Source organism: Enterococcus sp. 2201sp1_2201st1_C11_2201SCRN_220225 (genome assembly GCF_040925905.1).
GTDB lineage: Bacteria > Bacillota > Bacilli > Lactobacillales > Enterococcaceae > Enterococcus_C > Enterococcus_C asini_A.
Genome location: NZ_JBCOJC010000004.1, coordinates 57672 through 99641, shown reverse-complemented (window position 1 = coordinate 99641; position 41970 = coordinate 57672). Strand labels below are relative to the sequence as shown.

The window sequence follows — 41970 nt, the reverse complement described above, 5'->3', positions numbered from 1 at the left end:
CCGAACACAGAAGTTAAGCTTCTTAGCGCCGATTGTAGTGAAGGGTTTCCCTTTGTGAGAGTAGGACGTCGCCACGCGTTTGACCGTTATGTTATCATAGCGGTTTTTTTTGTGTACTCGAATGTGCTCTTTGTCAATTGGTATAGTTTTGGTCAAATCGTACTTTAGGAAAGACCTTGATATTCCCTTTTTCTATTATTAAAGGAGTGCACAAAGATTTTAATTGGATTAAAATACATTTTCAAATATGAGGGAATGCACAAAAGCCAGCAACAATTCTCCTTATTTCTTTTTCTCTAATTCTTTGTTTGAGTATGGGGGGAAGTTGGTACTTCTTGATAAGGAAGCTTTAGTTATGGTCGTATGGTTTTGGAAGCTTAATTATAGGACAACCGATTATCACAGAACAAAGTTTGCGGGATCTCAGTCAATATCAAGAATTTTATTTTCTAATATTGATTTTTAGAGTTAAATAGCCATAGATTAAAATACATTAGAAAAATGAAATAAATGATAATAAAGGGGATAAAATAAATTAAAAAGACAGAATTGCGATATCCAATTGCTGACGTAGCACTTAGCAGCTGAATTTGCCTACTCAATATTTTCCAGATACAATTAAATAGAAATTATATTTTGGAATGTTAGCCAAGAGTTTACTTAAAGATAGGAGGCTAGATAATGAAAATACGCAACTGTTTTATTCGAATTGCTTTATTGATACTCCTGCTTGTTTCATATCTGTCTACCGTGCTTCCTTTTTGTTTTGCAGAGGCTGATACAATTAAAGAAGAACTTCTTTTGAGTAGTGAAGGTTTAACAATCACTAGTTTTCAAGAGATTAATCATGGTAATAAGCTAATTACCTGGTTTTTTAGATATGTGAGCCAAGCTCCTGAAGGTAGTCAACAAGTTCTCAAAATGCATATTTCGAATCAAAATTCTCAAATTCACGATAGTCAGACTAACTGGCATAGAGAAACAGAAACTGGATGGTGGGAACAGGATGACTTCTCGACTGATGGACAGGGAATTGTTCAACTAACAACGCCAGCAACTGAAAATTCTTTGATTGTTTCTTTTCAAATGGATCGAATAGTATCCGTTGATGAAAGTCAACTAGTGGAAAAGAATGTGCTAAATGAAGCAGGTGGCCCTTATGAGTTAGTGGTAAAAACAAATACAACTTCAAAAACTAGGGAGAATTCTGTTTCTGAAAATAACGAGATGTCAACGAAAACAAATTTGCAAACAGCAGTTATAGAAGAGCTTCCAAAGAGCGAATCAGTTGTATTTGGTGAGCAATTTGAAAAGATTGCATCAAATCAGCTAACTACAGACCCTTTTGCCTATACTGTAATTGATGATCACAGTAGATTTCCTACTCATAATACTCAGCAGTTTTTAGGCGGTGGCTTGGTGGAAAATGAATACATAAAAAATTACGATTACAGCCGAAAAAGTGAATCTGATTTGATTGATCGTTATACGTTAGCCAACTCTGCTTACTCTGGCTTTGATACAGGTTATCACGAGTTTGACAGTGGCATTCATACAAAAAAGTCAGTCAAGTTGCTTGAAGACAACCCAAAAAGATTCCAAGTTACCCTAGATACTATAGGTGATGAAGTAGAGTCAACTCCTCTTGACATCGTTTTGTTGTTAGATCGATCCGCAAATATGCAAACTCAGGAAAACGACCAAAGCTATTGGAAACAATTGAAAGTGAAGGTTAGAGAATTTGTGGAGTCTATGATGAACACTGGGCTTGATGTGCATGTGGGAATTGTTGATTTTTTTGTAGAAAGCGAAGAAGAACCTACCGTTAATTTGACAATTATGAATCATCGTCCCATGAAAGACGAGTTGAAAGGAAACATTGAAAACTACACTCATGATGATTTCTTTTCAAATAATACGAAGCGTATTTTGGATCGGACTGTTTTGTCAGCAAATCCGGCTGAGTCTCTAGGAACACCTACTTTTTTAGCAATAGATGCGGCGCTTTACCTGCTAAACAGACCTGAGACAAGTTCGAATCGTAAAAATGCTGCTAAAATTGTTTGTTCTATAACCAATGGCTCTCCCAATTTAGCGCCTACAATGGATTACTACGAACAAAACGGAGCGTTATTATCTGTTGTAGAATCTTTAAAAAAGCTTTCTTTTAATCCAGAATTATCATCGTATAAATCTTTACATATTGAAGAATCAAATCGTTTTATTGGAAACGGTCAAGTGTCTACTTCAGAGGAGATGGAAGCAACACAAGACTTTCTTGAAATTCGGAAAAATCAAAACCCTAATGTGAAATGGTATTCGTTTGGTTTTCATGAAAATGAGCAATCAGACGCTTTGGTGGCAAGTTTAGGATCTGAGGGCTGTTATGTAATGGGTGAAATACCTCATGTAGTTGATTCAATAGCGCAAGAAGCAAAAACCACTACAATTCAAAAAGCCAATTTACAGGTTCCCATGAGTCCTTTTATTTCCTTGCATCAGGAATCGGTTAGCATTACGCCGGTTCTCATTGATGAAGAAAATATTTTATTTACTGATATTCAAATTCCTGAATTCAATTTTCAGCCAGTGGTAAAGGATGAAGAAATTTTGTTGGAAAATATAAGTCTAGGAAAAGTACCACAAGGCCGATTGGGCTTTCGTCTAACCTATGAGATTTCATTAAAAGAAGCCTATCAAGATGGAAAATTCTATCCAACTAGTAAACCAACATGCTTGATAAATAACAGAGCAGGACCAAATGAGGAGCGTTATTATTATCCAATACCTGCAATCAGAGATACTAAACTATCCCAGGTGAATCTGGAATTAAAATTGCAAATAAAAGATACGAATAGTGGTTTATCAAAGGCTCAATTTGGCATATTTCAAGAGTTGCAAGCAGAGGAACCTCTTTATGAATCGAATATTTCCACGGAAGAAGGGTATTTTTCTTTTGTGGATGTTAGGCCGGGAATCTATTGGTTAAAAGAAGTTCAGAGCTCAGAGCTATTTAAACCATTGGAGCCATTACCAATTCAAATAACGAATACTGGCGAGATATATGTCGCCAAGACGCCACTTCTAGTAATAGAAAAAGAGCTAAAACCAGTGTGTCTTAAAGTAGAAAATATCTCTGGAACTAAGTGGCTAACAGGAGCGCAATATCTACTATATTCAAAAACATCGGAGTTAAGTTTGTCACTCATTGAATCAATAAATGACAAAGGGATTCACGAATTAACAGGAATCAAAGCAGATTCCTATCAATTATTGGAGAAACAATCAGCTTCTGGATTTCAGCCTGTGACAAGTAGTGATATTCTTGGAGAGCTAGAAATTACTCCTAGTGGTCATATTAGTTATCAATCACAAATACTTGAACCTGTGGTAAGTGAAAAAGAACTTCTTATTTTATTACCGCCAATTGAAAATAGACTGAAACCCTTTTTGTTTACTTTATTAGTTCAGAATAAACAAATGGTAGCGATAAGCGGTTCTGAATTTGCTCTTTTTGAGCAGGATCCAGCTTTAAACAACCATGCTCCTATTTACGCTAGTGGAATTAGTGATCAAGAAGGACAGGTAATATTTAATGGGGAAGGAGCAGATTTGCTGCAACCAGGAAAAGTCTATTTTATGAAACAAGTTTCAGCTCCTAGAGGATATCTTAGATTAAATAGCATATTTAAAGTCATGATTGATGAAACAGGAAATGTCCAGTTGTACTACGGGAATGAGAAAATTCCTGATGGGCAGTATCAGCTTTCATTAAAACAAGAAGAGGCTAATCACCTCCAATTAAGAATCCAGCAAACTTTAGTCCAGACGTTACCGAAAACCGGTGGTACAGGTAAACAGTATTCGTATCTTGGTTTAGGCGTGGTTGCTCTATTAGTGGGATGCTACTACTTAAGTTGCTTGACTGATTCAAAATAAAAGATTAGCTAATTCCTACCCAACTTTTGGGAGAAGGGATTAGCTTTTTTGACGTGAAATTGACAAAAATAACTTCTCTTGGGACAATAGAATTAGCGAAAACTGGAGGGGATAAGAATGAAAGAAGAGTATGAAGAAAACAATTTTTTTGCTGGATTACGAAAACAGCGCTATGAACCTAGTCGTCATTTTATGGATTTTCATATTGCGGGATTCGCCTACTACGATGGGCTAGATGTAATTGAAGAGTTGAAATTGGGGCAAAGGGTGAATCTAGTAGTAGAACCGGACAATCCCCATGATCCTGAAGCTGTGGCCATTTATTATGGACAAAGCAAGCTTGGCTACATTCCACAAGGGAAAAACACTTTATTCAGTACATTCTTATACTTTGGCCATCACGAGCTTTTTGAAGCGAAAATTCAAATGGCAAATTTGGAAAATCACCCGGAACGGCAATTTCGGGTAGTAGTAAAAATAAAAGATGTGCGGACTAGTAAAAATGAAAGTTCAGCAGTTAATTAAAAGAATTTTGAAAAAACAATCTGAAAATCATGGTTTTTTTCAAAGAAATCGTTATAATAGAGATAACTTAACAAATATATCTCTATTATCAATTAATGTTCGGAAATTGCTAGCTATCAATTCGAAATAGGTATGGGGAATTTTAAAGGGGTTTGGGGAAATGACAGACATTGAAATTGCACAACAAGCAACGATAAAACCAATCACGGAGGTTGCTGCTAAGGTCGGGTTAGTCGCAGATGATTTAGAACTATATGGTAAATACAAAGCTAAAATTGAAATGGCAAAAATTCAAGATTTAGCTAAAAAAGAATTCGGGAAATTGGTTTTAGTAACTTCCATTAATCCTACGCCAGCAGGTGAAGGAAAATCTACTATTACTATCGGTTTGGCAGATGCTTTAAACCGAATTGGCAAACAAACGGTAATTGCCTTGCGAGAACCCTCTTTAGGTCCCGTTATGGGGATTAAAGGGGGGGCTACTGGAGGCGGCTACGCACAAGTGTTGCCAATGGAAGATATTAACTTGCACTTTACCGGCGATATGCATGCGATTACCACTGCTAATAACGCCTTAGCAGCTCTTTTGGACAATCATATTCATCAAGGCAATGAACTAAATATCGATGCCCGGAGAATTATTTGGAAACGGGTGGTAGATTTAAACGATCGGGAATTACGTCAAGTGATCGTTGGTTTAGGAGGACCAATTCAAGGAGTTCCCCGGCAAGATGGATTTGATATTACAGTAGCTAGTGAAATTATGGCAATTTTGTGCTTGGCTACAGATATTGACAATCTTAAAGAACGTTTAGGCAATATTGTTGTGGGCTATACTTTTAATCGAGAACCAGTCTATGTTCGGGATTTGCAAGTTCAAGGTGCTTTGGCTTTATTATTAAAGGATGCTTTAAAACCTAATTTGGTCCAGACAATTGAGGGAACACCAGCCTTTGTTCATGGTGGCCCATTTGCTAATATCGCCCATGGTTGTAATTCCATTATGGCTTCTCGCTTGGCCTTGCAGTTAGGGGATTATGCTGTTACTGAAGCGGGCTTTGGTGCTGATTTGGGCGCAGAGAAGTTTTTGGATATCAAAGTACCCCATCTTGGAAAAGCCCCAGACGTAGTAGTGATAGTGGCAACTATTCGGGCTTTAAAGATGCACGGAGGAGTTGCCAAAGATCAGCTGGCAGAAGAAAATGTAGCAGCCGTGAAAACTGGTTATCAAAACTTGAAGCGTCATATTGAAAATATGCAAGGTTATGGTGTACCTGTAGTAGTTGCCATTAATGAATTCGTCACAGATACCGAAGCTGAATTTGCTCAATTGGAAAATTTGTGCGAGGACCAAGGGGTCGTTGTCAAACGTGCTTCCGTATGGGCAAATGGGGGAGCTGGAGGAGAAGAATTGGCGAAAGCCGTGATTAACGCAGCAGCGCAAGAGCACGATTTCCAAACGTTATATCAAATGAGTGATAGTTTAGAATCAAAAATCCGTCAAGTCGTTCAAAAAATTTACCACGGAGCGGAGGTTCATTTTGAGAAGAAAGCTCAGACCCAATTGCGAACATTTGCTAAAGAAGGTTGGGATCATTTGCCGGTATGTATGGCAAAAACCCAGTATTCTTTCTCTGATGACCCCACTGCATTGGGTGCTCCTAATGATTTTGTAATTACTATTCGAGAATTGGTGCCTAAATTAGGGGCCGGCTTTATTGTGGCACTAACTGGGGATGTCATGACGATGCCGGGATTACCGAAAAAACCAGCTGCGCTAAAAATGGATGTAGATGAGGTCGGTAATGCAGTAGGCTTATTCTAAATTTAACAGACTAGTACTAAAGGACGGTTTTTAATCGTCCTTTTTGCTTTGTAAAAAAGTTTTCCCAGTTATAAAATTCTAGTTGAAAAAGGATTCTGTGCTATCATTAGAAAAGAGAATTTCGGCTTGTCTTTTCCCAGTCCATCGGGGATAATGAAAAGAGCTTTCGACAGAAAAGAGGGGAGCTATTATGCGGATTACTATTATTCGTAACACGGGCTTTTTTGGTATGGGTAGTCCGTTAACATTAAAAGTGAATCATCAAAAAAGTTTACTTTCTAACCAAAAGCAAGCGGTTTTTGAATTACCGAATCAACCAGTAGAGATTCAAGTTTCTTTTTTTCTTTTAAAAAGCCAACCCTATCAGATTCAAGCTAATCAGGATCAAACCTTAGAAGTTACTATGAATCCTGCTTTTGTACTGATTTATCTCTTATTATTTGGCTTGCTATTTATTTTATCTCAAGGGTTAGGGGCTTTTTTGGCGGGGTTAGTCTTGTATTTTTTGATTATGTATCGTCTATGTTCACGAGCGTATCTTATTAAGGAGGTGCCCTGATGGGGGAACGAGCTGATGTTTTTTTAGCAAGTTTTAATCGAATCGAAAAATGGTTGCGAGAGGAATTGGGCAATCCGCGAAATATGGGATTTAGTGAAATGGTTCGTCGCTTAAATAAACAAAAAAATCCCGAAGTACGAGCAATCAGTGAGGATTTATTACAAATGGCGCAACTTAGGAATGCCATTGTCCACGAACGGGTGGGAGAAGATTTTGTCATTGCGGAACCCAATGACTGGGTGATTGAGCGGATTACCAAAATCGAATCACTATTACTAAAACCTGAATTGGTTTTACCTAAATTTGGTAAACGGGTGACCGGATTTGAGATTACCCTGCCGGTAAAAGAAATTTTGCGCACCATTGCCGAAAAACGCTATTCTCAATTTCCTATCTATGACCAAGGAAACTTCAAAGGACTGATTACATTACGGGCACTTGGGTATTGGTTTGCCAAAGAAAGTCAAACTGGTGATATTAAACTGGGAGGCAAAACCGCCGCGGATTTGTTGTTAAAAGATGGGAAAGTCACCAATTATACCTTTGTTTCTAGTACCACTACGGTGACAGAAGCAAAACAATTATTTGAAAACGAAAATTTGCTTGAAGCAATCTTGATTACGAAAGATGGGAATCCTAACGGCAATTTGTTGGGCATCATTCGACCACGGGATATCTACGGGGCAAATGCAAAGGAGAAATGATTTTTGATTAGTTACTTAGTGATTGCGGCCTTATTGGTAGTGGCCGATCAGCTGATGAAATACTGGATTGTCAGTAATTTAAGTTTAGGGGAAGCACTGAACGTAATCCCCGATGTTTTTTCTTTAACGTATTTTCAAAATAGCGGAGCAGCTTGGAGCATTTTAGAAGGACAAATGTGGTTTTTTGCCCTAGTAACTTTTATTGCAGTACCAGTCTGCCTTTGGCTATTATGGAAAAATCGTGAAGGCAGCAAGTTTTATTCCTTTGCTTTGAGTTTAGTCATTGCAGGGGCTTTAGGGAATTTTATCGATCGCATGCGCTTGGGTTATGTAGTGGATATGTTCCAAACGGATTTTATCAATTTTCCGATCTTTAATGTGGCGGATATGTGTTTGACGATTGGGGTTGCCCTCGTCTTTATTTATGCTTTATTTGAAGAGCGCTTTGAAAGGAAGACAAAATGAAGGAACAAATCAAGCTTCAACTGAAAGAAAAAGGTGGCCGGATTGACAAAGTGCTCAGTGAACAACTGGCCAAGTACAGTCGCTCCCAAATCCAGCAATGGTTAAAAGAAGACTTAGTCACTGTTAATGGAGCAGTGGTTAAGGCAAATTACAAAACCAAGCCTTACGATCAAGTGGAAATATCCATTCCGGAGCCCTCCACTTTAGAATTAATCCCTGAAAATATTCCGTTAGACATTGTGTATGAAGACCAGGATGTGGCGGTCGTCAACAAGCCACAAGGGATGGTGGTTCATCCTTCTGCAGGACATCCCAATGGTACTTTGGTAAATGCTTTGTTGTATCACATGCAAGACTTGTCTTCAATTAATGATGTGATTCGTCCAGGAATTGTTCATCGCATTGATAAGGATACCTCGGGCTTGTTAATGATTGCCAAAAATGATTTCGCCCATGAGTCATTAGCTAAACAATTAAAAGAAAAGACTTCTTTGCGCAAATATGTAGCCTTAGTACATGGAGTTATTCCCCATGAAAAAGGAGTGATTGAGGCACCTATTGGTCGTTCCAAAACCGATCGGAAAATGCAGGCGGTCATTGAAGAAGGCAAACCCGCAGTGACTCACTTCCAAGTTTTAGAACGTTTTGCAGCGTTTACTTTAGTGGAATTGCAATTAGAAACGGGACGGACTCACCAGATTCGGGTGCATATGAAATACATCGACTATCCCTTAGCAGGAGATCCTGTATATGGGCCGAAAAAAACATTAAAGGGCAATGGTCAGTTTCTCCACGCCCAAGTTTTAGGCTTCGAACATCCCCGAACTGGCGAATTTTTAACTTTTGAAGCGCCAATCCCGGAAATTTTTCAAAAAACATTGGAAAAATTACGAAAATAAGTTGCTTTACTGAATGAAGAAGTGTATCTTATACCTAACAGAAAAATAAATAACCTTTAAGTTAGTCCCGTGAGGCTAAGAAGGAATGGTGAGTTGAATCCCGCAGTGCGCTGTGGAAAATGCAACTCAAAAATGACGGTACCCGAAAACGGTACTAGTTTAGACTAAAACCAAACCTCTTGTCCTCTGGGCAAGAGGTTTTTTGTTTATGGAAAATGGTTATTAAATAATGAAAGTGGAGGGAATACAATGGCAGTAAAAGAAGTAGTAGATGCCGTAACAATGAAACGGGCGTTGACTCGAATCGCCTATGAGATTATTGAACGAAATCGAGGACTTGAGGATTTGGTCTTAGTAGGAATTAAAACACGTGGGATTTTCATCGCCCGGCGCATTGCGGAACGCTTAAAACAATTAGAAGACATTGAGGTTCCAGTAGGAGAATTAGACATTACTTTGTATCGTGATGATGTGAAAGACAAAAGTTTGGAAGATCCAGAAGTTCATTCTTCCGCAATCCCGGTGAACCTTGAAGGCAAAGAAGTCATCGTGGTAGACGATGTACTCTACACTGGTCGGACCATTCGTTCTGCATTAGATGCAATTATGGACTTTGGCCGTCCGAATAAGATTCAACTTGCGGTTTTAGTAGATCGAGGCCATCGAGAATTGCCGATTCGGGCAGATTATGTTGGGAAAAATATTCCTACTGCTCAATCTGAAGAAATTATTGTAGAGATGGAAGAAAGCGATGATACCGATCGCATTTTGATTAAAAATTAGGAGTGAAGCAGCGTGGCAGAATTTCATAATGACGATGTAGTTTTAGATATTAAGGATAAACCCAAACCCTTCGTCTGGTTAGGGTTAAGTCTTCAACATTTGTTTACCATGTTTGGGGCAACGGTTTTAGTCCCAATTTTAGTGGGAATCAATCCCGGCATTGCCTTAGTCAGTTCTGGTTTGGGAACTTTAGTTTACTTGTTTGTCACGAAAGGCAAAATTCCTGCTTATCTAGGTTCTAGTTTTGCTTTTATTGCGGCTATGCAGCTGTTAATGAAGACAGATGGCTATCCTGCGATTGCCCAAGGCGCGATGACTACTGGTTTGGTTTACTTGATTGTGGCAATTTTAGTCAAGAAAATTGGCTCAGCTTGGTTGGACAAAATTTTACCACCCATTGTAGTGGGACCCGTGATTATGGTAATCGGATTGGGCTTAGCAGCGAATGCGGCTAACAATGCCATGTTAAACAACGGTAAATACGATTTTTCTTACTTAATCGTGGCTTTGGTCACATTGGGCATTACGATTTTCTTCAATATGTTTTTGAAGGGTTTCTTAGGCTTAATCCCAATTTTACTAGGGATTATCTGTGGCTATCTCTTTGCCTTAGTCATGGGGGTGGTAGATTTAAGTGGGGTTCAATCAGCCGCTTGGTTTGCGTTACCTGATTTCCAAGTACCCTTTGTCACCTATGAACCGAAATTTTATGCCAGTGCGGTTATCACCATGGCTCCAATCGCTTTTGTGACTATGACAGAACACATTGGCCACCTGATGGTCTTAAACAAACTAACCAAACGGAATTTTTTCCAAGAGCCTGGTTTGCATAAAACATTAATGGGCGATGGCTTAGCGCAAATTGTTGCTGGTTTTGTGGGCGGGCCTCCTGTAACTAGCTATGGAGAAAATATTGGGGTCTTAGCCATTACTCGTGTCCATAGCGTCTTTGTTATCGGCGGTGCAGCAGTTCTAGCAGTTATTCTTGGTTTTGTAGGGAAACTCAGCGCACTGATTCTAAGTATTCCTAATCCAGTGATTTCCGGAATAAGCTTTATCTTGTTCGGTGTAATTGCAGCAAGTGGTTTAAAGATTTTGATTGAAAACAAAATTGATTTTGACAAAAAGAAAAATTTGATTATCGCTTCCGTGATTCTAGTTATTGGCATCGGCGGACTTTACGTAGAAGCAGGGACGTTCACATTATCGGCTATGGCATTGGCGACAGTCTTAGGGATTATCTTAAACTTGATTTTACCGGAAACCTCTCGCAGTGAAGGGTAAAAAAATCCTCAACAAACGATTTAGGAGGAAATGATGATGATCATCCAATCAGAACGGATTAGTTTAAAACATTTGTTAAGTGTGGAGGCCTTAAGTGACCAAGAAGTTATGGGGTTAGTAAGGCGGGGGCAAGAATTCAAAAAAGGAGCAAAATGGACACCAGAAAAAGGGCAATACTTTGCTACTAATTTGTTTTTTGAAAACAGTACCCGAACCCATAAAAGTTTTGAAGTCGCAGAGAAAAAACTAGGCTTGGAAGTTATTGAATTTGATGCCGGTCACAGCTCGGTACAAAAGGGCGAAACCCTCTATGATACGGTTCTCACCATGAGTGCATTAGGAGTGGATGTGGCAGTGATTCGTCACGGGGATGAGAATTACTATGATCAGTTGATTCAGTCCAAAACCATTCATTGCGCCATTGTAAACGGTGGTGATGGCAGTGGACAGCATCCTTCCCAGTGCTTGTTGGATCTGATGACGATTTACGAAGAATTTGGCCGCTTTGAAGGCTTAAAAGTAGCCATTGTGGGGGATATTACTCATTCCCGCGTAGCAAAATCCAATATGCAAATGTTAAAACGCCTAGGGGCAGAAGTTTTCTTCTCTGGACCGCCTCAGTGGTATGATCATAGTTTTGATGTGTACGGTAGCTTTTTACCGCTAGATGAATTGGTAGGACAAGTAGATGTCATGATGATGTTACGGGTGCAACATGAACGTCATCAGGATGAAGAAAATCAAAGCTTTACTAAAGCAGACTATCACAAACGTTATGGCTTAACCCAAAAACGGGGAGCACAAATGAAACCAGAGGCAATTATTATGCACCCAGCGCCGGTTAACCGGGATGTGGAGTTAGCAGATGCCTTAGTAGAAGGGTTGCAATCCCGCATTGTAACCCAAATGACGAATGGTGTTTACGTACGCATGGCGATTTTAGAAGCGATTTTAGCAGGACGGGCATAAACAAGGAGGGCGAAAGCAATGAAAACACTGATTAAAAACGGCAAAATTAATACTTATGAAAATGAAACGACACCAGCTGCCATCTGGATTGAAGATGGCTTCATCAAAGCCATTGGTACAGACTTTACGGGAGACTTTGACCAAGTAATTGACGCCAAAGGGCAATTGATCACCCAAGGGTTGGTGGATGTCCATGTTCATTTGCGGGAGCCTGGTTTTACTTATAAGGAAACCATTAAATCTGGTAGTGCGGCGGCTGCTCGCGGAGGTTTCACTACAGTGTGTGCCATGCCTAACTTAAATCCCGTACCGGATACGGTAGAAAAGTTTAACGCCGTCCAAGAAATCATTAAAAAAGATGCACGAGTTAATGTCTTGCAATATGCGCCAATTACGGAAGAACTTCGCAGCGAAGTATTAACAGACCAAAAAGCATTGAAAGCTGCCGGCGCCTTTGCTTTCACCAATGATGGTGTGGGAGTGCAAACTGCCGGGACCATGTACTTGGCGATGAAAGAAGCAGCCAAAAATAATATGGCTTTGGTTGCCCATACCGAAGATGAGTCATTACTCTTTGGGGGCGTAATGCACGCAGGTAAAAAAGCAGAAGAATTAGGCTTACCAGGAATTTTAAGCGCCACAGAATCTTCTCAAATTGCCCGGGATTTGATCTTAGCTGAAGAGACTGGCTGTCATTATCATGTCTGCCATGTGTCCACAAAAGAAAGTGTTCGCGTAATTCGCGATGCTAAAAAAGCTGGAGTTCATGTGACAGCAGAAGTTTCTCCTCACCATTTGATCTTAGCCGATGAAGATATTCCAGAAGATTTTGGTTATTGGAAGATGAATCCGCCATTGCGAGGGATTGATGATCGAAACGCCTTAATTGAAGGTTTGCTAGATGGAACCATCGACTGCATTGCGACGGATCATGCGCCTCACGGTTTTGAAGAAAAAAATCAAAGTTTTTTAAAAGCGCCTTTTGGCATTGTGGGTTCAGAATATGCTTTTCAATTAATCTACACTCACTTTGTTAAAACTGGACGCTTTACTTTGGAACAAGTGATCAATTGGATGGCGGTGAAACCAGCGGCAATCTTTGGACTGAAGTGTGGGCGCCTAGAAATCGGCCAACCAGCAGATTTAGCAGTCTTTAACATTGACGAAGAATACGTGATTGACGACAAAGCGTTCTTATCTCAAGGCGTAAATACACCATTTACTGGCTGGAAAGCCATGGGAGACACCATGTACACATTTGTAGGTGGCCAATTAGTTTGGCAAAAAGGGGAGTAAAACGATGAAACGATGGTTAATATTAGAAGATGGTACGCATTTTGAAGGGGTAGGTTTTGGCGCAGAAGGAAATGTTTCTGGGGAGATTGTCTTTACTACTAGTATGACGGGTTACCAAGAAACCATTACTGACCAAAGCTTTAACGGGCAAATCATTACCTTTACGTATCCCATGGTGGGAAATTATGGGGTGAATCGCGATGATTATGAATCCATTGCACCGACTTGTAAAGGGGTAGTGGTAAAAGAATTTGCCCGCCGTCCTAGTAACTGGCGCAGTCAAATGTCATTAGATGAATTTTTGAAGAAAAAAGATATCCCCGGCATTGCTGGCATTGATACGAGAGCGTTAACCCGGAAAATTCGTCAAGCGGGAACAATGAAAGCCTCTATTGTCTCTGAGGAAAACTTCACCCATGCCTATGACCAATTAAAAGCCGTGGTCTTGCCCACCAATCAAGTGGAACAAGTTTCCACAGCGAAACCTTATCCAAGTCCTGGAGTAGGGCACAATGTGGTGGTCATTGATTTTGGCTTGAAACATTCGATTTTACGGGAACTATCCAATCGTAACTGTAACTTAACCGTCTTACCTTACAATACTCCGGCAGAAACTATTTTGGAACTGGCACCTGATGGGGTCATGTTAACCAATGGACCGGGAGATCCTAAAAGTGTGCCGGAAGCGATTGAAATGATTAAAGAAATTCAAGGGAAAGTACCGATTTTCGGAATTTGCCTAGGCCATCAGCTCTTTTCTTTAGCCAATGGTGCCGACACTTTTAAAATGAAATTCGGTCACCGGGGATTAAACCACCCAGTACGGGAAATTGCTACCGGACGAATTGATTTTACCTCGCAAAATCATGGCTATGCCGTGGATGAAAAATCCATTGATCCAGAACAATTACTGGTGACCCATGTGGAAGTGAATGATGGGACAGTAGAAGGCGTCCGGCATAAAAAATACCCAGCCTTCACCGTACAATTTCACCCGGATGCAGCTCCGGGACCCCATGATGCGCTACATTTGTTTGATGAATTTATCGAAATGATGGATGCCGGAAAGGAGCAGAACTAAATGACAAAACGCACAGATATTAAAAAAATTATGGTGATTGGCTCTGGTCCGATTATTATTGGCCAAGCCGCGGAATTTGACTATGCAGGGACGCAAGCGTGTCTGGCATTGCGAGAAGAAGGCTATGAAGTTGTCTTAGTCAACTCCAATCCCGCTACCATTATGACGGATAAAGAAATTGCGGATAAAGTCTATATTGAGCCAATTACGTTTGAATTTGTTTCGCGAATTTTACGCAAAGAAAATCCTGATGCCATCTTACCGACTTTAGGCGGGCAAACCGGCTTAAACATGGCCATGGAATTAGCTAAATCCGGCATCTTAGAAGAATTAAACATTGAACTTTTAGGCACCAAGCTTTCAGCTATTGACCAAGCGGAAGACCGGGATTTGTTTAAACAATTAATGGAAGACTTAGGGGAACCAATTCCTGAGTCGGAAATTGTGACTACCGTAGAAGAAGCAGTAGACTTTGCCAATAGCATCGGTTATCCCATCATCGTTCGTCCTGCCTTTACTTTAGGGGGGACTGGTGGCGGTATGTGCGACAATGAAGAAGAATTACGCTTGATTGCAGAAAATGGCTTGAAATTGTCTCCTGTAACCCAATGTTTAATCGAGCGCTCCATTGCCGGCTACAAGGAAATCGAGTATGAAGTCATGCGGGATTCTGCTGACAATGCCATTGTGGTTTGTAATATGGAAAACTTTGATCCAGTGGGCATTCACACGGGGGATTCCATCGTCTTTGCTCCTAGCCAAACCTTAAGTGATTATGAATATCAAATGTTGCGAGATGCTTCCTTATCCATTATTCGGGCACTAAAAATCGAAGGGGGCTGTAATGTGCAGCTGGCCTTAGATCCTAAGAGTTTCAAGTATTATGTGATTGAAGTAAATCCCCGGGTTTCTCGCTCTTCTGCCTTGGCTTCAAAAGCTACCGGCTATCCCATTGCCAAATTGGCAGCAAAAATTGCGGTGGGCTTGACATTGGATGAAATGAAAAATCCAGTAACCGAAACCACTTATGCAGAGTTCGAACCCGCTTTAGACTATGTTGTAGCGAAAATTCCTCGTTGGCCTTTTGATAAATTTGAAAGCGGAGAACGATTATTAGGAACGCAAATGAAAGCCACTGGAGAAGTCATGGCCATTGGACGAAATATTGAAGAGTCACTGTTAAAAGCGGTGCGCTCATTGGAAATCGGTACTTATCATTTAGAAATTCCTGAACTTGCTGAGAAATCAGACGGAGAAATCACCCAAAAGATGGTGCGAGCTCAAGATGACCGCTTGTTTTATGTAGCGGAAGCCATTCGTCGCGGTTACACCATTGAAGAAATTGCGGAATTAACTAAAATTGACTTGTTCTTCTTAGATAAATTGCTACACATTTGGGAATTGGAACAAGCGTTACAATCGGCACCAGAGAACCTTGACGTTTTAAAAGAAGCCAAAGAAAATGGCTTTGCGGACCGAAAAATCGCTGAGTTGTGGGAAATGACGGCTAATGAAGTACGCAATTTTAGAAAAGACCATAAAATACTACCGGTCTACAAAATGGTGGATACTTGTGCTGCGGAATTTGAATCCGAAACGCCTTATTTCTATGGTACCTATGAATTTGAAAATGAAAGCCATAAAACGGAAAAACCATCTGTCTTAGTTTTAGGCTCAGGTCCGATTCGCATTGGTCAAGGGGTGGAATTTGACTATGCCACCGTGCATTCTGTAAAAGCCATTCAAGCAGCCGGCTACGAAGCGATTATTATGAATAGCAACCCGGAAACCGTATCGACGGACTTTTCAATTTCTGACAAGTTGTATTTCGAACCGTTGACTTTTGAAGATGTGATGAATGTCATCGACTTGGAACAACCCATGGGCGTAATCGTTCAATTCGGAGGACAAACTGCCATTAACTTAGCCGAGCCATTAAATGAAGCAGGAGTTAAGATTTTAGGGACTACTACGGAAGATTTAGACCGAGCAGAAAATCGAGATCTCTTTGAACAAGCGTTAAAAGATTTAGAGATTCCACAACCTCCTGGGGATACAGCTACCAATACCCAAGAAGCAGTGAAAATTGCGGAGCGGATTGGCTATCCGGTTTTAGTACGACCAAGTTATGTCTTAGGTGGTCGGGCTATGGAAATTGTCGAAAACCAAGCTGACTTAGAAGATTACATGGCCAATGCAGTAAAAGCTTCACCGGAACATCCTGTATTAGTAGACCGTTACTTAACCGGTTCAGAATGTGAAGTGGATGCCATTTGTGACGGTGAAACGGTCTTAATTCCGGGGATTATGGAACACATTGAACGAGCAGGGGTTCACTCGGGAGACTCCATGGCAGTTTACCCGCCACAAAATCTCTCTCAAGAAATTCAAGCAACCATTGCGGACTACACGCAACGTTTGGCGCTAGGTCTTAACTGCATCGGGATGATGAACATTCAATTTGTGATTCATGACGAAAAAGTCTATGTGATTGAAGTCAATCCACGGGCTAGCCGGACGGTACCATTTTTAAGTAAAGTCACAGGCATTCCTATGGCGCAAATTGCTACCAAGGCGATTTTAGGCACGAAGTTAAAAGACTTAGGCTATGAATCTGGTCTTTATCCAGAAGACAGCAATGTCCACATTAAAGCGCCGGTCTTCTCTTTCACAAAATTACTCAAAGTTGATACCTATTTAGGCCCTGAAATGAAATCCACTGGGGAAGTTATGGGCAGCGACCGTAGTTTGGAAAAAGCCTTGTACAAAGCCTTTGAAGCAGCAGGCTTGAAGATTCCAGAATTTGGTGCGGTTTTATTCACCATTGCCGACGATGCCAAAGAAGAATCTGTCGCACTCGCCCGCCGCTTTGCTGAAGTTGGCTTCTCGATTTTGGCTACGAGTGGTACAGCGGAGTATTTAACCAAACAAGGCATCGCCGTTAAAACCGTCTGCAAGATTTCAGAAAGTGACTGTGACGAAACCGTAATTGACATTATCCGTAATGGCAAGACGCAGCTGGTAATCAACACCATGGACAAAAATCGCCAAGGGACTTCAGAAGATGGCTTTATTATTCGGCGGGAAGCTGTGGAGCATGGAGTACCGTTATTTACCTCTCTGGATACTGCAGATGCAATTTTAAAAGTTATGGAAGACCGAGCTTTTTCTACTCAAGCGATTTAATAAGATTTGTGAGAAGCTATTTTCTGAGGGAAAACCTTAGAAAATAGCTTTCCTACAATCTAGCATAATTATCTGTCCACATTAGGACAAAAGGGGAGTTCCTTTTGAAACAAGAAATGATGACTGTTTTGGCCCAAAGACAACTAGCACCAAATATTTTTAAACTAACGTTACAAGGAAATTTAGTCACTGAAATGAAGACCCCGGGACAGTTTCTACATATTAAAGTACCGCGGGGAGATTTATTGTTGCGACGCCCGATTAGTATTAATGCTATTGACCAAGAAAACGCGACTTGTCAGTTGATTTATCGCATTGAAGGCGCTGGCACTCGTGTGTTTTCAAAACTGACTGCAGGGGATACCCTAGATGTTTTAGGTCCTTTAGGCAACGGTTTTGATCTGTCTGATGTTCAATCTGGTGATACGGTCTACTTAGTTGGGGGAGGAATTGGAGTACCACCTTTATATGAGTTATCTCGCCAAATAAAAAAACTCGGAGCAAAACCAGTCCATTTCTTTGGATTTGCCACTAAAGAAGTGGTATACGACAAAGAGTTGTTTGAAGAATTAGGAGACTGTTATTGGGCCACGGATGATGGTAGTTTGGGTACGAAAGGTCATGTAGGGACTCTTTTAATGAAGTATCAAGGTGAAAAGCCCGCCGCAGTCTTTGCTTGTGGCAATACGGGCTTGTTAAAAACGGTGGATCAACTGTTTCAAAACCATCCCAATGCTCAACTTTCTCTAGAAGCGCGTATGGCTTGCGGGATTGGTGCTTGCTATGGCTGTGTCTGTCATGTAGCAGGGGATGAAACAGGCACTAAAAGTGTGAAAGTTTGTGACGAAGGACCGGTCTTCCCGGTTGGAAAGGTGGTCTTTTAAAATGACGAATCCTTTAAACGTCAAATTACCTGGATTGGACTTAAAAAATCCAATTATTCCTGCTAGTGGTTGTTTCGGCTTTGGCAAAGAGTATGGCCAGTATTATGATTTAAACAAATTAGGTTCGATTATGATTAAAGCCACTACACCAGTTGCTCGTTTTGGTAATGAAACGCCGCGAATTGCCGAAACGCCCAGTGGTATGCTAAATGCCATTGGCCTTCAAAATCCTGGTTTAGAAGTGGTAATGGCTGAACACTTGCCTTATTTAGCGGAACACTATCCCGAGTTGCCGATTATAGCCAATGTGGCGGGATCTTGTGAAGAGGACTATGTAAAAGTCTGTGAAGAAATCAGTCAAGCGCCTAATGTGAAAGCCATTGAGTTGAATATTTCTTGTCCCAATGTAAAACACGGGGGCATTGCCTTTGGTACGGATCCAGTGGTGGCGGCAAGTTTGACTGCGGCGGTGAAAAAAGTCAGTCAAGTGCCGATTTATGTCAAACTCTCGCCTAATGTGACGGATATTATTCCCATTGCCCAAGCAATTGAGGGCGCTGGTGCTGATGGGTTTACGATGATCAATACTCTATTGGGGATGCGCATTGATTTAAAGACACGTAAACCGATTTTAGCCAATCAAACGGGAGGACTGTCTGGTCCAGCGATTAAACCGGTGGCCATTCGTTTAATTCATCAAGTGGCTGGAGTGACAAACATTCCGATTATCGGTATGGGTGGAGTCATGGATGTAGATGATGTTTTGGAAATGTATATGGCAGGAGCCAGTGCAGTGGCGATTGGAACAGCGAATTTTGCTGACCCTTATGTTTGTCCACAAATTATTGAGGCTTTACCAAAACGGATGGAAGCGTTAGGTATTTCTTCATTAGAACAATTAATAAAAGAAGTACGAGAGGAGCGTAAAAGATGAGCCGACCAATTATTGCCTTAGATTTTCCTCACTTAGCAGCTGTCCAAGAGTTTTTAAAAAGTTTTCCTGCTGAAGAGTCTTTATTTGTCAAAGTGGGTATGGAGCTTTTTTACAGTGAGGGACCAACTGTCGTCCGTTTTTTAAAAGACCAAGGCCACGATGTCTTTTTAGACTTAAAACTCCATGATATCCCCAATACTGTAGAAAGTGCTATGAAATGTTTGGCGGCTTTAGGAGTCTCTTTGACCAATGTCCATGCAGCTGGTGGCATTGAAATGATGACAGCAGCTAAAAGAGGGTTAATAGCCGGAACACCAGAAGGACAAGCCGTGCCTAAATTAATTGCTGTGACACAATTGACTTCTACTTCAGAAGCTCAAATGCAAAATGATCAGTTAATTTCCGTTAGTTTAGCAAAAAGTGTCACCCATTATGCAAAATGTGCAGCTAAAGCTGGTCTTGATGGTGTGGTTTGTTCTGCCCATGAAGTCAGACAAATCAAGGAAGCAACAAATGAAGACTTTATTTGTCTGACACCGGGAATTCGGCCAAAATCTGCTGCAGTGGGGGACCAAAAACGTGTGATGACCCCTAGTGAAGCACGTAAAATAGGTTCAGACTACATTGTTGTGGGACGACCAATTACTAAAGCCAAAAAACCTTATGAAGCGTATCTTGCAATTAAAAATGAATGGAATGGGGAAACCGTAGATGAATAATTTAGCAGTAGCAGTTGCCAAAGACTTATTAGAAATTGAAGCCGTCTTTTTAAGCCCTAATGAACCTTTTACTTGGGCTTCAGGAATTAAAAGCCCGATTTATTGTGATAACCGCATTACCATTAGTTATCCAAAAGTGCGCAAACAAATCGCTCAAGGCTTAGCCGATAAAATCAAAGAACAGTTTCCAGATGCGGAAGTGATTGCTGGCGCAGCGACTGGTGGAGTACCTCATGCCGCTTGGGTTGCAGCTATTTTAGATTTGCCCATGGTTTACATTCGTTCGAAAGCTAAAGATCACGGCAAAGGCAATCAAATCGAAGGACGGATTCAAAAAGGTCAAAAAATGGTCATCATTGAAGATTTGATTTCTACAGGAGGATCGGTTTTAGGTACGGCAAAAGCTGCAGACAATGAAGGGGCAGAAGTTCTTGGAGTAGCAGCGATTTTCACTTACGAATTGCCAAAAGGCCAAAGAAACTTTGAAGAAGCAGGTGTACCATTGGTGGCATTGACCAATTACTCCACATTAATTGAAGCAGCGCTAGAAAGTAACTATATCAACGAAGCTGACTTAAAGCTATTGAAGAAATTTAAAGAAGATCCTGAAAACTGGTTAGCGGACTAAGTTAGAGGAGGGCGCCTATGGTAAAGCGTAATATGGATGTTCCCTGGAGCTACACCGGGGACAATGGACCGGAATACTGGCATACCTTATGTGAATGGTATGAAAAAGGTGCAAGTTATCCTTATCAATCCCCAATTGCTTTAGATCACCAGCAGGTAGAACCACTTGATCTGGGAACAACCGGTTTGACGTTTACTTATCAAACCGAGCGTTTTACGGAAAAGGAATTTAAAAATACGATTCACTTTATTCCCTTTGAGTGTGAGAGCTATGTGTCTTTTAAAGGCAAGGATTACGCTTTAACCGACATTCATTACCATTTACCTAGTGAACATGTGATTGATGGTGAACAAAAACCGGTGGAAATTCATTTGGTGCATATGGATCATGAAGGAAATAACTTAGTAGTGGCTGTCTTGTGTGAAATTGTAGAGGGGATTTTGGCTGAAGGTCCATTACGAAAAGCTACAGTTTGGGATATGGATCGACATTTAGAAGTTTTTGACCCAACTCTTTTTTTGCCGGAACAGCGAAGTCATTTTCACTATGTGGGCTCATTGACCACGCCACCGACTAAGGGGCCGATTAATTGGTTTGTCTTTGACCAGCCAGGAAAACTTTCCCGTACTTTTTTATCCCAGTTTAATGAAGAGATCTTACAGGGAAATAACCGGCCTTTGCAAGATAAAAAGGGAAGAGCGGTCTATTACGTGTCGGAGAGAAAGTAATGTTTTAAAGTGAATGTAAAGCATAGAAAAAGCCGCTGATTTGCGGCTTTTTCTATGCTTATTTTAAGCGTTTTAAAACACTTTCTTCAGGAGTGACATAAAGCGTTTTTTGATTTTCATAAATTACATAGCCAGGCTTGGCGCCATTGGGTTTTCTGATGTGTTTGACTTGAACATAATCCACCGGTACTTGAGCAGAATGGCGATACTTGGAAAAATAGGCCGCCAGTTCTGCTGCTTCTAGCAGTGTTTCCTCAGTTGGTTCCGGTGAACGGACAATCACATGGGAGCCGGGGATATTTTTGGCATGGAGCCAAGTATCGGTCTTTTTTGCTTTTCGCAAGGTTAATTGGTCATTTTGTAGATTGTTTTTACCCACGAGAATTTCTGTGCCATCACTAGCATGAAAGACTTCTGGTTGAGAAGGTTTTTCTTTGCGTTTTTTCCCTTTTTGTTTAATATAGCCTTGATTGATCAGCTCTTCTTTAATAACTGCTACATCCATGGGACCGGCGATTTCTAGCTGAGCTAAAACGGATTCCAAATAGCGGATTTCTTCTTTTGTTTCTGCAATTTGTGCGCCCACTAATTTCACCGCATTTTTCAATTTTTGGTAGCGAGTGAAGTATTTTTGAGCATTTTGATTAGGGGTCAAAGCTGGATCTAAAGTAATTGCTAAAGGCTGGTCTTCGTTATAATAATTAGCCAAGGTGACGCTTTTTTCTCCTCGAGGTACTTGGTGTAAGAAGGTGGTTAACAGTTCTCCTTTTTGCCGAAATTCTTCTGCGTTCTCGGAATCTTTTAAAGTTTGCTCCCGTTTTTTAAGTTTATTTTGATTTCGCTTCAATTCGTTTTCTAGCTTGCGGATCAATTCCCCACCTTGCTGTTTCACTCGGTCTCGCTCGGCTTTATCGTGGTAGAAGGCGTCCAATAATTCACTTAATGTGGCATAATTTTCATAATCAAGGGCGGCTAAGCTTTCAAAAAGGACAGGAGTAAAGAATTCTTTTTGCCCAGTGTAATGAGTAGGAGTCAACTGAGTAGTCAGACTAGTAAAAAACTCTTCCCAGACCCGCATTTTTTCATTGGAGCGCGCATTCAATCGTGTAGCCAGTTCAGTTGCCGTATCGCGACCTAATCCTTGGAAAGTTTGTTGCAAGGCTTTACCTGAAAGCTCTGGTAACTGGGATAACTTTTCAAAGACGACTGGTTTTTCAGTAGTAAAAGGATTAAGCAAATCTTGAGCCGGGGGGGTTACGTATTCTAAGCCAGGCAATAAAGAGCGGTAGCTGTTTTGGCTCGTACCGATGTGTTTAATAGCATCGAGAATTTTACCAGATTCTTGATTCATTAATAAAATCGTAGAATGGCGACCCATAAGTTCTACCACTAAGACGATATTTTGCAAGTCGCCTAATTCATCACGGCGACTAAAGTGAAAGTGAATCACCCGATCGTTTTGGACTTGGCTGATTTTTTCTAAAATGGCACCTTCTAAATACTTTCGCAACATCATCACGAAATTTGGTGGTGTATCAGGATTATGATAGTTCATCTGGGTCAGCTGTACCCGAGCATAGGTAGGGTGAGCGGAAAGCAACACTTTTTGATTTTTCCCTTTTGCACGGATAACCAAGACGATTTCATTTGGGTAAGGTTGGTGAATTTTCGATACCCGTCCAGAGACTAATTGAGAAAGCTCCGTCACCATTAAGTGGGTAAAAATCCCGTCAAAAGACATAAGGATCCCTCATTTCTGTAATTTCATCCATTTATTATAACACAGTAGCTCAAAACAAAAGAAAAAGGCAAATCTATAAAGATCAGCCTTTACTAATGGGACCACGTTTTTCCCGTTGAGTCTGTTCGATGTTTTGTTCCTCATCATCCAGTGCATCTTGAATTTCCCGGTGTAAGAAGTAGGAAATTACGGTCCGAATTACCACCACCGCAGCTAAGCGTAAAATGTCTTCTGTAGTTGGATTAATGATGGACTCAATAATATCTGCTGCAATTAAAATTTCCAAACTAAGAAGAATGTAACTGCCTAAAAAGTTACGGATAAAATTGTTATGCCGCGCGGCTCGCACATGATTCACATGAAGTAATTCTGATCGGATAAAATCATAGCCCGAAATCACCACACCCCAGATTAATACGATAATCGATAAAAAATTCAAGCCTACCACAATAATATCAAAAGCAGGCATCAAAAGCTCCATGATTTGGTGTCCCATAGTTTCCTCCTTGTACAGCCCTCTTAATTCCATGATACCAAACTTCCAATGGAATAAAAACTAGTTCTATGATGAAGAAAAAGCGACTTTCTTTGATAACTTTTCTCAGTTGCATGTGAAAAAATATACATATAGGCTCTGTTCAGTAAAATAATGTGCTGAGGAAAGCTTGTTGAATTAGGATTTTGGTCAAAATAAGCAATTTCCCTTATTTCTAACTATGTGAAGCATAACGTTTTGTTATAGCCGAATAACGAATCATTAGTTTTTTTTAGGGTAGCAAGAAGCTAAGATAACCTTAATGAAGGTCCATGTGAAGACAATCACCAATCAAAATTACTTCGATTTTGGACAAAGGAGTTAAGAAAATGGAAACTAGTTATCATTTATCCGCTGTTGAAATGGATACGCTTTTTGAAAAACTTTCAGAGAACTATCTCATTTACGCCCCAGTTCGGATTCACAACGGGGGACGCTACGCACTAGATGACACGATCATCTACAAAGAAGTCACAAAATATGCTGATATTGAATTTCACGACCGCTCGATTTTCTCCATGAAAGAGGTTCTAACCCCGATTTCACAAACCTTATTCTATTTTACTGAGGAAGAATTTACTGAAGCGAAAATCAAAGATGAACGAGACATTTTGATTTTTGGCCGGGCTTGCGATTTGAACGCAGTGAAAATTCAAGATCAAATCTATTTAGAAAACGGCAATGAAGAAGATTACTTCTATAAAAGAATGCGGGAAAAAGCTCATTTTGTTTTGATGGAATGTACCGAACAGTACAGTGGCTGCTTCTGCTGCTCATTGGGCACAAATGTTACCGACTTACAAGATTTCTCGGTCTCTTTTAGAGACGACGAAGCCTTTGTCAATGTGAAAGACAATGAATTTGCAGCTTACTTTACCGAGGCAACACCTTCTGATTATGAAATTAAAGCACCCCAAGAAAATGAATTGAAAGTCAATTTCCCCCATATCAATAACAAAGAGGAATACAAACGTTTGGTGATGCATCCGATGTGGTTGGAATATGAAAAACGTTGTATCGGTTGTGGCAAATGTACCATTGCTTGTAGCACTTGTACCTGCTTCACTACGAAGGATATCTGCTACACGGAAAACCGCAATGTAGGCGAACGGAAACGGACTTGTGCTTCTTGTATGTTAGCTGACTTTGATACTATGGCTGGTGGCCATTGCTTCCGTAAAACAGTCGGGGATCGTTATCGTTTCAAAATTTTGCACAAAGTCTATGCCCATGATGCTCGTTTCAACACTGGAGCTATGTGTGTCGGCTGTGGTCGTTGCGATGCAGACTGTCCAGAAGAAATCAGCTATTCTGCAACCTTAGAAAAAATCAATGTAGCCTTGAAAGAAATTCGTCAAGAAATGAGCGTTGAGGCACAAGAGAAACAAAAGGAGGCCGTACACCATGTCTAATACTGCAGTAGCAACTAAAAGTAAAATCAATAATCCAGTCCGGCCAGAAGGACATAAAATTTTAGAAATCATCAAAGAAAGCAAAACAGAATGGACCTTCCGCTTGGAAAACACATTGCCAATTCAAGATGGTCAATTTATGCAATTGTCCATTCCACGTGTGGGTGAAGCACCGATTTCTGTTTCCGGCTACGGGGAAGGCTATTGCGATTTCACCATCCGTAACGTAGGGAAAGTTACCAAAGAGCTTTTCAGCATGAAAAAAGGCGACACCATCTTCATGCGGGGGGCTTATGGACACGGCTGGCCCTTGGAAAAATTTGCTGGCAAAAATATGTTAATCGTAGCCGGTGGGACTGGGGTAGCTCCCATTAAAACTTTGGTGACAAAACTTTGCCAAAATCCTGAAAACTACGGCGAAATTTACTTAATTTTAGGCTTTAAAGATTCCGAAAGCATTCTTTTTACAGAAACTTTGGAGACATGGAAAAATGCACCACATTTTCATGTGGTTTACACCTTGGACAATGAAGAATACCAAGACTGGGAAACTGGTTTGGTAACGAAATTTATTCCACAAATTCCTTTTTCAAGCTTTGGGGACAATTATGAATGTGTGGTAGTGGGACCACCAGTGATGATGAATTTTGCCACAATGAGTTTAGGGGAAGCTGGAGTGCCTGATGATAAAATCTGGGTTTCTTATGAACGAAACATGTCCTGTGGAATTGGCAAATGTGGTCACTGCCGTATTGACAGTACCTATGTCTGTGTGGATGGCCCGGTCTTTAACTATGCCGAAGCAAAAGACTTGAAGGACTAAGGAGAGGGAAAAAATGGAAGATTGCAATGTAAAAGAACTACGTCAATTATGTTATCGCCAATCCAAGATTCCAGGAGAGTTTATGCTCCAATTGCGTTGTGCTGGTAACTATATGGATTCAAAATGGTTGGAAATGGTCCAACACGTGTGCCAAACTTGGGGAGATGGAAATTTCCACATTGGGACTCGTTTGACCTTTGACATCCCTGGCATTAAAGCCAAAAACGTCCCAGAAGTCAATGCTTACATCGAGCCTTTCTTATATGAAATGGAATGCAATATGTGTGGGGTTGAAATGGATACTTCAAAGGGCTATCCTTACATTGGTCCCCGAAACGTAGTCGCGTGTATCGGTGGCATCCACTGTATTAAAGCCAATATCAATACACAGGATATGGCCCACAAAATTGAAAAATTAATCTACCCAAATCCTTATCACGTAAAAATCGGGATTGGCGGTTGTCCTAACGACTGTGTTAAAGCCCAATTTCAAGATATCGGGATTGTGGGAGTGACTCGTCCAGTTTACGATGCTTCTCGTTGTATCGCCTGTGGTGCCTGCGTTAAGAAATGTAAAAAAGTCGCTACCGGTGTCTTAGAAATGAATAACCAAGGCACAATTGATAAAGACACTTGTTGCTGTGTGGGCTGTGGGGAATGTGTCGGCGTTTGTCCTACAGGAGCTTGGTCTCGTCAAGAAAAAGTCTTTTATAAAATCTATATTGGTGGCCGTTCTGGGAAACAATTCCCGCGTATGGGTAAAATGTTTGCGAACTGGTTGTCTGAAGAAGCGGTCTTGCAAATCATTGCCAACTGGCCTTCATTTTCCGAATGGGCCTTGGAAGGCAAAGCGGAATACTTGCATGGCGGTCATTTAATCGACCGGGCGGGCTACCAACGTTTCAAAGAATTTATGTTAGCCGGTGTAGAATTAAATGAAGAAGCCTTGATTGCAGACAATGTGTATTGGGCAGAGCAAGAATATCGCAGTAATATTCACTTGAAACCTTTAGATCAACACTTGAATGTTAAGTAACAATCTTATCATTTGTATTAGGAACTTAACGAATTGCCTTACGAATTACTGGATACCGGGCTTAGAAGTGTAAGCCTGGTATTCTTTGTTTTTAGCTTTGTTTACATAGTGAAGTACAACTATTTTGATCTAGCAGCTAACCTAACAGGTTTCTCTTTGTTTTTTTACAAAAATAGCGGATAATGACAGCAGTAGTTAGTAAAAGTGAGGGATTTTCATGGGAAAAGTATATCTTGTTGGAGCAGGCCCCGGTGACCCCGGGTTGATTACTTATAAAGGTGTTCAAGCTTTGAAAAAGGCAGATGTGGTGGTCTATGATCGACTGGTCAATCCACTACTTCTTTATTTAGCACCGAAAAAAGCCGTGTTGCACTATGTGGGGAAAGCACCTCAGCGCCATACTTTAACACAAGAGCAAATCAATCAAAAGTTAGTAGACCTAGGAAGTCAAGACTTGACAGTGGTGCGCTTAAAAGGTGGCGATCCTAGTATTTTTGGTCGTGTGGGAGAAGAAGCAGCCACCCTTACAGCAGCAGGCGTTCCTTTTGAAATCATCCCCGGTATCACCAGTGCTTCTGCCACAGTTTATGCCGGTTTTTCAGTAACCGAACGTTTCGTCAGTGAAAAATGTTTGATTTGTACGCCTACAGCAAAATTAGTGGAGTTTGCCAAAGAGCCACTAGCTAAAATTAGCCAAGGAGGTTCGGTGGTCATTTACATGGGGATGGAACGCTTGGCAGAAGTCTGCCAGCATTTTCTTGCCCAAGAAGCAGACCCTAATCTTCCAGTAGCTGTGATTCAATGGGAAAGCTGGGGACGTCAAGAAAAAGTAGTGGCCACTCTTGCCACTGTGGTTGCTAAAGTAGCCCAAAAAGAATTGCAAAATCCCGCTTTAGTAGTGGTGGGACCAGTTGCTAAAAATGGCGAGGCCCCTTCTTGGTTTGAACAATTACCAGATTTTGGCAAGCGTCTTTTATATGTGACAGACAAAGCATTGAGCTTTGATGACATGCTTTATTACACGTCAAAAGGCGTGGATTTTTATCCTTATTATGTAGGACAAGCCTATGATCAACGCTTTGATGACCTACATGAACGCATGGCGCTGGATTTTAAACACTATCAAGTGGAATATGCATCTGCTGAGGCTAAAACCGCCTTTGAAAGCTTGCCAGGAGGACTGAATCATGAAGGTAATTAAAGTTGGCACTAGAAAAAGTCGCTTGGCCCAGATTCAAACAGATCAAGTCATTGCCCGTTTACGAGACATTCAACCTAATCAAGAATTTGTCAAAGTTTTTATTGAAACCTCTGGGGATAAAGATCAGAAAACGGATTTAGCCTTATTAGGAGGGCAAGGACTTTTTGTCAAAAAAATCCAGCAAGCTTTATTAAACAAAGAAATTGATTTAGCGGTGCATTCGGCGAAAGATTTAATGTCTACAGAAGAAGCCGGTTTGGGTTTGACCTTTTCAGAACGCAGTAGTTATTATGATGTGTTGATTTTTCGTGATCCCAAAATGACATTGGCCACATTAAAAGCTGGCAGCCGCATTGGCACCAGTAGCCGTCGTCGCCGTTTTCAATTAAGCCAAGTTCGTCCTGATTTGGAAGTAGCGACATTACGGGGAAACATTGATACGCGTTTGGAAAAATTAGTCCAAGGACAGTACGATGCAATTGTGATGGCAGAAGCGGGGCTTTTACGCTATCCCTTACCTTTAAAGGAGAAAAACCTAGGCATGGAACGGTTAGCAGTTCCGGCTTTTTTACCGGCGATTGGCCAAGGAGTGATTGCCATTGAAAGTCGCAGTGGGGAAATGCGTGATCTTTTAGCTGAAATCAGTGACGAGGACGTTACGTCTTGCATCCAATGTGAACGCAGCTTTTTACGGGTTTTTGGTGCTGGGTGTAATGTGCCAATTGCTGGACTAGCGCAAAAAGAAGCGGGACATCTAACATTCCAAGGCATGTTAGGGACAGATGAAGGAAAAGGCTATCAAGTAGAAGTCCGCGGTCAAGATCCAGAAGATTTAGGGGAAAAAGCTGCTAGAAAAATCTTGGCCCAACAAGAGGAGGATAGGAGATGCTAGATTATCACTATCTGACGTTTTTAACCGTTTGCGATACATTGAGTTATACAGAGGCTGCCAAAGTTTTGAATTTAACTCAACCTGCTGTTAGTAAACATATCGCCCAGTTACAAGAAGAACTGGGCTTGACTTTGTTTGAATACAAGCAAAAACGACTATCCATCACCGCAGCCGGACAATACCTTTACAAACTGGTATCCAAGATGAAAAAAGAAGGGGAAGTGGGGCTAAGTTCTTTATTTAGCGACGAATATCCCTTGGAAATTAACGTAGGTTGTACGTTTACCATTGGGAATTACTTGATTTCTGAGCCTTTTTCAAAACTCTTAGTGCGCTTTCCCAACACCCATTTAAATCTGCAAGTCGAAAATACCCGGGACTTGCTCCACGATTTGAATTTGGATCGGCTGGATTGCGGTTTTGTAGAAGGAGACTTTGACAGACGGGCTTTTCAACATCGCCTTTTTCGAAAAGAGCCGTTGATTTGTGTTTGCAGTCCAGACAATCCGTTAGCAAAAGGAGTAGTGGATTATCCTCAGTTGCAAAATCAGCGCATAATTATGCGAGAGCGAGGGTCAGGTCTAGGGGAATTGGTGATTCAAGTATTGCAAGGGCAAGGACTTTTTGAGCACCATCTAGACTGTATGCACATTGGCAATTACCAAGTGATGAAGGATTTTGTAGCAAAAAATTTAGGAATTACCTTTTTATATGCAAGTTCTGTAAAAACGGAGCTTGCTCAAAAAACGCTATGTCAAATCAACTTTACGGAAGATCTGCCAGCTCATGAAATGTTTTTTATCTATCGTCGGGAAAATCCAGGTGTGGAACAGATTATCCGCAATTTTGATTTATTCGAGATGTTTGACAACTAGTAGATTAAGAAAGCAGGAAAGAAAATGAAGACAGGTTTGTTATTTGTTTTACATGGACGTACTGAAAAAATAGCAGCTTATAATCTTGAAACAATTGATTCATTACAAAAGGAAACGTCTCTTACAAGTTCTTACGGTTTTTTAGAAGGCAATCAGGCTACTTTGGAAATGGCTGCCACAGACTTAGTCAATCAAGGGGTGAAAAAACTAATTGTCATCCCTTTACTCTTATTTCCCGCAACTCATGCTTTAGTGGACTTACCCGACCGGTTAAAAGCTTGTTTGCCTAGTGAGGTTACGTTTGAAGTTTTGGAAACCATTGGCACCACTCAAACCATGTTTACGGGGTTAAAAGAAAAAATACAAGCTGCACCAACAAGTGGCAAACTCATGATAATCGCCCATGGAACGCCTCATTATTCAGAGCCATTGGCAATGTTAAAAGAAATTTGTCATAAATTGGAAGTGGAATGTCAACGACCGGTGATTTGGGGAAATTATGTAGGGCCGGATAATTATTTGCAAGTTGCCGCCAAAGAAAGGGAACCTTTAGTGGTCGTGCCATTCTTTTTAACTGTGGGACATATCGTAAAAAAAATTACGAATGAGTTAACTACTGCACACCTGGAAGGCGTTGTTTTTTTACCTACTTTCCAAGACAGCGACACTTTGTATCTTGCCTTGAAAGAGCGAATGGAGGAAGCGGGATGTATCCAGTCCTAATCGACATCAGTAAAAAAAAAATCGTTGTAGTTGGTGCTGGTAAGATTGCAACCAGAAAAGTTCTGAGTATTTTAGCTGGTGGTGGGACTGCAACGGTAATTGCCCCAGTGGCTAGCCGACAAATAAGCGATTTGGCTTTGGCTGAAAAAATCACTTACTTGCCTCGCCCTTATGAAAAAGGAGATGTGGCGGGTTTTGATTTCGTCTTTATTTGTAGTAATCAACCAGAAGTAAATGCACAAGTCCTAAAAGATACCAAGGCAAATCAGTGGGTCAATGACACAACTTGTAAAACCAACAGTAATTTTTATTCACCAGGTGTCCTGCAAAAAGACAATTTCACCTATACGGTATCTAACTCTGAGCACGATCCGAAAAAAACCAAGGTGGCAAAAGACGCTTTGGCGAGCTGGTTGGCAGGTGAAAGCCATGACTAAACCGGTAATTTTATTAACAAGGCAAGCAGGATTAAATGAAGCTGATGCCCAAACTTTTAGTCAAGCTGGCTTTGCTACGGTGGCATGTCCACTGCTTACATTAAAATACTTGCCTTTAGAAGAAGAGACTAAAAAAAATATCGAAGCCGCAAACTGGCTATTGTTTACGAGTCAAGCACCGGTAGCGCAAATTCTACCTCTTACAAGCAATTCCTGTAACATTGCCACCATCGGCAAAAAAACCGCACAAGTGGTGGAGAAATTGGGGCGACAGGTGGCTTTTATTAGTCCTAAAGAGACAAAAAAAGACTTTGTGGCGGCATTTGCAAAGGCTAATCCTAATCCCGGAAACCTATTCTATCCTAAAAGCCAACTTGCCAATGACTACATAGAAACTCAGTTGGGAAAAGTGACTCATGTGACCAGTGCCACTACTTATTTGAATTTGCCAGATGAATCAGGCCTTGAACAGTGTAAAAAATTACTTCAAGACCAAGCTGTAGTAGGGGTTTATTTAACTAGTCCCTCTTCTGCAAAACGTTTTTTAAGCTTAGGTGAAACATTGGCTTCAGACTTTTTATATGTTGCCATTGGACTGACTACTAAAAATTACTTAGCCCAAAAAGGAATTGAGAGTCAACTTATCAACGACTTACAGTCTGGAATTAGCTGATGATTCAAAATAGAAACTTGATTCTTTTGAGAAGATTTTCCAGAGGCGCTTGCTTGAATTTTGGCAACATGCTAGTATGAAAAAAGCGACAAAGAAAATAGACTAGGAGAATTTTCATGGAAAGGATTCAACAATGGTTTCACGTGCTACGTCAAGGAGCCCAAGAGATTTTACAAGATTTAGAGAATTGGTTTAATAAAAATCAGCGACGAGGAATTTTAACCTTTGTGGGGATTGTCTTAGCAATCGCGTTGTTTTCTGTATCCATGGTAACTGCTCAAGGTCATATTCGAGAGTCTGAATACGAGGAAATTGTCTTTGCTGACCTTGCCACCGACCGACTAAAAACGATTTCCTATGGGACGGAAGATAAATTTATTGAAAATAAAAAGGCGGTTTCAGTGATGTTTGCACCGCCTCATGGTACAGAGCGAGCAACAGCGGATCGTATTTTAACCGCTAAAAGTGACGAGTTAAATCGAGACTTTTATTATTATCCATTGGTTTATAACACTGTGAACATCGGTGAGAAATACAATATCGATCCTACCAAAGTGACTTTTCTCTTTTTTGAAGAAGGAGAAGAAAAGAACCGAATCGAGCTTAGTGAACTCGATGATTTGGATAGCACATTGATTCCCGAATTGAATCGGTTGTCCATGTGGAATATTAAAACCATCGGCAACTAGTTTGGATTTTTATGCAAAATAAAGAAAAGTGTTGACGGGCTAAGAAAGATAGAGTATTCTGAATTCATCATAAAAAGGGAGTGACCATCATGAACACAACAAGCAGACAATTTCAAGCATGGCGTAATTGGCGTAGTTAGTTGTATTGATGGGACATACTTCCATAGATACAACTTTTTAGAGTATCCTTCTAAAACTTGTATCTATGCCGGACATAAACTTTTCGACCGCATAGAGCATTCTATGGGGTCTTTTTTTATACCTAAAATCGATCAAGTTAGAAGGAGTAATGACAAAAAATGATAAAGTGAGGGAAATGATTATGAAAAACAAAGGACTATTTGTAACAGTGGCAGTATTGGTGATTGGCTTAGTGGGCTATGGAATTTTTCAAGGGACCCAGAAAGATGAAAAAATGACAACTACTTCAAGCAGTGAAAAGGAGACCCATCGGATTGGAGTTTTGCAACTAGTTAGCCATCCCGCACTGGAACAAATCTATGAGGGCATTCAAGAAGGCCTAGCCAAAGAAGGGCTAAAAGAAGGAGAAAATTTAGAACTGCTCTTTCAAAACGGTCAAGGAGATCAAAGCAAGTTAAACACCATGAGCCAACAATTGGTACAAGACAAAGCAGAAGTACTAGTGGGAATCGCTACACCAGCGGCCCAAGCATTAGATAACAACGTAAAGAATAAAGACATTCCCATTGTGTTAGGTGCGATTACTGATCCAAAAGGGGCTGGTTTAGTAGCTTCCAATGAAAAGCCCGGCGCTAATATTACCGGAGTTTCCGATCAACCACCGGTAGCTGAAATCATCCAATTGGCAAAAGACCTCTTACCAGACGCTAAAAAAGTTGGAATGTTGTATTCTTCTTCTGAAATGAACTCTAAATTTCAAGTAGCAAAAGCTCGTAAAAAAGCGGAAGCCCTAGGTCTTGAAGTCGTCGAAAAACCAGTGGCTTCCACTAATGAAGTAGCCCAAACGGTACAAGTGTTAGCCGGAGAAGTGGATTTTGTCTTTATTCCTTTGGACAACACCATTGCCAATGCTATGGAAACCGTTAATCAAGAAGCTACGAAGCAAAACTTGCCAATCTTTCCTTCAGTGGAAACCATGGTGGAACAAGGCGGTTTGGCAACTGTTGGGATTAGTCAAAAAGAACTAGGGGTTCAAACCGGGATTATGGCAGCCAAAATTGCCAAAGGAGAAAGTGATCCTGCTACTACACCAATTTATACATTCTCTAAAGGGGAAACCATTATTAACAAAGCCCAAGCAGAAAAATTCAATATTGACCTTAGCAATTTTGATAATCAAGAGATTCGTTTCATCGAGAAATAGCAGAAAGGGGCAAAACAGATGATTGTTTCAACGATTGGTCAAGGGCTTTTGTGGTCCTTACTAGCCATTGGCATCTTTATGACCTATCGCATTTTGAATTTTCCAGATATGACCACAGAAGGAACTTTTCCATTAGGAGGAGCTGTTTGTGTGGTGGCCATTACTCAAGGAATGCCTCCGGTTTTGGCTACATTACTGGCAATTTTAGCGGGGATGGCCGCCGGTTTTGTGACGGGAATTTTATACACAAAAGGTAAAATTCCCGTGATTTTAGCAGGAATATTGGTAATGTCTGGGCTAAATTCGGTAATTTTATTTGTGATGCAAAGTCCTAACAAAGGATTAGGGCATCAATATCCTAAAATTCAAGATTTCTTTGGTAGTCTCAATTTACCCGATTACTTTGATATTCTTTCATTAGGTGTTTTAATGGTAATCATTGTCATCGGTCTATTGTTATTCTTTTTTAATACCGACTTAGGACAAGCTTATATCGCTACCGGGGAAAATGAAACCATGGCCCGCTCATTAGGCATTAAAACTGATCGAATGAAAATACTTGGTTTGACCTTATCAAATGGGGTAATTGGCTTGTCTGGCGCTTTGATTTCCCAAAATGATGGGTATGCGGATGTCTCCAAAGGGATTGGAGTCATTGTCATCGGGTTAGCAGCGATTATCATTGGGGAAGTTTTATTTGGTGAACTGGGCTTTGCGGAACGACTGGTAGCCATTGTCATCGGCAGCATCATTTACCAATTGATTATTTTCTTCATTATTTATCTCGGCTTTGATACCACTTACTTGAAAATCATCTCTTCTGGTATTTTAGCTTTGTGCTTAATGGTGCCTCAGTTGAAAGCTGCCTTACATTTAAAAACCGGCTTTGAAAAGGAGGAGCAGCTATGAGTCGACTAATAATGGAACAAGCCGTGAAGACTGTGAAAAATGGAATGGACGAAGAACGGCTGCTCTTGGATCATTTGAATTTGACCATTCAACCTGGAGAATTTGTCACAGTAGTTGGTGGCAATGGCGCTGGAAAGAGCACGCTGTTTAATACGATTGCGGGCACACTGCCTTTAACTTCTGGCAAGATTAAAATCAATCAAAAAGATGTCACTCGTAAAGCGGAAGAAGATCGGGCCAAGTATATTGCCCGGGTTTTTCAAGACCCGAAAATGGGGACAGCACCTCGAATGACCATTGCTGAAAATTTATTGCTGGCTGAAAAAAGAGGACAGCGCCGAACCTTAATTCCTCGAAAACTAAAAGACAACTTGTCTCGTTACCAAAAGCTTTGTGCCCAAATCGGAAATGGGTTAGAACAACATTTGGACACTCCTTGTGGCAATTTATCTGGGGGACAACGACAGGCCTTGAGTTTATTAATGGCTACTTTGACTGCTCCAGAATTATTGTTATTAGATGAACACACGGCAGCTTTAGACCCTAAGACTTCAAAAAATTTGATGGCTTTAACTAATCAATTGGTGACAGAAGACAACTTGACTTGTTTGATGATTACTCATCATATGGAAGATGCCTTGCATTATGGCAATCGTTTAATCTTAATGAAAAAAGGCAAGATTGCCAAAGACTTAAATCAAGCTGAAAAAGAACGTTTAAGCTTAAGTGAGTTATTGCGATTCTTTGAAGAAGACTTGTAAAAGAATTGATGGTTTTTTGCTAGTATTTCTGAAAATATGAATATTTTTACAATTATCGTTGACAGTCTTTAAGATAAGGTCTATACTAAACACAATCTTACATCAGTTTGGAGCGATTCTTTATGACAAGAACACTATCACCACAACTGAATAAGTATTACTTTAGCTATTTTAGATGAGTTTGTATTCATGACACATGGGTACAAACAGATGGGTTTGTATCTATGATGGCTAAGGGAATTTGACTTGACTTACTCGCCACCGTAGATTTCTTCTATAGTGGCTTTTCTTTTACGCTTTGTTACTTCAAAGCATTAGGGTGTTCACTGTAGAGATTTCGCGGTGGATGCCCTTTTTTCATGGAGCAAGACAAGTGTAAGGAGGAGAATCATGACCACAATTTCAGGGAAGACCCGCTTGGCAGGACTTTATGGACTGCCTACTCGTCACAGCATTTCCCCAGCAATGCACACGCAGGCTTTTCAAGCGTTAGGTATTGATGGCGTTTATTTGGCTTTTGATATTGGTGAAAAAGATTTAGCCACAAGCATTCAAGCGATTCGTACCTTTCAAATGATTGGTGTCAATGTGACTATGCCCTATAAGCGACAAGTGATTCCTTATTTGGACGAATTGTCTGAGGCAGCTCGTTTAAGTAATGCGGTCAATACCATTGTTAGAGAAGGTAGGCGACTAATTGGCCACAATACAGACGGCATTGGTTTTATGAGGAGTTTAAGAGATATTGAGCTCAATCCACGGGGCAAGGAAATCACGATTCTTGGAAGTGGGGGAGCGGCTACTGCCATCATTGTTCAAGCAGCATTAGACGGCGTGAAAAAAATTAATGTCTTTAATCGAATGAAGCCAAGCTTTGAAGAACTTCGAGGAAACCTTAACAAGATTGCACAACAGACGGACTGTAGTATTGAGCTTTATCATCTGGCAGATGATAAAAGGCTAACCCAGTCTTTAGCAGCAAGTTGTTTGTTGATTAATGCTACTAATTTAGGGATGAAGAATGATGATCCACTACCCTTATCAACTGATTTGTTGCCAGAACATTTGGCAGTGGTGGATTTAATCTACAATCCGCCCACAACAAAGCTTTTAGCTTGCGCCCAAGAAAAAGGATTAAAAACAGCCAATGGTTTAGGTATGCTTTTGTATCAGGGAGCCGCAGCCTTTGAGTTATGGACGGGACAATCCATGCCACTTAAGGCAGTGCGACCACTGTTTGAACGATAAAACAAAAACGGAAAGAGGAATAATGATGATTGTAATTATGAAACCTGGTGCTACCAGAGCGGAAGTTGAAAAAGTAGTAAAACGAATTAAAAATGAAGGCCTAGATGTCAATATTGATACCGGTAGTGAACATGTGGTCATCGGTGTCAAAGGGGATACGCGAATGATTCAAGATGTGTCCTTTTACAGTTACGATGGAGTGGAAAAAGCGGTGCGGATTTCCAACACTTACAAGCTTAGTTCCCGAGAATTTCACCCAGGAAACACGGTGGTAGATGTGGATGGCGTGAAAATTGGGGACGGTCATTTTGTAACCATGGCGGGTCCTTGTTCCATTGAAGGTTTAGACCAAATCAGAGAGTGCGCCCGCATGGCAAAAGCCGGGGGTGCCGAAATCCTGCGAGGAGGCGCTTTTAAACCTCGGACCTCTCCTTATGCGTTCCAAGGGTTAGAAGAAGAAGGGCTAAAATACATTCGCCAAGCTGCGGATGAATTTGGCATGAAAGTCATCACAGAAGTTATGGATGAAGGACATATTGACGTGGTAGCCGAATACAGTGATATTTTGCAAATCGGTGCTCGAAATATGCAAAATTATAAACTTTTATCCGCTGTGGGAAAAACTGGCAAACCCATTGGCTTAAAACGAGGGATTGCCGGCACCATTGATGAATGGCTAAATGCCGCTGAATACATTGCCGTAGAAGACAAATCCCCGGTCATCTTTATCGAACGGGGCATCCGGACTTATGAAACAGCAACTCGTAATACCTTTGATTTAAGTGCCGTGCCGTTGATTAAAAAACTGAGTCACTTCCCGATTATTGTGGATCCTTCTCATGGTACAGGGATTTGGGATTTGGTGCCACCAATGGCTAGAGCTGGTGTAGCTTCTGGTGCAGATGGCATGATTGTGGAAATTCACCCAGATCCTGCTAATGCTTGGTCTGATGGTCCTCAATCCTTAAATGAAAAGACCTACTTAAAAATGATGAAAGAAGTTCACATTATGGAAAAAGCGATGAAAGAAATTCGTGAATTAGAAGCTTAAATCAGTCTAGCTATTGAAAAGGAGGAGCTGCTATGCTCACTGTTTCGTTAAAAGACCATCAATATGAGATTATTGTAAAAAAAGGTTGTTTAGAAGAAGCCGGGGACTTCTTAGCCAAGATTTGGCAACCTCAAAGAGTAGCAATTATTACCGATGACCGGGTAGCTCCCTTATACGAAGAAAAAGTACGGCAAGCAGTTACCACAGCGGGATTTGAAGTGGTAACCCACGTAGTACCTGAAGGCGAAGCTAGCAAGTCTTTAGCAGAAGCGGAAAAGATTTATGCTTTTTTGGCAGAATCTGGCTTTACCCGTTCTGATGGGGTGATTGCCTTAGGAGGAGGCGTCATCGGCGACTTAGCAGCATTTGCAGCTTCTACCTATATGCGGGGAATTCACTTCATTCAAATCCCTACTACATTATTGGCCCAAGTAGACTCCAGTATTGGTGGAAAAACCGCAGTGAATACGAGTAATGCCAAAAATCTCGTGGGTACCTTTAGCCAGCCAGATGGGGTTTTAATCGATACCGATGTGCTGGAGACCTTGGAAATACGACGAGTGCGGGAAGGAATTGCCGAAATTATCAAGTCAGCGGCTATAGCGGATTTGGCATTATGGCATTACTTGGAAAACTTGAAAGATGAAGCGGATTTATTGGCTCACGCTCAGTACGTCATCACAGAAACGTTAAAAGTTAAACAAAAAGTAGTGGAAGAAGATGAATTTGACAATGGCAATCGTTTGATTTTGAATTTTGGCCATACCATTGGCCACGCCATTGAAAAAACGGCAGGATATGGAGTGGTCAGTCATGGAGAAGGAGTAGCGCTGGGGATGTTAGCGATTAATCAACATGCTGAAAAACAAGGGCTAACCCCAGCTGGGAGTACCCTTGCGCTAAAAGCGATGATTGAAAAATTTCATTTGCCTACAAGTACCGAACAATGGGATGAAGCGGCGTTATTTGAAGCCATTACCCATGATAAAAAAGCCCGGGGAAACAATTTGAAACTGATTCTTTTGGAGACAATCGGCAAAGCTAAAATTCACACAGTTCCCATTGAAGAATTGAAAAACTACTTACACAAGGAGGCGTTATAATGCGTTATCTTACTGCTGGAGAGTCCCATGGGCCTCAATTAACCGCGATTATTGAAGGGGTCCCTGCAGGATTACCCCTTACTGTAGAAGACATTAATATTGAATTGGCTCGGCGGCAAACGGGCTATGGTCGTGGGGGGCGAATGCTCATAGAAAAAGACCAAGTACAGATTCTATCCGGAGTTCGTCATGGCAAAACATTAGGGAGTCCTATTACCTTAGTTGTGGAAAATCGTGATTGGAAAAACTGGACTAATGTTATGGCCGCAGAAGATGTGGCGGACAAATACAAAGAGCGACGGAAAGTTCTGCGTCCTCGTCCTGGACATGCGGACTTAGTTGGAGGAATGAAATACCATCACCGGGACTTGCGTAACGTATTAGAACGTTCTTCAGCCAGAGAAACCACTATGCGGGTAGCCGTTGGAGCAATCGCAAAGAAATTTTTGTCTGAATTAGGCGTAATGGTTGCAGGACATGTGACGACATTAGGGGGCATTGAAGCTCACTTACCGGAGAAAATTAGCGTAGCAGAAGTCAAAGAACGCTCGGAATCCTCAGAAATTCGTGTGGTGGATCCTTCTGTGGAAACAGCGATGAAAGAATTAATCGACCGTACAAAAGCTAATGGGGATACCATTGGTGGCGTGGTAGAAGTGTTAATCGGGGGAGTTCCGGCGGGCTTAGGTAGCTATGTGCAATGGGATAGCAAACTAGACGGCAAACTGGCTCAGGCAATTATGAGTATCAATGCTTTTAAAGGTGTAGAAATTGGCATGGGTTTTGAAGCCGGAACACTTCCTGGCTCCCAAGTAATGGATGAAATTCAATGGGAGAAAGAAAAAGGGTTTACCCGCAAATCCAATCATTTGGGGGGCTTTGAAGGTGGCATGACCAACGGCGAAGTGATTGTGGTTAGAGGTGTGATGAAGCCGATTCCTACATTGTATAAACCGCTGGAAAGTGTGGACATCAACACGAAAGAAACCTTTAAAGCTAGTGTAGAACGTTCTGACAGCACTGCCGTACCCGCAGCGTCTGTTGTAGCAGAAAGCGTGGTGGCTACTGTTTTAGCCAATGCCTTTTTAGAAAAATTCGGTCCGGATTCCTTTGATGAAATTAAAGATGCAGTAGCAGACTACAAAGAATATCTGAAGAATTACTAAGGAGGGCTGTGTATGAAACAAGTGTTTATTGTCGGTCTTGGCCTAATTGGCGCCTCCTTAGCTACCTGTATAAAAAAAACGCAAACCAACTGGCAAATTATCGGTTGGGATTATTCAACTGTCACTTGTGAACTAGCCTTTGAACGAGGAATTATTCAAGAAAAAGCTGTAGATTTTGCCACTGGAGCAAAAAATTGCGACGTGTTGGTTTTTGCGACACCAGTTGCGGTGACCTTAGATTATTTTAGCCAATTGGCGCAACTCGATTACAAAAAAAATTTACTAATCACGGATGTGGGTAGTACCAAATTGGCCTTGAGTCAAGCTGCAGAAAGATTGCAATTGCCCTTTTTAGGCGGACATCCCATGGCTGGTTCCCATAAGTCGGGGATTAATGCCTGTGATGAGAATCTGTTTGAAGAAGCCTACTATATCTTTACACCAAAAGCAGATCAGGCAGCAGAACTCGCTTTACTTCATGAACTATTTAAAGGAACGAGAGCTAAGTATGTAGAGTTAAGTCCTAAAGAGCACGACGAAATCACAGGGATGCTCAGCCACTTGCCTCATATTATCGCTGCTTCTCTGGTGACACAGGCAGATGTGTTTAACCAAGAGCATCCCCGGGCTAAACAGCTAGCCGCCGGAGGGTTTCGGGATATTACTCGCATTGCATCCTCAGATCCTATCATGTGGACAGATATTTTATTAAGCAATCGAGAAGTTCTGATGTCTCAACTGACACTGTGGCAAGAGGAAATGTCTAAAATTCAGCGACTCTTGATTCACCAAAATCGACAAGGAATCACCCAATTTTTTGATCATGCCAAAGATACAAGAGATCGCTTGCCCATTCATAAAAATGGAGCGATTCCGGCCTTTTATGATTTATTTTTAGATATTCCTGATGTGCCTGGGGTGATTGCAGAAGTGACGACTTTGCTGGGAGAAGCATCAATTTCCATTACCAATCTTAAAATTCAAGAAACTAGAGAAGACATTCACGGTGTCTTGCAGATCACTTTTAAAAGCCAACGGGATTTAGAAGCAGGAAAAGCCTGCTTAGAAGCCAAAACCCCTTATCACTGTCGCATAAAATAACCATTTTTGAGAGGAGTTCCTATGAAATTACAGCCAAAAAACAGCTTACAAGGTTCCATTCAAATTCCTGCAGATAAATCTATTTCCCATCGCAGCATCATGTTTGGTGCCTTAGCCAAAGGAACCACTACTGTGAAAAACTTTCTTCGCGGTGAGGATTGTCTCAGCACACTCCATGCTTTTCAACGCTTAGGCGTGCCGATTACAGATGATGGCACGACGATTACCATTGAAGGAGTAGGTTTTTCTGGGTTACAACCCGCAGATAGCCCCATTGATGTAGGCAATTCTGGGACCACCATTCGATTAATGATGGGGATTTTAGCAGGACAAGACTTTTCTACCACATTGTTTGGTGATGACTCCTTAGCCAAACGTCCGATGAATCGAGTTATGCTGCCTTTGCGGGAAATGAGGGCAATTTTAACCGGAGATAATGGTAGTGAATTCCCGCCAATTACGATTAGAGGAACCCGTGAGTTACAGCCTATTTCTTATCAACTGCCAGTGGCTAGCGCCCAAGTAAAATCTGCTATTTTATTTGCAGCAATGCAAGGAGCCGGCACGAGTACCATTATCGAGAAAGAACCTACCCGAAATCATACAGAAGAAATGATTAAACAGTTTGGCGGTACTATTGAAACTGCCGCCGACGAAAAAACAATTACCATTACCGGTCCCCAACAATTTAGTGGTCAAGAAGTCATTGTACCCGGGGATATCTCTTCGGCAGCCTTTTTCTTAGTGGCAGGGGCAATTACTCCCAATAGTCAAATTTCATTGACCAATGTGGGAATTAACCCATCTCGTACAGGGATTTTAACGATAATGGAAGCAATGA

39 protein-coding genes (1 of these 39 cut by a window edge) are annotated in these 41970 nt (G+C 41.1%); 37 read left to right on the top strand and 2 right to left on the bottom strand.

Going from position 1 to position 41970, the window contains the following annotated elements:
* Positions 1 to 681: 681 nt before the first annotated feature.
* From AB5754_RS02280 to AB5754_RS02195, 18 genes are all read left to right on the top strand, one after another.
* On the top strand, positions 682 to 3939 hold the full coding sequence (locus tag AB5754_RS02280) for a hypothetical protein (RefSeq protein WP_368251560.1): 3258 nt from the start codon (positions 682 to 684) through the stop codon (positions 3937 to 3939).
* 117 nt (positions 3940 to 4056) lie between these two features.
* Positions 4057 to 4464 carry an HIRAN domain-containing protein gene (locus AB5754_RS02275; protein WP_311834580.1) on the top strand — a complete coding sequence of 136 codons (408 nt, stop codon included), beginning with the start codon at positions 4057 to 4059 and terminating at the stop codon, positions 4462 to 4464.
* Positions 4465 to 4624: 160 nt separating this feature from the next.
* A complete protein-coding gene (locus AB5754_RS02270; RefSeq protein ID WP_368251559.1) occupies positions 4625 to 6289 on the top strand; it encodes a formate--tetrahydrofolate ligase in 1665 nt (554 codons plus the stop codon).
* 190 nt (positions 6290 to 6479) lie between these two features.
* Positions 6480 to 6848: a hypothetical protein gene (locus AB5754_RS02265; protein ID WP_368251558.1), complete on the top strand. Its 369-nt coding sequence runs from the start codon at positions 6480 to 6482 to the stop codon at positions 6846 to 6848.
* Positions 6848 to 7552 (top strand): CBS domain-containing protein, encoded by a 705-nt coding sequence (locus AB5754_RS02260; protein WP_311834577.1) that lies wholly within the window; start codon positions 6848 to 6850, stop codon positions 7550 to 7552. Before AB5754_RS02265 ends, AB5754_RS02260 begins: the two co-directional genes overlap by 1 nt.
* 3 nt (positions 7553 to 7555) lie before the next feature.
* A complete protein-coding gene (gene lspA, locus AB5754_RS02255; protein WP_368251557.1) occupies positions 7556 to 8017 on the top strand; it encodes a signal peptidase II in 462 nt (153 codons plus the stop codon).
* Positions 8014 to 8916 (top strand): RluA family pseudouridine synthase, encoded by a 903-nt coding sequence (locus AB5754_RS02250; protein ID WP_368251556.1) that lies wholly within the window; start codon positions 8014 to 8016, stop codon positions 8914 to 8916. The genes lspA and AB5754_RS02250 overlap by 4 nt, the downstream gene beginning before the upstream one ends.
* Before the next feature lie 249 nt (positions 8917 to 9165).
* On the top strand, positions 9166 to 9699 hold the full coding sequence (gene pyrR, locus AB5754_RS02245; protein ID WP_368251555.1) for a bifunctional pyr operon transcriptional regulator/uracil phosphoribosyltransferase PyrR: 534 nt from the start codon (positions 9166 to 9168) through the stop codon (positions 9697 to 9699).
* Positions 9700 to 9711: 12 nt separating this feature from the next.
* On the top strand, positions 9712 to 10983 hold the full coding sequence (locus AB5754_RS02240) for a solute carrier family 23 protein (RefSeq protein ID WP_311834573.1): 1272 nt from the start codon (positions 9712 to 9714) through the stop codon (positions 10981 to 10983).
* A gap of 36 nt (positions 10984 to 11019) precedes the next feature.
* Complete coding sequence (locus tag AB5754_RS02235; protein WP_368251563.1) at positions 11020 to 11952, top strand: aspartate carbamoyltransferase catalytic subunit; 933 nt, start codon at positions 11020 to 11022, stop codon at positions 11950 to 11952.
* An 18-nt stretch (positions 11953 to 11970) separates the two neighbouring features.
* Positions 11971 to 13248: a dihydroorotase gene (locus AB5754_RS02230; protein ID WP_368251554.1), complete on the top strand. Its 1278-nt coding sequence runs from the start codon at positions 11971 to 11973 to the stop codon at positions 13246 to 13248.
* A 4-nt stretch (positions 13249 to 13252) separates the two neighbouring features.
* Positions 13253 to 14329, top strand: coding sequence for a carbamoyl phosphate synthase small subunit (locus AB5754_RS02225; RefSeq protein ID WP_368251553.1), 1077 nt, complete (start codon positions 13253 to 13255; stop codon positions 14327 to 14329).
* A complete protein-coding gene (gene carB, locus AB5754_RS02220) occupies positions 14330 to 17515 on the top strand; it encodes a carbamoyl-phosphate synthase large subunit (protein ID WP_368251552.1) in 3186 nt (1061 codons plus the stop codon).
* An 80-nt stretch (positions 17516 to 17595) separates the two neighbouring features.
* Complete coding sequence (locus AB5754_RS02215) at positions 17596 to 18399, top strand: dihydroorotate dehydrogenase electron transfer subunit (RefSeq protein ID WP_368251562.1); 804 nt, start codon at positions 17596 to 17598, stop codon at positions 18397 to 18399.
* 1 nt (position 18400) lies between these two features.
* Positions 18401 to 19333 (top strand): dihydroorotate dehydrogenase, encoded by a 933-nt coding sequence (locus AB5754_RS02210; RefSeq protein WP_368251551.1) that lies wholly within the window; start codon positions 18401 to 18403, stop codon positions 19331 to 19333.
* Positions 19330 to 20052, top strand: coding sequence for an orotidine-5'-phosphate decarboxylase (pyrF, locus tag AB5754_RS02205; RefSeq protein ID WP_368251550.1), 723 nt, complete (start codon positions 19330 to 19332; stop codon positions 20050 to 20052). Before AB5754_RS02210 ends, pyrF begins: the two co-directional genes overlap by 4 nt.
* A complete protein-coding gene (gene pyrE, locus AB5754_RS02200; protein ID WP_368251549.1) occupies positions 20045 to 20680 on the top strand; it encodes an orotate phosphoribosyltransferase in 636 nt (211 codons plus the stop codon). The genes pyrF and pyrE overlap by 8 nt, the downstream gene beginning before the upstream one ends.
* 17 nt (positions 20681 to 20697) lie before the next feature.
* Positions 20698 to 21408 carry a carbonic anhydrase family protein gene (locus tag AB5754_RS02195; protein ID WP_368251548.1) on the top strand — a complete coding sequence of 237 codons (711 nt, stop codon included), beginning with the start codon at positions 20698 to 20700 and terminating at the stop codon, positions 21406 to 21408.
* A gap of 58 nt (positions 21409 to 21466) precedes the next feature.
* Here the strand turns inward: AB5754_RS02195 and efbA are convergent, their stop codons facing one another.
* Positions 21467 to 23149, bottom strand: a complete 1683-nt coding sequence (gene efbA, locus AB5754_RS02190; RefSeq protein WP_368251547.1) for a fibronectin-binding protein EfbA — start codon at positions 23147 to 23149, stop codon at positions 21467 to 21469.
* 82 nt (positions 23150 to 23231) lie between these two features.
* Positions 23232 to 23645: a DUF1622 domain-containing protein gene (locus tag AB5754_RS02185; protein WP_368251546.1), complete on the bottom strand. Its 414-nt coding sequence runs from the start codon at positions 23643 to 23645 to the stop codon at positions 23232 to 23234.
* Positions 23646 to 24013: 368 nt separating this feature from the next.
* Here AB5754_RS02185 and asrA point away from each other — a divergent pair, with 368 nt between their 5' ends.
* The 19 genes from asrA to aroA form a co-directional block, all read left to right on the top strand.
* The gene (gene asrA / locus AB5754_RS02180) at positions 24014 to 25096 is read left to right on the top strand and encodes an anaerobic sulfite reductase subunit AsrA (RefSeq protein WP_311834563.1); all 1083 of its coding nucleotides are present in this window, start codon (positions 24014 to 24016) and stop codon (positions 25094 to 25096) included.
* On the top strand, positions 25089 to 25919 hold the full coding sequence (gene asrB / locus AB5754_RS02175; protein ID WP_311834562.1) for an anaerobic sulfite reductase subunit AsrB: 831 nt from the start codon (positions 25089 to 25091) through the stop codon (positions 25917 to 25919). Before asrA ends, asrB begins: the two co-directional genes overlap by 8 nt.
* Before the next feature lie 13 nt (positions 25920 to 25932).
* Positions 25933 to 26955, top strand: coding sequence for a sulfite reductase subunit C (gene asrC / locus AB5754_RS02170; protein ID WP_311834561.1), 1023 nt, complete (start codon positions 25933 to 25935; stop codon positions 26953 to 26955).
* Between the two features lie 217 nt (positions 26956 to 27172).
* The gene (gene cobA, locus AB5754_RS02165; RefSeq protein ID WP_368251545.1) at positions 27173 to 28156 is read left to right on the top strand and encodes a uroporphyrinogen-III C-methyltransferase; all 984 of its coding nucleotides are present in this window, start codon (positions 27173 to 27175) and stop codon (positions 28154 to 28156) included.
* Positions 28143 to 29048 (top strand): hydroxymethylbilane synthase, encoded by a 906-nt coding sequence (hemC, locus tag AB5754_RS02160; RefSeq protein ID WP_368251544.1) that lies wholly within the window; start codon positions 28143 to 28145, stop codon positions 29046 to 29048. The genes cobA and hemC overlap by 14 nt, the downstream gene beginning before the upstream one ends.
* Entirely contained in the window at positions 29042 to 29923 is an 882-nt protein-coding gene (locus AB5754_RS02155; RefSeq protein ID WP_368251543.1) for a LysR family transcriptional regulator, read from the top strand. The genes hemC and AB5754_RS02155 overlap by 7 nt, the downstream gene beginning before the upstream one ends.
* A gap of 24 nt (positions 29924 to 29947) precedes the next feature.
* Positions 29948 to 30646 (top strand): sirohydrochlorin chelatase, encoded by a 699-nt coding sequence (locus AB5754_RS02150; RefSeq protein ID WP_368251542.1) that lies wholly within the window; start codon positions 29948 to 29950, stop codon positions 30644 to 30646.
* Positions 30631 to 31083 (top strand): bifunctional precorrin-2 dehydrogenase/sirohydrochlorin ferrochelatase, encoded by a 453-nt coding sequence (locus AB5754_RS02145; RefSeq protein ID WP_368251541.1) that lies wholly within the window; start codon positions 30631 to 30633, stop codon positions 31081 to 31083. Before AB5754_RS02150 ends, AB5754_RS02145 begins: the two co-directional genes overlap by 16 nt.
* Positions 31076 to 31756: a uroporphyrinogen-III synthase gene (locus AB5754_RS02140; RefSeq protein ID WP_368251540.1), complete on the top strand. Its 681-nt coding sequence runs from the start codon at positions 31076 to 31078 to the stop codon at positions 31754 to 31756. The genes AB5754_RS02145 and AB5754_RS02140 overlap by 8 nt, the downstream gene beginning before the upstream one ends.
* A 116-nt stretch (positions 31757 to 31872) precedes the next feature.
* Complete coding sequence (locus AB5754_RS02135; protein ID WP_368251539.1) at positions 31873 to 32445, top strand: hypothetical protein; 573 nt, start codon at positions 31873 to 31875, stop codon at positions 32443 to 32445.
* Positions 32446 to 32767: 322 nt separating this feature from the next.
* Complete coding sequence (gene trpX / locus AB5754_RS02130; protein ID WP_368251538.1) at positions 32768 to 33790, top strand: tryptophan ABC transporter substrate-binding protein; 1023 nt, start codon at positions 32768 to 32770, stop codon at positions 33788 to 33790.
* An 18-nt stretch (positions 33791 to 33808) separates the two neighbouring features.
* A complete protein-coding gene (locus tag AB5754_RS02125; protein ID WP_368251537.1) occupies positions 33809 to 34699 on the top strand; it encodes an ABC transporter permease in 891 nt (296 codons plus the stop codon).
* Positions 34696 to 35460, top strand: coding sequence for an ABC transporter ATP-binding protein (locus AB5754_RS02120; protein ID WP_368251536.1), 765 nt, complete (start codon positions 34696 to 34698; stop codon positions 35458 to 35460). Before AB5754_RS02125 ends, AB5754_RS02120 begins: the two co-directional genes overlap by 4 nt.
* A 387-nt stretch (positions 35461 to 35847) precedes the next feature.
* Complete coding sequence (locus tag AB5754_RS02115) at positions 35848 to 36708, top strand: shikimate dehydrogenase (protein ID WP_368251561.1); 861 nt, start codon at positions 35848 to 35850, stop codon at positions 36706 to 36708.
* A gap of 25 nt (positions 36709 to 36733) precedes the next feature.
* Positions 36734 to 37759, top strand: coding sequence for a 3-deoxy-7-phosphoheptulonate synthase (gene aroF / locus AB5754_RS02110; protein ID WP_368251535.1), 1026 nt, complete (start codon positions 36734 to 36736; stop codon positions 37757 to 37759).
* 32 nt (positions 37760 to 37791) lie between these two features.
* Complete coding sequence (gene aroB / locus AB5754_RS02105; RefSeq protein ID WP_368251534.1) at positions 37792 to 38862, top strand: 3-dehydroquinate synthase; 1071 nt, start codon at positions 37792 to 37794, stop codon at positions 38860 to 38862.
* Positions 38862 to 40028 carry a chorismate synthase gene (gene aroC, locus AB5754_RS02100; RefSeq protein ID WP_368251533.1) on the top strand — a complete coding sequence of 389 codons (1167 nt, stop codon included), beginning with the start codon at positions 38862 to 38864 and terminating at the stop codon, positions 40026 to 40028. Before aroB ends, aroC begins: the two co-directional genes overlap by 1 nt.
* A gap of 12 nt (positions 40029 to 40040) precedes the next feature.
* Positions 40041 to 41129: a prephenate dehydrogenase gene (locus tag AB5754_RS02095; RefSeq protein ID WP_368251532.1), complete on the top strand. Its 1089-nt coding sequence runs from the start codon at positions 40041 to 40043 to the stop codon at positions 41127 to 41129.
* Between the two features lie 21 nt (positions 41130 to 41150).
* Positions 41151 to 41970 carry the 5' portion of a 3-phosphoshikimate 1-carboxyvinyltransferase gene (gene aroA, locus AB5754_RS02090; protein WP_368251531.1) on the top strand. Its footprint extends 473 nt past the window's final position, so only the first 820 of its 1293 coding nucleotides appear in the window; the start codon lies at positions 41151 to 41153; its stop codon lies off the right edge, out of view.

Excerpts from the sequence above, each read along its gene's own strand:
- AB5754_RS02280 (WP_368251560.1), top strand. The coding sequence starts at position 682 with ATGAAAATACGCAACTGTTTTATTCGAATTGCTTTATTGATACTCCTG.
- AB5754_RS02275 (WP_311834580.1), top strand. The coding sequence starts at position 4,057 with ATGAAAGAAGAGTATGAAGAAAACAATTTTTTTGCTGGATTACGAAAA.
- AB5754_RS02270 (WP_368251559.1), top strand. The coding sequence starts at position 4,625 with ATGACAGACATTGAAATTGCACAACAAGCAACGATAAAACCAATCACG.
- AB5754_RS02265 (WP_368251558.1), top strand. The coding sequence starts at position 6,480 with ATGCGGATTACTATTATTCGTAACACGGGCTTTTTTGGTATGGGTAGT.
- AB5754_RS02260 (WP_311834577.1), top strand. The coding sequence starts at position 6,848 with ATGGGGGAACGAGCTGATGTTTTTTTAGCAAGTTTTAATCGAATCGAA.
- AB5754_RS02250 (WP_368251556.1), top strand. The coding sequence starts at position 8,014 with ATGAAGGAACAAATCAAGCTTCAACTGAAAGAAAAAGGTGGCCGGATT.
- pyrR (WP_368251555.1), top strand. The coding sequence starts at position 9,166 with ATGGCAGTAAAAGAAGTAGTAGATGCCGTAACAATGAAACGGGCGTTG.
- AB5754_RS02235 (WP_368251563.1), top strand. The coding sequence starts at position 11,020 with ATGATCATCCAATCAGAACGGATTAGTTTAAAACATTTGTTAAGTGTG.
- AB5754_RS02230 (WP_368251554.1), top strand. The coding sequence starts at position 11,971 with ATGAAAACACTGATTAAAAACGGCAAAATTAATACTTATGAAAATGAA.
- AB5754_RS02225 (WP_368251553.1), top strand. The coding sequence starts at position 13,253 with ATGAAACGATGGTTAATATTAGAAGATGGTACGCATTTTGAAGGGGTA.
- carB (WP_368251552.1), top strand. The coding sequence starts at position 14,330 with ATGACAAAACGCACAGATATTAAAAAAATTATGGTGATTGGCTCTGGT.
- AB5754_RS02210 (WP_368251551.1), top strand. The coding sequence starts at position 18,401 with ATGACGAATCCTTTAAACGTCAAATTACCTGGATTGGACTTAAAAAAT.
- pyrF (WP_368251550.1), top strand. The coding sequence starts at position 19,330 with ATGAGCCGACCAATTATTGCCTTAGATTTTCCTCACTTAGCAGCTGTC.
- pyrE (WP_368251549.1), top strand. The coding sequence starts at position 20,045 with ATGAATAATTTAGCAGTAGCAGTTGCCAAAGACTTATTAGAAATTGAA.
- AB5754_RS02195 (WP_368251548.1), top strand. The coding sequence starts at position 20,698 with ATGGTAAAGCGTAATATGGATGTTCCCTGGAGCTACACCGGGGACAAT.
- efbA (WP_368251547.1), bottom strand. The coding sequence starts at position 23,149 with ATGTCTTTTGACGGGATTTTTACCCACTTAATGGTGACGGAGCTTTCT.
- AB5754_RS02185 (WP_368251546.1), bottom strand. The coding sequence starts at position 23,645 with ATGGGACACCAAATCATGGAGCTTTTGATGCCTGCTTTTGATATTATT.
- asrA (WP_311834563.1), top strand. The coding sequence starts at position 24,014 with ATGGAAACTAGTTATCATTTATCCGCTGTTGAAATGGATACGCTTTTT.
- asrB (WP_311834562.1), top strand. The coding sequence starts at position 25,089 with ATGTCTAATACTGCAGTAGCAACTAAAAGTAAAATCAATAATCCAGTC.
- asrC (WP_311834561.1), top strand. The coding sequence starts at position 25,933 with ATGGAAGATTGCAATGTAAAAGAACTACGTCAATTATGTTATCGCCAA.
- cobA (WP_368251545.1), top strand. The coding sequence starts at position 27,173 with ATGGGAAAAGTATATCTTGTTGGAGCAGGCCCCGGTGACCCCGGGTTG.
- hemC (WP_368251544.1), top strand. The coding sequence starts at position 28,143 with ATGAAGGTAATTAAAGTTGGCACTAGAAAAAGTCGCTTGGCCCAGATT.
- AB5754_RS02155 (WP_368251543.1), top strand. The coding sequence starts at position 29,042 with ATGCTAGATTATCACTATCTGACGTTTTTAACCGTTTGCGATACATTG.
- AB5754_RS02150 (WP_368251542.1), top strand. The coding sequence starts at position 29,948 with ATGAAGACAGGTTTGTTATTTGTTTTACATGGACGTACTGAAAAAATA.
- AB5754_RS02145 (WP_368251541.1), top strand. The coding sequence starts at position 30,631 with ATGTATCCAGTCCTAATCGACATCAGTAAAAAAAAAATCGTTGTAGTT.
- AB5754_RS02140 (WP_368251540.1), top strand. The coding sequence starts at position 31,076 with ATGACTAAACCGGTAATTTTATTAACAAGGCAAGCAGGATTAAATGAA.
- AB5754_RS02135 (WP_368251539.1), top strand. The coding sequence starts at position 31,873 with ATGGAAAGGATTCAACAATGGTTTCACGTGCTACGTCAAGGAGCCCAA.
- trpX (WP_368251538.1), top strand. The coding sequence starts at position 32,768 with ATGAAAAACAAAGGACTATTTGTAACAGTGGCAGTATTGGTGATTGGC.
- AB5754_RS02125 (WP_368251537.1), top strand. The coding sequence starts at position 33,809 with ATGATTGTTTCAACGATTGGTCAAGGGCTTTTGTGGTCCTTACTAGCC.
- AB5754_RS02120 (WP_368251536.1), top strand. The coding sequence starts at position 34,696 with ATGAGTCGACTAATAATGGAACAAGCCGTGAAGACTGTGAAAAATGGA.
- aroF (WP_368251535.1), top strand. The coding sequence starts at position 36,734 with ATGATTGTAATTATGAAACCTGGTGCTACCAGAGCGGAAGTTGAAAAA.
- aroB (WP_368251534.1), top strand. The coding sequence starts at position 37,792 with ATGCTCACTGTTTCGTTAAAAGACCATCAATATGAGATTATTGTAAAA.
- aroC (WP_368251533.1), top strand. The coding sequence starts at position 38,862 with ATGCGTTATCTTACTGCTGGAGAGTCCCATGGGCCTCAATTAACCGCG.
- AB5754_RS02095 (WP_368251532.1), top strand. The coding sequence starts at position 40,041 with ATGAAACAAGTGTTTATTGTCGGTCTTGGCCTAATTGGCGCCTCCTTA.